This window comes from Burkholderia ambifaria AMMD, assembly GCF_000203915.1.
Lineage (GTDB): Bacteria > Pseudomonadota > Gammaproteobacteria > Burkholderiales > Burkholderiaceae > Burkholderia > Burkholderia ambifaria.
Genome location: NC_008392.1, coordinates 286216 through 343218 on the forward strand (window position 1 = coordinate 286216; position 57003 = coordinate 343218).

The following is a 57003-nucleotide window of genomic DNA, read 5'->3' on the forward strand; positions in this document are numbered from 1 at the left end:
ATCCACTTCACGCGGATGTCCGACGACGAGATCACGGCGGCCTACGCGTATCTGATGACCCGCGAGCCGGTTCAAGCAAGCACGCCGAAGAACGACCTGATCTTCCCGCTGAACTTCCGCCCGCTCGTCGCGTTCTGGAACGTGCTGTTCCTGCACGAAGGCGCAAGCACGCCGAACCCCGCGCAATCCGCGCAGTGGAATCGCGGCAAGGCGCTCGTCGACGGTCTCGGCCACTGCGCGTCCTGCCATTCGCCGCTGAATGCGATCGGCGGCGAGAAAGCGGGCAAGGCATTCGACGGCGGCATCGTCGACGGATGGGAAGCCCCGCCGCTCAATACGCTCGGCCACGCGGCGCGCCCGTGGACGCAGGCCCAACTGGTCGCGTATCTGCGCACCGGCCGCGCGAGCGAGCATGGCGCGGCTGCCGGCCCGATGCTGCCCGTCACGCGCGACCTCGCGACCGTGCCCGCGGAAGACGTCGAGGCGATCGCCGCGTACATCCTGTCGATCCAGAAGCCTGCCGGCGCGCGGCCGGCGACGGCCGGCGCCGGACACAACCCGACGACGCCCGCCGGCCAACGCGGCGCGGTGCTGTTCCAGGCGTCGTGCGCGCAGTGCCACGGGCCGGCGGCGCCGATGCAATCGATCGGCGAGCGGCCGACGCTCGCGTTCAGCACGGCGGTCGCCGCCGACACGCCGCGCAACGCGATCCAGATGATGTTCAACGGTATCGGCTGGCATGGCGAGGACACGCTGAATTACATGCCTTCATACCTCGACCAGTACGACGACCGCCAAATCGCGGATCTCGCCGCGTACATCCGCGAAACGTACTCCGATCGCCCCGCATGGAGCGACGTCGAAACCCTGGCCGCGAAACTCAGAAAGGAGGACCGCACGCGATGATCACCCTCACCGTGAATGGCGCGCGGCATACGCTCGACATCGACCCGTCCACGCCGCTGCTCTATGCGCTGCGCAACGACCTGCACCTGCACGGTGCGAAGTTCGGTTGCGGCCTCGGACAATGCGGCGCGTGCACCGTGATCGTCGACGACAAGCCGATGTTCTCGTGCCTGATCCCGGTCGCCGCGATCGGCGCACGCAGCGTCAGGACCATCGAAAGCCTCGGCACCGCCGAGCGGCCGGGCAAGCTCCAGCAAGCGTTCATCGATCATCAGGCGGCGCAGTGCGGCTATTGCATCGCCGGGATGATCATGCGCGCGCAGGCGCTGCTCGAACGCAACCCGAAACCGACCGAACGCGAACTGCGCACCCACATGGAACCGAACCTGTGCCGTTGCGGCACCCACCTGCGGATCCTGGCGGCCGTGCGCCAGGTCGCGGGCCTGCCGGACCCGGAACCGGCCGGCGCGCCGGTCATGATCAGCAAAGGCCTCTGATGAACGCACCCGACGATATCGACGAAGGCCGCCGGCACTTCATGGTTTCCGGCGCGCTCTTCGTCGCGTTCAGCCTGGCGCCGGCCGCACGTGCCGCCGCCGAGGTCGTGATCGCCGACGAAGGCGCGGCCGTGCATGTATCGCACGCCACCGAAACGCTGGCCGGCAGCCTCAAGACCAACCCGCTGCTGGATGCGTGGATCAAGATCACGCCCGACGGCAAGGTCACCGTGTTTACCGGCAAGGTCGAGCTCGGCACCGGCGTGCGCACCGCGTTGCTGCAGGTGGCGGCCGAGGAGCTGAACATGAAGCCCTCGCTGATCACGTTCCTGACCGCCGACACCGGCGCGTCGCCGGACGAGGGCCTGACCGCCGGCAGCCACACGATGGCCGACAGCGGCTCCGCGCTGCTGAACGCGGCCGCCCAGGTGCGCGCGCTGCTGGTCGACGGCGCGGCGAAGCAGTTCGGCGTCGATCCGCGCACGCTCACGGTCGCCGATGCGCTCATCAAGGCGCCGGACGGCCGCACGATGCGCTATGGCGACGCGATCCGCACCGTCGACCTGCATCGCAACGCGACGCCGACTTCGCCGCTGAAGCCGCCGGCGACGTTCGCCGTGATCGGCACATCGCTGCCGCGCGTCGATATTCCGAACAAAGTCACCGGTGGCGTCAGTTACGTGCAGGACATGGAACTGCCCGGCATGCTGCATGCACGCGTCGTGATGCCGCCGGTGTACGACGCGAAACTGCTGTCGTTCGACGAAGCCGCGATCCTGAAGATGCCGGGCGTCGTCCGGATCGTGCGCAACGGCAGCATGCTCGCCGTGGTCGCGCAGGGGGAATGGCAGGCCGTCGTCGCGCAGCGCGCGCTGGCCGCCGCGTGCCGCTGGTCGCCCGGTCGGGCGCTGCCCGACCGCAACACGGTTCATGAGGATCTCAAGCGGATTTCGACGCAGCACATCGAGATCGCCAATACGCATGCGCCGGCCGCGCCGCCGGTGAAGACGCTGAGCGCCACGTTCCTGAAGAATTACCTGCTGCACGGCTCGATCGGGCCGTCCTGCTCGGTCGCGCGTGTCGAGAACGGCATGCTGACCGTGTGGACCCACTCGCAAGGCGTGTATCCGCTGCGCGACGCGCTGGCCGAGATGCTGTCGATGCCGAAGGCGAACGTCCGCTGCATCCACACCGAGGGCTCGGGTTGCTACGGGCACAACGGCGCGGACGACGCGGCCGCGCATGCGGCGCTGATCGCCGCCGCGATGCCGGGCAAACCGATTCGCGTCCAGTGGATGCGCGAACAGGAACATACGTGGGATCACTTCACGCCGGCGATGGTCACCGAGCTCAGCGCGTCGCTCGACGCGAGCGGGCGCATCGTCGAGTGGAAGTACGCGCTGTGGAGCAGCTCGCACAACGAACGCATCGTCAATGCCGGCCGGCTGCTGCCCGCGCGGATGCTCGAGCCGCCGTTCGTCCCCGCGCCGTCGACGCCGATGCTGCAGCCCGAAGGCGGCGGCGATCGCAACGCGATCCCGCTGTACGCGCTGCCGAACATGCACATCGTGAACAACTTCTCGCCGACGATGCCGCTGCAGACGTCCGCGATGCGCTCGCTCGGCGCGCATACGAACATCTGGTCGATCGAAAGCTTCATGGACGAGCTCGCGCACGCCGCCGGCGTCGATCCCGTCGAATTCCGGCTGCGTCACATGCAGGATCACCGCGCGCAGCAGGTGATCAAGCTCGCCGCGACCAAGTTCGGCTGGCCGCGTCCGCCGCGCGCGCGCAACCGCGGTGTCGGCTTCGCGTTCGGCAAATACAAGAACCTGATGGCTTACGTCGCGATGGCGATCGAGATTTCGGTGGTGCCGGAAACGGGCCAGGTCACGCTCGAGCACGCGGAAGTCGCCGTCGACGCCGGGCAGGTCGTGTCGCCGGACGGCATCCGCAACCAGATCGAGGGCGGCATCGTGCAGGCCGCGAGCTGGACGCTGTACGAGGCGTTGAAATACGATACGCAGCGCATCCGCAGCTTCGACTGGAGCAGCTATCCGATCCTGCGCTTCTCGGCGGCGCCGCAAAGCGTGAAGGTCCATCTGATCAATCGCCCTGGCGCACCATTTCTCGGCGCGGCCGAGGCGTCGATGGGGCCGACCGCTGGGGCGCTCGCCAACGCGATTTTCGATGCGACCGGCCAGCGCCTGCGCGAAATGCCGTTTGCCGGCGACGGGCTGAGGAAACGCATCGACGCATAGCGTCACGACACAACCGATCGCGCCGGCACGAACCGGCGCCGACAACCGACAGGCTGGAGATTGAACGATGGATACCTTGCTTTCGATGCGCGTGTTTACGCGCATCGTCGAAACGGGCAGTTTCACGCGCGCGTCGGACACGACCGGGCTGACGACACCGCGCGTGTCCGCGCTGCTGAGCACGCTCGAACAGCACCTCGGTTGCCGGCTCTTGAACCGCACGACGCGCCGCATCTCACTGACCGAGGACGGGCAGGCGTACTACGAACGCTGCGTCGGGGTGCTGCGCGAAATCGACGACATGGAAGCGGCGGTATCGCAGGCGCGCAACGTGCCGCGCGGCCGCCTGAAAGTGAACCTGCCGCCGGCGATGGCCAAGCAGATCATGGTGCCCGCGCTGCCCGAGTTTCTCGCCGCCCATCCGAATATCTCCATCGAACTCGGCGTGACCGATCGCCAGATCGACCTCGTCGGCGAGGGCGTCGATTGCGTGGTGCGCATCGGCGCGCTCGACGACTCGGGGATGATCGCCAGGCGGATCGGCAGCCTCACCACCTGCACGTGCGCGGCGCCCGCGTATCTCGACCGATGCGGCGCGCCCGAAACGGTCGACGAACTCGCGCAGCACGTCGCGATCAGCCATATCTCGGCCGATACCGGCCGCCCGCGGCCGTGGGACTACGTCGTCGACGGCGAAACGCGGATCGTGCAGATGTGCGGCACGGTCGCGGTGAACGACGCCGATACCTACATCGAGTGCGGCGTCGCGGGCATCGGCCTGATCAAGACCTCACTGTATCTGGTCGAACCGTATCTGAAATCGGGACGGCTGCGCGAAGTGCTGACCGATTTCAACGCGCCGCCGCGGCCGATCTCGATCCTGTATCCGCCGAATCGGCATACGCCCGTCAAGCTCAAGATCTTCGTCGACTGGCTCACGAGCCTGTTCGCGCAGATTCCGACGCTGCAGGGCCAGCGCGGCTGAACGCCGCCACCGTCGGTCCTGCCCGAAACCCGCGTCCCGACCGTTTTCACGCCCCTGACACCGCGAGCGCTGCGCGCCTTTGCGCGGCACGCAATGCTCGATTGCGCGACGGACGTATTCCGTTGTCATCGCTCGATCAATAGTCTTGACGGCAATGCGGCGTGCATCGCTCGCCGCTTGAAAAATTGCAATGCGCCGCCCGGCAAACGGGCGTCCGACATCTCGTTCAAGGAGTCGACCATGTCACCGGAATCCCCCGCGCTCACGGCCAACGGGCAGGCGCCCAGGCTCACGCAGGGCCTCATCCTGCTGTTCGCGTTCAGTTGCGGCGCGATCGTCGCGAACCTGTACTACGCACAACCGATCACCGAGCTCATCGCGCCCGGGCTGCACATGTCCGGCGGGATGGCGAGCCTCATCGTGTCGCTGACGCAGATCGGCTATGCGCTCGGCCTGTTCTTCATCGTGCCGCTCGGCGACCTGCTCGAGAACCGCAAGCTGATGATCGTCACCGCCGTGATCTCGATCGCGAGCCTCGCCGCGGCCGCGGTGACACGGACGCCCGGCCTGTTCCTCGCGATTTCGCTGCTGATCGGCTTCAGCTCGGTCGCCGTCCAGATCCTCGTCCCGCTCGCCGCGCACCTCGCGCCGGATCATTCGCGCGGCCGGGTGGTCGGCACGATCATGAGCGGGCTGCTGCTCGGCATCCTGCTCGCGCGCCCGCTGTCGAGCGTGGTGGCCGACGCGTTCGGCTGGCGCTTCGTGTTCGCCGCCGCCGCGGGGGTGATGACGCTCGTGACGGTGGTGCTCGCGCTGACCATTCCGTCGCGCCAGCCCGATCATCGCGCAACCTATTTCGACCTGATCGGCTCGCTGCTGCATCTGGTGCGCACGATGCCGGTGCTGCGCCATCGCGCGTTCTACCAGGGCCTGATGTTCGCGTCGTTCAGCCTGTTCTGGACCGCCGTGCCGGTCGAGCTGACGCGGCACTACGGGCTGTCGCAATCCGCCATCGGCCTGTTCGCGCTCGTCGGCGCGATCGGCGCGACGTCGGCGCCGGTCGCCGGCCGCTTGGCGGATGCCGGCCACACCGTGCGGGCGACGCTGATCGCGCTGGTTGCCGGCGCACTGTCGTATGCGGTCGCGCTGCTTCATGGCGTCGGCCTGTACGGCCTCGTCGTCACGGGCATCGTGCTCGATTTCGCGGTGCAGATGAACATGGTGCTCGGCCAGCGCGAGATCTACGCGCTGGATGCGACGAGCCGCAACCGTCTGAACGCGCTGTACATGACCAGCATCTTCGTCGGCGGCGCCATCGGCTCCGCGCTCGCGAGCCCGCTGTACGAACACGGCGGCTGGCCGCTCGTCGCCGCGGTCGCCGGCGCCTTCCCGATCGTCGCGCTCGCGCACTACCTCGCGATCGGCCGGCCGTACGCGCAACGCCACGCACGCACCTGAACCGGCGCCGGCCGCGGGTCGCGCGCACGCATGCCGACCGGCACGTGCGCGCGCCGGAGCGCCGCCGGCATGTCATTCCGACTTTCCACCGGGGCCGCTGTTTCGCCGTCCCACCGCTTGCGGCGGTGCGATGTGCGGCGCCCCCTGCTCAACGCACAAGGAGTCCACCATGTCTTCCCTGCTCAGCACCTATGATCTGCGCGGCCTGCCGCTGCCCAACCGAGTCGTGATGGGGCCGATGACGCGCTCGCGCGCACCGTCGCGCGGCCTGCCGACCGCGCTCATGGCCGAGTATTACGCGCAGCGCGCGTCCGCCGGCCTGATCGTCACCGAGGCGACCAACGTCAGCCACACGTCCGCCGCGTTCGAACTGACGCCCGGGCTCGTCACCGACGAACAGGCGGCCGGCTGGAAGCAGGTCACGGACGCAGTCCATGCGAACGGCGGCCGCATCTTCGCGCAGTTGTGGCACGGCGGTCGCGTCAGCTCGCTGACGCTGCTCGGCGGCGACGCGCCGCTGTCGCCGTCCGGCATCAACGACGATCTCGAGCAGTTGCAGGTGTGGGCCCGGTTGCAGAACGGCTACTACACGAAGATTCACGCGACGCCGTCGCGCGCGATGACGACGGACGAAGTCGCCGCGACGGTCGACGACTTCGGCCGCGCGGCCGCCCGCGCGATGGCGGCCGGCTTCGACGGCGTCGAGATCCACGCGGCCAACGGCTACCTGCCGCACCAGTTCCTGTCGTCGACGCTGAACCGCCGCGACGACCGCTACGGCGGCTCGGTCGCGAACCGCGCGCGCTTTCTCGAGGAGATCGTCGACGCGGTCGGCGACGTGATGCCGCTCAGCCGTGTGGGCGTGCGCATCTCGCCGTACGCGCAATACAACAACGTGCGGGACGCGGATCCCGATGCAACGTACGCGTACGTCGGCCGCATGCTCGACGAAGCGGGCGTCGCCTACCTGCACGCGGCCGATACCAACGGCTGGAGCGGCGAGCCCGACCTGCCGCGCATCATCGAGCACACGCGCAAGACCTTCAGCGGCACGCTGATCGTCAATGGCGGCATCACGCCGGACGCCGCGAATGCGCTGATCGATGCGGGCGACGCCGATCTCGTCGCGTTCGCGCGTGCGTACATCGCGAACCCGGATCTCGTCGAACGCATCGCCATGCATGCCCCGCTCGCCGTGCCGAAGTCGATCGGCTGGTACGGCGGCGAGCGTGCGGGATACGTCGACTATGCGCGGCACGACGCGGCGGCACCGACCGCCTGAGCCGCATCGCACGGCGACGCTCCGCCGAATGACCGGCGGGGCACGCCGGCTGCCGGCCGTCGCTTCGCAACGGTTCGTTCAGGCATCCTTCCAATGCGCACCCAGCACGCGCCCGCAGAAATTCGGCCGGTGAAAATCCGGATTGGCCCGCTCGAGCACGTCTGCGCTCCAGGTGCCGAACGTCGATGCCGGCCGGTGCGCGACCCCGTGGGCGACCGCGTCGAGGAACGCGTCGCCGAACCCGTCGCCGCGCGGATAAGCGGCGAGCAGCGCGCGGCGCTCGTCGGCCGAATACGCGTCGGCGTCGGTGGCCATCAGGTCCGTCGATACCGCGCTCGACAGCGCGCGCGCCAGCGGCGACACGCGGGCGGCCACGCCGGGCGTCGTATGCAGCGCGATCGCGCGCCATACGTCGTCGCAGATGGGCTGCGGCGTGCGGTGCCGCAACAGGAACGCGTGCGCGGCATCGGCGCTGTCGAGCTCGTAGCGCGCGCTCGAGCGGCAATATGCGGCGCTCAGGCCCATGTTCGCGTACAGGGCGGCCACGTACAGCGCATCGGCATCGCACGTGTCGCCGGCGCGGCGCGCGGCGAGCGACGCGAGGACGAATACCCGGCAAGCGTGGTCGGTGATCACGCGCGGCAGCGACGCGCGTGCGGCTTCGGCGGCCTCGATCGCGATCGGCGTGCGCGGAATGCGAACGCCGGCGACTTCGTCATTCGCCGATGCGCACGTGTGCGCAGAATTCATGTCGTCTCCTTCTGCCCCGTGCCGGGGCCGAAAAATTGCTTGTTCTTCGCGGCGCGCGCGCCGGCACCCGTCGCCTAAAACGCGGCGCCGAGGCAACCGAACGCGCTGCACGGCTCGGCGAGTTCCGTTGCGGCCGCATCCATGCGCTGCGCGAAACGACGCCCGTATTCGCGCGCGAAACCGGCATCGCGGCCGCCGTCGGCCGCGGCTCGCGGCTGCGCGGACGCGACCGGACGCCACCGGCCCATGCCGCCGAACTCGGCCACGGGCGACCACGCGGGGCTCACCGGCAGCGGCGGCGGCGCCAGCGGCGCGAATTCGTCATCCGCGTGCACGACCTTGCCGTCGACGATCGTCAGGACCGACGACAGGTGCTTGATGCGTGATTCGTCGATCGTGAAGTAGTCGTCCGTCAGCACCGCGAAATCCGCGTACCGGCCGGGCACCAGCGCGCCCTTGCGATCGTCTTCGTTCGAGAACCACGCGCTGCCGACCGTATAGCGGCGCAGCGCCTCCATCCGGCTGAGCCGGTTGCGCTCCGGATAGAGCACCGTGCCGCCGACCGTGCGCCCGGACACCATCCAGTACAGCGACACGAACGGGTTGTAGCTCGCGATGCGCGTCGCATCGGAGCCGGCACCGACCGGCAGCCCGGCCGCCAGCATCGCGCGGATCGGCGGCGTGCGCGTGGCGGCTTGCGTGCCGTAGCGCGCAATGAAGTACTCGCCCTGGAACGCCATCCGGTGCTGCACCGTCACGCCCCCGCCGAGCGCCGCGATGCGCGCGATGTTCGCATCCGAAATCGTCTCGCAATGATCGAAGAACCAGCGCAGGCCGTCGAACGGGACGTCACGATTCACGGCTTCGAGCACGTTCAGGAAGCGGCCGATCGATTCGTCGTACGTCGCGTGGAGCCTGAACGGCCAGCGCTGGCTGACCAGCAGCCGGACGACCGCGGTCAGCTCCGCCTCGAGTTCGTCGGGCAGGTCCGGGCGCGGCTCGAGGAAATTGCCGAAATCGGCCGCGGAATACACCAGCAGTTCGCCGACGCCGTTCAGCCGCAGGAACGCGTCGCCGTCGCCGGGCTTGGCCAGCGTCATCCAGCGCGCGCAGTCGTCGATTTCGCGCCCCGCATGCTGCACGAACAGGCTGTACGCGATGCGCACCGTCATTTCGCCGCGCTTCGCGAGCGCCATGAGCGCGGCGTAATCGTCCGGATAGGCCTGAAAATCGCCGCCGGCGTCGATCGCGCTGGTCACGCCGAGGCGGTTCAGCTCGCGCATGAAGTGCCGCATCGAATTCATCTGGTCGTCGAAGCCGAGCCTGGGGCCCTTCTCCAGCGCCGCATGCAGCACGGCCACGTCCGGGCGCGCGAGCAGCATGCCGGTCGGCCTGCCGGCGCGATCGCGCTGGATCTCGCCGCCGGGCGGATCGCACGTGTCGCGGCCATAGCCGATCGCACGCAGCGCGGCCGCGTTCAGCAGCGCGCTGTCGCCCAGGTGCATCACGAACACCGGCGTGTCGGGCGCGATCGCGTTGAGCTCGGCCACCGTCGGCCCGCGCTTTTCGGCGAACTGGAATTCGGTCCAGCCGCCGACCACGCGCACCCACTGCGGCGCGGGCGTGCGCAGCACCTGGCGACGCAGCATGCGCAGCGCCTCGGCCAGCGTGGGGACGCCGTCCCAGCGCAGTTCCAGGTTGAAATTCAGGCCGCCGCGGATCACGTGCAGGTGCGAGTCGTTCAGCCCCGGGATCACGGTGCGGCCGTTCAGGTCGATATGAAGCGTGTCGCCGCGCGCATGGCGCATGACCTCGGCTGCGCTGCCGGCCGCGAGAATCCGGCCGTCCTTCACCGCGAGCGCGGTCACGAACGACTGCCTGTCGTCCTGCGTCGCGATCTTGCCGTTGAATACGATGAGATCCGCCGATTCCGCGGATTGCGTCGCCTTAAGCACCGTCAGCCTCCCCGCTTGCGCCGCAGGCCGGCAACCGGCCGCACGCGGCATGCCGGCGGTTTGACGTTACAAGCACCATCCACCCTCCGTTGAATATTGATCGACCGGACGGCCGGCCGCGTTGCGCGGGTGCGTCCTGAGCGGGCCACGCGCGCCATCACGCGGCCGATTGCATCGCATCGAGGGTCTCGTGGCGGAGGTGCGCAGGACCGGTCGGCCGCGCCGTCTCCGAGCGGATGAAGCTCTGCACCCGCGCGAGGCGCCGCACGTCGACCGCGCGCGATTGCGGGTCGAAATGCCCGGACAGGTTCGCCACCAGCGACGACGCCTGCCCGATACGCCCGCGCTCGATCAGATGATCGGCGAGATCAAGCGTGCCGCGCAGCGCCCACATCGCCGCGCCCTGCCCGTTCGCCGCATGGATCGCCATCAGCAGATGCCGGTGCCCGTCCGCTTCGCAGGCGATCGCGCGCTCCGCGTCGGCGGTGCGGGCCTGTTCGAGCATCGCCAGACCTCGGGCACGCAGCAGCTCGGGCACGAACAGATGCTCGCCTTGCGCGCGGCAGCACGCGAGCGTCGCGTCGAGCTTCACGCGGGCCTCGGCCGCGCGGCCCGTGCGCGTGAGCCCTTCCGCATACGCGACCACCAGCGGCGCGAGCAGGCGCCGGAAGCCGCTCGCCTCGATGCGTCGCAGCGCGGGTTCGAGCCGCGCCAGCCCGGCGCCCGGATGGCCGGCCTGCATGTCGAACTGTCCCGCGAGACATTCCGCATGGTCGAGCCAGATATCGAAGCCGTTCGCCTCGGCGGCCGAGCGCAGCGTCGCGAGATAGTCGGAGATGATGTCGTGATCGCCATGGCGCAACGCGATCGGCACGGCCGCCGCGCCGAGCACGACGCACAACGCCAGCGCCGACCCGCCGCGGCGCGCGGATTCGACCGCCTGCGCGGCGAGCCGCATCGCATGGTCCACGTCGCCCTGCATCCAGACGAGCCGCGCCAGCACCGTCCGCCCAAGCGTGGCGACGTCAATGCCGAGCGCCGCTGCCGCGCAAGGCGGTTCGCCGGCCACGGCCAGCTCGGCCGTGGCCGCCTCCAGCCGCTCGCGCGCCTGTGCATGCTCGCCGAAGTAATGCAGCGACGTCGCGACCATCGCGTTCGCCAGCAGCCGTTGCGGCCGGTCACCGCGCCGCTCGGCGGCCCGCTCGAAGCGCATCGCGTAGCGCAGCGATTCGTGAATGTCGCCGTGCGACAGCGTCGCGTTCCAGAGCCCGACCATCGCGCTGGCGTCGAATGCGTCGTCACCGACGCGCCCGGCAAGGCCGAGCGTGCGCTCCCACATCGCGGCAGCCGTCTGCGTATCGCCGTCCGTATATAGCAGCGCCGACGCATAGGCCGCGCGCAGCCGCATCTCGCTCGACGCGTCGACGGGCCCGAGCGCGCCGGCCTCGATCGCGTCGAGCGCGCGCCTCGCCGGGATCGAACAGTCGCGCATGCGCGCCGGCTCCCGCAATGCGAGCGCCAGCGCGTCGGCTTCCGCGACCGGCGGCTCGACCGCCGCGGGTTCGCGCACGGCTTGCACGGGAGCCGGCAGCCGGGCTTGCGCCTGCGCGTGTTCATGGCGCGCATGACGCTCGGCGATGCGTTCGAACTCGCCCTCGTTATGCAGCTTCTCCAGCGCATACGCGCGCGTCGATTCGGTCAATCGGTAGCGCGCCTGCGCGCCGTTGAATTCGACGGTCACCAGCGACTTGGCGATCAGCTCGCCGAGCACGGCGATCATATCGGCGGGCGACATGCCGGGATCCATCGCGACTTCGCGCGCCGCATCGAACGTGAACGGGCCGACGAAGCACGCCATCCGGCGAAACAGCGCACGCGCGGCCGCATCCAGCAGCACGTAGCTCCAGTCGAACGTCGCGCGCAGCGTCTGATGGCGCGGCAACGCGGAGCGCAGGCCGCCGGTGAGCAGGTTCAGCCGGTCGTCGAGACGCGACGCAACGACCTCCAGCCCGAGCGTCGCGACGCGCGCGGCAGCCAGTTCGATCGCGAGGGGAAGCCCGTCGAGCCGCCGGCAGATATCGCCGATCAGCCGGACACCGGCCGCGTCGATCACGCACTCGGGCGTGGCCGCGCGAACCCGCGCCAGAAACAGCTCGACCGCCGAATGGCGCGCGATCTCGTCGACCGTTGCGGCGCCGTCGGGCACCGCCAGCGGACTCACGCGGAACACGGTTTCGACCGAGATATGAAGCGGTTCGCGGCTCGTCACGAGCACCCGCAGCGGCGCGGCGCGCGCCGTCAGCGACTCGACGAGGTCGGCCACCAGATCGACGACGTGCTCCGCGTTGTCGAGCACGAGCAGGCTGCGCGACACGGCGAATGCGTCGCCGAGCCGGTCGACGGCCGGCACGCCATGCATGTCGAGCCCCAGTTCCGCGGCAATCGCGAGCAGCACGTCGTCGCGCGTCGTGGCTCGCGCCAGCTCCACGAACAGCGCGCGCTCGCCGACCCGGCCGCGCCACGTGTGCGCGACGCGGTCGGCCAGACTCGTCTTGCCGATGCCGCCCGCGCCGACGAGCGTGACGACCGGCGCACGGTCGATCATGTCGACGATCTGCTCGAGCTCGGCGCGGCGGCCGACGAGCGGGGCGTGATGGGTCGCTTCGGCGCCTGGCGCCGCGGCGGCCGGGTGCGGCGCCACCGCGTGCAGGAGCGGCGGATTCGCGACCAGCAGGTAGCCGCGGCCCGGGACGGTCTTGATCAGGTCGCGGCTCGCACCGAGCGCCTTGCGCAACGCCGCGACATGCACCTGCAGCCGGTTCTCCTCGACGATCAGGCCGGGCCAGACGGCATCCATGATGTCGTCCTTCGACACGACGGAACCGTTGGCGCGATGCAGTACTTCAAGTATGTCGAGCGCGCGCGCGCCAATACGCAGCGCCGCGCCGTGACGGCGAATGTCCCGCTGCTCGAAATCCACCGATAAAGCCCCGATCTGGATCATGGCCGCCTCCAGGTTCCCCACGATGACCGCCATGTGAACGGAGCAGGTCACGGGGGCGGGAGTCCGCACCCGGCCTGCCGTTCAGGGCGGGTTCAAAGTCTCGAAAATGTCGGGCCGAGTGTATACGCGGATTTCGTAAAAATCTTGAAGGAAAATGCGCTGATACGGCGCGCCGGCGGCCGCCGCCCGGCGGGAATGCGGATCCGGCGATATCATTCGCCCCAGCGTGTTCGCGTGCTGGTCGGGCCCCGGCACCGCCCGAAACTGTCCGTGACAAGCATTTCGTCAAGCAGCGGACATTTGTTCAAGTTATCTTCGGCCTATCGGGCCCGCTGTATGTACCGGACGCCACGATGCTCGCCCGCCGTCCGACTCCGAAGGAATTTTCGCCATGGCAGATCCCCTCGCCGCGCCCCCCGCGGCACCCCCGAAAGACACGCTCGGCTGCATCGCGAACCTGCTGTCCAAGGATATTGAAAGGTCCGCGGGCGGCCTGACGCTCCACCGCAAATGCATGCGCGACGAACAGTTCGAGCGCATCGAGATGGCGGCCAGCGATCGCGGCTTCCTGATCGGCGTATCGCTGAACGCCGGCCACCGCCGGACGATCTACCGCGGGTCCGGCAAATCCGAGCGGCGGTTTCAGCACAACTCCATCTACATTCGCGACTTTTCGCGGAATTTCCGCGCCGACCTCTACGGCAAGTTCGACTTCGTCCTCGTCGAGCTGTCGCATCGCTATCTGGGCGACCTCGGCCGCGAGCACGACGGTCTGGAAATCGGCGGCCTGAGTTGCGCGCCCGACGTGCAGGACGCGGTGCTGGGCCACCTCGCGCAAGCCGTCGCCAACAGCCTCGACGGGTCCGGCGCGCTGAACGCGTTGTTCGTCGAGCAGATGGGGCTCGCGATCGGCACGCATCTGGCCTGCCGTTACGGCAATGCGCGGGCGCGCGACCTGGAGCGCAAGGGCACGCTGTCGCCGGTCAAGGTCGCGCTCGCCAAGGAGCTGCTGATGGAGAAGGCGGACCTCGGCGTGTCGATCGAGGAAGTCGCCAACGAATGCGATCTGTCGCGCGGCTATTTCATCCGCGCGTTCTCGCGCGCGACCGGACGCACGCCGCATCAATGGCTGCTCGAACAGCGCGTGGTCCGCGCGCGCCAACTGATCGAGACGACCGACATGACGCTCGCGGAAATCGCGGCCGCCTGCGGCTTCTCGGACCAGAGCCATCTGAACCGCCTGTTCGCCCGCATCGTCGGCCATCCGCCCGGTGCGTGGCGGCGCGGCATGGCGCGTTGAGCTGCCCCGTTCACGCCGGGCACGGGGTTGCGACGGCCAACGGCCACGCCGGGCGCGACGAACGATTTTTTTCAATCTGCGTGATTGGCGTGAACAGGCGCTATTGCAGCGGCGTCTCGTCGTAGTTCACCGGCACCCAGTCGTACCGCTCGCCGTCTTTCCGCAAATGCCCGAGCCCGGGAAACGCGATGTGCGCGGCACCGACCAGATAACGCTTGCCCGCCACGCGCGCGAGCGTGTCGCGCCGCGTGCGGCGAGCCGCATCGGCATCGGTGTCGTACTGGACGGTGGCGCCGGTGTCCTGCAACTGGATCGCCGCGACGTGGACGATGTCACCCCACGCGAGCAACCCCGCGTTGCCGCTCTCGATCAGATAGGCCGTATGGCCCGGCGTGTGGCCCGGCATCGGCACCGCGCGAATGCCGGGCGCGAGCGTCGCTTCGCCGCGAAACGTGCTGAAGCGCCCGGCCGCGACGTAAGGCGCGACCGACGCGGCCGCCGCATCGAAAAACGACGCGAGGAACGCCGGCGCCTGCGCCTTGCCGTCCGGATCGAGCCAGTATTTCGCGTCGATCTCGTTCACGCGGACGGTCGCATTCGGAAAGGTCATCCTGCCGTTCGAAACCAGACCGCCGACATGATCCTTGTGCAGATGCGTGAGCAGCACTTCGTCGATCTGCCCGGGCTCGTAGCCGGCCGCGCGCAGGTTGGCGAGCAGCTTGCCGCAGCAGTCGCCGTAGAGCACGCCGGCGCCGGTGTCGACGAGGATCCGCTTCGACCCGGTGTCGATCAGGAACGCGTTGATCGACCCTTGAACCGGCGGCTCGAGAAATTCGCGATCGAGATCGCGCCGGATCGCCTCCTTCGACACGTCGCGAAACACCGTATCGATCGGAAACGGATGCGTCCCATCCGACAACGCGACGATCTGCAGGCTGCCGAGCTGCTGCCGATAGAATCCGGGCGGCTGGCGCCCGCCGCCCGGCTCGTCCGCGAACGCGGCCGACGCGAGAATGCCGACACATCCCACGACGAGCAGCATGCGGCCCGCGCGCGCCGCGCGTGTACACCAGTTCAAGTTCTTCTTCATGTCCGATCCCGAGTTTGCGTATCGACGTTATGCCGTGACGCCGAGCTTAACCGTCAGGACCGGGAATAATCCTGCGCGACGCATGAATCGTTCTGAACGCGGGATGCGGCGCGATCCACGGCCCCCGGCCGGCGCTAGAATGCGAACGGCATGCAACGCATCGTCGCGACAGCGACACGCACACCGACGACGACATGGACAAATTCTCCGCGCTGCGCGCGTTCGTTGAAGTAGCGGAAGCCGGCGGCTTCTCCAGCGCAGGGCGCCGCCTCGATCTCGCCGCTTCGTCGGTGGTGCGTGCGGTGGACGCACTCGAGGCATCGCTCGGCACCGTGCTGCTGAACCGCACCACGCGACAGGTCACGTTGTCCGATGCGGGCGCCGTCTACTATGCGCGGGCGAAGCAGCTGCTCGAGGCGCTCGCGGAAGCCGATGCGCTCGTCGCCGATCGCGGCGACGAACCGTCCGGACCGCTGCGGGTGTCCGTGCCGGTCGCGTACGGCATGCACCGCATCGCACCGCACGTCGGCGCATTCCTCGCGCGCTATCCGAGGCTCGATCTCGATCTGCAACTCACCGACGCACGCGTCGATCTCGTCACCAGCCGGATCGACGTCGCGATCCGGCTCGGCGAAGCCGCGCCGTCCGCGGAGGTCGTCGCGCGGCAGCTCGGCACGTTCCGGCGGTATGTCGTGGCGAGCCCCGACTATCTCGACGCGCACGGCACGCCATCGACGCCGGGTGAGCTGGTCGATCATGGCTGCCTGCGCTTTCACTTCGGTGGCGATCAGCAGGCGTGGTCGTTCGTCGATGCGCGCGGCGCGACGAAGGTGCTCGTCACCGGGCGACTGAAATCGAACCACAGCGAAGTGTTGCGCGCCGCCGCGCTCGATGGCGGCGGCATCGCGCTGCTGCCCGACTGGCTGGTCGATGCCGACGTCCGGGCGGGCCGCCTGCGCAGGTTGTTCGAACAGTACGACGTCGTGCCCGACGCGGCACGCTCGATCGTCACCGCGCTCTACCTGCCGAATCAGCGCGGCTCGAAGCGCGTCACCGCGTTCATCGATTTTGTCGAGGCGCAGGCTCGCACGCCGTGCTGAATCGCACGGCATGCGGTGTTACCAGCCGAACTTCGCCTCCATGCCGACATAGTCGGCATTGCGCGCCCCGAGCGCGCGAATCGAATCGGCGACCTGGAAGTGCACGGCTTCGACGGCAAGCGCGACGTTTGCATTGACGAGCCAGTCCACGCGGGCCTGCGCATACATGCCGGTCCACGCACTGCCCTTGCCGGCCGTGCCGGGCACCGCCGACATCCCTTGCCCGTAGATCGCGTCGGCCGTCGTCGCGCGCCACTGGAAGCCGACCGCGGTCATGACCGTCACGTTGCTGGCCGGCTTGAACGTCAGCGACGGCTTCACGTGAATCAGGTTGCTGTAGCCGGTGTAGCCGGCGAGCGTGAAGTAATAGCCGTTCGGGAACAGCGGGTTGAAGGTGCCCATGCGCCCGTCGCCGGGATGCCTGTCGCCCGATGCGCCGTCGAACTGAATGCCGATGCGCGGCGTGCCGGCCGTTTTGGCGAACGTATAGCCGGCCAGCGTGCCGAATGCCCACGCGCCGATCGTGTCCGGTCCGATGTGCCCGGTCTGGAGCATCGCCTCGGCGTCCCAGTCGAATTGCCCCGATTTGCCCGCGTAGCGCATGTCGAACACGTCGCGTCGCTCGGTGCCGGCGCCGGCGAGATAGCGCGCATTGTCGCGCGTATAGCGCGACCAGTACGCCGACAGGTCGCCAGGACCTGTGCCGCTGCGCTCGACACGCACGCCGTCGAATCTCAGGTGCCGGTTCGACACGTCGTCGAACACCGCGTCGTTGCGGTATTGCACCGGGCGCGTCACGTAGCCGATCAGCCGCCATTTGCCGATTTCGTAATTGGCCCACAGCGCGTCGAACGCCTGACGCACGTTCGGCCCGTCGCGCACCGACACGAAGCGCTGCAAGTCGAATGCCATCTCCTGCCGGCCGATGCGGGTCTTGAAGGTGCCGCCGCCCAACTGATCGACATACGCGACGAACGCCTGTTCGATGTCGAACTGATCGCGATCGACCACCCCGACCGTATCCTTGCCGAACGGCCGGGAATCGACGAGCTGGAAGAACGCCTGGAAATGCCCGGCATAGCGCAGATCCGCGTGCACGTTCGCACGCTGGATCACGTAATTGTCGTCATGCGCGGCGCCCAGCCCGAACAGCGGCGCATTGTTCAGCTCGAAGCGCTCGCGCAGGTTCGCGCCGAGCGACAGGTAGGTCGACGGATCGCCGCCCAGCGGGATGTACTTCAACGCGTCGAGCGGCTTGCGCGGCACGCACGGGTTCGCGAGCACCGACCAGTCTTCCTGCCAGCGATTGAACAGCACCGTGGGCCGCTTCGCGGTGCACGACGTGCCGGCGGCTGGAGCCGCGGCCGTGGCGGGGGCTGGGTCAGATGATGCGTCGGCGCCGGCCGCCGTACCGGCGTACGTCGCGGCGCCCGCCGCCAGCATGGCGGTCGGCAGGACGCCCCGCCACGCACGTTGCGTCGACCGATGTCCCATTACTTCGACCGCGCGTGGATCTCGGCGACATAGCCGCCGGGGAACTGCACGAGCGCCGCGTCGCGGCCATCCGACGCAAACGTCGGCACCAGCACCGTCACGCCGGCCGCTTGCGCCTGCTTGAGCGTGGCGGCGAGATCGGTCACTTCGTAGCCCGTCATCTCGCGGCCGAACGGGTAAGGCAGACGGCCATCCGTCGCGAGCACGGTCATCTTGCCGAAGCCCGATTCGATGCGGATGCGGCGGTACGTATCGTTCGGCCGGCCGATCTCGACGCCCGGCGCGTGGCGCACGTCCGACACGACCTTGCCGCGCGAGAACGCGACGAAATCGCGCACCAGCTTGTTCGCGCTTTCCGGCGACACGTACACGCGGTTTTCCGGCACCGTCTGCAGCGCATCGTAGTGCGGCGCTTCGGTATGCCAGTACAGTTGCATGTTCACGCCGCCCGGCCAGCGGATGATCGCATCGCGGCCGATCGGGTCCGGGAACGTGTCGACGATCACGTCCGCGCCGTGCGCGCGCGCCGACTTCACCGCGACGTCCATGTCGGTGACGAGATAACCGGTGCGTTCCTCGCAGAACGGATACGGAATCGGCGTCTTGAAGCCGAACACCGACACCGTGCCGACCGGCGTGAGCACGAGCTGCGACATCGTCTGGCTCGGCGTCGGCGTGACCTGGAACACGCCCTGCTTCGACTTCTTGCCGCCGAACGTCGCGACGAAGCTGTCGGTAAAGCGGTCGAAATCTTCCGGCGCGACGCAGACGTGCGTGGTGTCGTATTGCGGGCCGACCGTGACGGCCGGTACACGCCCGGATGCGGACTCGACCAGACGCGTCGTATCGGCGTGGGCCGGCGCGTTCGCCAGCAATGCGCCGAATACGGCCGTCGTCAGCAATACCTGTCGCAACTTCAGTGCAATCATCGAGTTCTCCTTGAGCTTGCCGACAGGCATGCTGCCCGTGTGGCGATTCGAAACAGACTAGTGAAGGCGGGCCTGAATGTCATGGCGGCATCCTGAATTGTTCTGAATATGCCGCGCGGGCTGCGCAACTTCCTCGATAACGCCCGCCGTCACGCCGGCATCGGCAAACCCAGCCGCCAGCTCAGATTCCCGCGCGCGCGCGCCTCGCAGCGCGTGTAGAAGAAATCGGTCAGATAGATGCGCGGGCGTTCGAGCAGCCCGCGCAGGATCGCACGTTCAAGACGGTCGTAAGCGCGGTCGTCGAGATCCGGGCGCTCGGCGCGCAGGCGCCGCCCGTCTTCGCGAAACCGGCTGCGAGACGCACCGAGCACGGCCAGATCGATGTCGCACACGAAACGGGTATCCGGTTCCGCGGCAGGGCCCGCGTGGTTGGTCGCGCGAATCATCGCGCAGACAAGGTCGCACGCGCGGATGCGTCCATCCGCCTGGCGCCGGAACCAGTCGGCGCTACGCTGCTCGTTATCCTGCGCGCCGGGGACGAAGATCACGTCATGGAACCACAGCGCGAGCTCGACGGCCTCCGGTTCGGGAATCGCGCCGCGCGCGAGGTCGAGATGGCGCAAGCAGCGCCGTACATGCAACAGCGTATGGTAGTGGCGCGCCGGCTCCGCATAGCATCGCGCCAGCATGCGATAGACATCCTCGGCACGTGCGCCGCCGCAGCATGACCACAACGCAACGAATCGCGCCTGCGTCCGGTTCACGTTCGCTCCTTGGCGCGGGGCGCCCGCGCACGATCGCCCCAGGCCGACATTAGCGCGATGCGCTCAGAAAAATTCCCTGCGAATGTCGATGCTGGACCGCTGCCCGATGTTGCCGTAATGATGCGCGAGCCACGCGTCCGCTTCGCGCCGTCCGTGGTCACGCAGCTCGCTCAGGAATCCCCAGTCCGCGTTGTACTTGCTCGATACGCTCAATGCGCTCAGCGCGTCGTCCGCGCGAATCGAATGGATCAGCATTTCCTTCATGTCGCCGCGCTTGACCGTGCCGTCCCGGATCAGGTCGGTGACGAACGCGATGGCGCGCATCTCGCGCATCAGCGACGAATTGAAACTGATCTCGCTGATACGGTTGAGAATCTCCGCGGCCGTGATGGGTACACCACGGCGCACGAGCGGATTGATGTGCACGATCACGACGTCGCGCGTCGCGCAGTTGTAGATCAGCGGATAGATGGCCGGATTGCCCATGTAGCCGCCGTCCCAGTAGTACTCGCCATCGATCGACACCGCCTGGAACAGGGTCGGCACGCATGCCGACGCAAGCACCGCGTCGGCACTGACATCCTCGCCCGTGAAGATGCGGATCTTCCCGGTCTCCACGTTGGTGGCGCTCAGGTACAACCGGATCGGACAGTGCTTGCGCAGCGCGTCGAAGTCGACCCGGCGCTCGAGCACCTCGCGCAGCGGATTCAGGTTGTTCGGATTGAACTGATAGGGCGAGAAAATGCGCAGCATCATGTCGGCGAACGCATAAATCGGCGAATGATCGAGCCCGAAGCTGTGCGTGCCCTTCAGCCACGGCGCCCAGCGCAGCGGGTTGTAGTGCTCCGCCGATTTCGCGACGGCCTCCCAGAAGTCGTGCAGCGCTTGGCGCGCACCGTCCTCGCCGCCCTGCAGCAGCCCGTACGCGAGTACCGTGGCGTTCATCGCGCCGGCGCTGGTGGCGCTGACGCCCTCGATGTCGAGCCTGCCGTCTTCGATCAGCCGGTCGAGCACGCCCCACGTGAAGGCGCCGTGCATCCCGCCGCCCTGCAACGCCAGCGCGACCGGTTTGCGCGGGACATCGCGGTGACGTCTTGTATGCGTGATTGTCATGCCCGTCTCCTCAAGCAGCGGCGGGGCGCGCGCGGCACGCGGTCACACGATGCATCGTCGTGCGCCGCGGGCCCGTTCATCCCGCGCGCGCGCCCAATGCATCCAGCAGCGTTTTGGCCTCTCGCAGGTCGCTCGTGTCGAAGCCTTCCGTGAACCACGCGTACACCTCGGACAGCGCTTGCGTTGCCTCCGCGGTCTTTCCCTGTCGTTGCAACAGCCTGGCGAGGTCGGACGCCGCCCGCAATTCCAGCGCCCTGGCACCCTGCTGGCGCGCCCGCGCGATCGCCTTGTGAAGGCAGTCCACCGCTTCGTCGTCGCGTTCGGGTGCCGCGCCTTCGTTGCCCGCACCGTCAGCCAGATAAATTCCGGTGAGCCGGTACACCTCGGCCTCGTAGCAATGCTCGCCGGATTGCTCGACGATCGCCCTGGCCTCTTCGAGCATGCTCAGTGCCGAGCGCTTGTCGCCCGCGCGCCAGTAACTGTCGGCGAGCAACGCGAGCGAATAAGGACGCTGGTCCTCGCCGCCGGCTGCCCGCTGCGCGTCGAGGCCCAGCCGCATCTGCGCGATGCCGTCCTCGAGGTTTCCCTGCGCGCTCATCGCCCAGCCTCGCAGCACCGTTCCCCATGCGAGCCAGTACGGCAACCCGTGCTCGGTCGATACCGCGATGACCGCGTCCGCGCGCTCGGCGACAAGCAGCGGCTCGCGCCGCAGTTGGTGCAAGTGCGCGGTGTAGGTCAGGCTGAACGCCAGGGAAGGCCCGTAAGAAAGGCTCCGCGCGAGCGCCAGTGCTTCGACGCTGCAGTCGAGCGCCTGATCGGGATACCCCTGAATCCACAGGGTCAGCACGAGGAAGCTGAGCGCCCGGATGCCGGGATCGACGCCGTGCGCGAACACGTGCGCCTGATGCTGCTCCGGGTCGTAGATCGCGCGGGCCTGCTCCAGATGCGTGCGAGCCGCAGTGAATTCGCCCTGCAGAAAGAAGCACGACCCCAGTGCGCTATGTGCCTCGATGAGGAAGCCCGGATCGTTCGCGTCCCGGGCCGTTTCGAGCATCTGCTTGCCCAGCTCGGTCGCGAGCGCATACTCGCCGCGCACCACGTGATGCATCCGCAATCCCAGCTGCGTCGCGAAGCGCGGCGATGCCTCGCCGGTCCGCTCGCACAGCTCGAGCGCGCGCGTATAGACTGCGCCCACCTCGGTCGCGCCATACCCGCGCACGTCCATCAGGACCGGCCCGAGGGAAAGCAGCAGTGTCAGCTCCCAATGCGCACGCACGGGCGTGTCGGGCAAGCCCTTCAGCAGCGCCAGCGCCGCGCCGAGATGATTCATCGCATCGTGATGCGCGGCATGGCGCAACGCCTGCTGGGCCGCACGATGCAGGTATTCGACCGCCTTCGGAATGTTGCCGCTCTGGCTGTAGTGATGCGCAAGCTCGCTGCAGTAATCGGCGATGCGCGTCGGGAACAGCATCTCGATCGCCTGCGCGGTGCGCTCGTGCAGCGTGGTACGCCGCTCCGTGAGCAACGAGCGCCCGGCCACTTCCTGGGTCAGCGCGTGCTTGAACGAATAATTGACTTCGGGAAAGGCAGGACGCTCGTAGATGAACTCCGCCGCTTCCAGATGCGCGAGCAGGCGCCGCAGTTCGTCGTCCCGTGCCGGCGCCTCGCCGCAAATGCGCCGGATCAGGCTGAACGGAAACTCGTGGCCGATCACGGCGAGTGCCTGCAGCAGTTCCTTTTCGTCGAGCGGCAGCCGGTCGATTCGCGCAGCCAGCACGCCCTGCACGGTGGTGGGAATGTGCAGCGTCGCCGGGGTCTCGTCGATCCGATAGCGGCCGGCCTCGCCGAGCAGCGACTTCTCCTCGACGAGCGTCTGGACCACTTCCTCCATGAAGAACGGGTTGCCTTCCGTCTTCTCCAGAATGAGCTGCTTCAGCGGCACGAGCGAGCGATCCTCGCCGAGCAGCGCCGTGAGCAATCCCTGAGCATCCGACGGGCCCAGCGGTTCGAGCCGCAACGTGCTCCAGTGCGCCGCGCCGGCCCACGCGGGCCGATACTCGGGCCGGTAGTTCACCAGGAGCAGGATGCGCGCGTCGGGCACGTGGTCGATCAGGTACGTGAGGAAGGCTTCCGTTTCACGGTCGAGCCATTGCAGATCCTCGAACAGCAGATGGAGCGGCTGATTCCGGCTCTCGCGCACGAGCAGCTGCCTGATCGCGTCGAAGGTGCGCTCGCGCCGGATCTGCGGATCCATCTCGGCGAGCACCGGGCCGCCTTCACCGATACCCAGCAGATAGAGGACGTACGGCACGAGATCCTCGAAACTGCGCTCGAGCGTGAGCGCCTTGCCGATGACCTTTTCCCGGCAGCGCCGCTCGTCGTCCTGGGTCGTGATCTGGAAATAATTCTTCAGGAGTTCGATGAGCGGCAGATTCGGAAACGCCTTGCCGTGCGATACCGAGAACGTCTCCAGCACCAGCGCGCCGCGCCGCGAACGCTCCTTGAACTCGTGGAACAGGCGCGACTTGCCGACGCCGGCTTCCCCCACCACGCCGACCACGCGTCCGTGCCCGGCCCGCATGGTGTCCAGCGCGCGGTTCAGGTGCTCCATTTCCGTTTCGCGGCCGACGAACCGCGCGAGGCCGCGGTGCGCCGCCAGTTGCAGGCGCGTGCGCAACGCGCCCAGGCCCAGCACCTCGTAGACGCACAGCGGCGCGGGAATGCCCTTGAGCTGCGTCGCGCCCAGCGCCTTGAATTCGAAATAGCCCTCGGCCAGCTTGTGGGTCGACTCGCTGACGAGAATCGACGTCGGCGCCGCGATGCCTTCGATCCGCGACGCGATGTGGATCGTGTGCCCGAGCGGATCGTACTCGGTGTGCAAGTCGTCGGTGCGGATCGAACGGACGACGACCTCGCCCGTGTGAACGCCGACGCGAATCTGCAGAGGAATGCCTTCCTGCAGACGAATGCGGTCGCCATGCTGACGCATCGCCTGCTGCATGCGCAACGCGGCGAAGAGCGCGCGCTGCGCATGGTCTTCGTGGGCGATCGGTGCGCCGAACAGCGCGAGGATGCCGTCGCCGAGCGATTTCGCTACATACCCCTCGTAGTAATGGACCGCCTCCATCATCAGCTCGACCACGGGCACGATCAGGCGATGCGCCACTTCGGGATCGAGATCGTGGATCAGCGCGGTCGACCCGGCCATGTCGGCAAACAGCGCGGTCACGGTCTTGCGCTCGCCGGCGGGTTCGCCGCGCGCTTCCATCGCCGCGTGTTCGGCGCGGATCCGCTCGGCAAGATGATCGGGCGTGTAATGAACGGGAGTCGGCGGGAGCTCGGTAGCCGATGGCCGGGAAGGCGGCGGCGCGGCAGCGGTCGTCTCGAGCGACGCTCCGCAATTGCTGCAGAAGCGGGCCGCGGGGTCGGCGTCATGTCCGCATTGCGGGCACGTGCGGGACAGCACGGCCTGACATTCCTGGCAGAACCTCGCACCGGGAGGATTCTCGGACCCGCATAGTGTGCAGCGCATAAAACCCTCTCTTCCTGCCAAGGGTCGACCTCAAAACATTATGCGCCACTCTCCGCGGGTATTCAGGGCCAACCGGCACCAGTTAACCCTACATCTTCCCCGCCAGATGGAACCGCGATGCCGGATGCCACAGCCTCACCGACGTGGCGACCTGCTCGCCGACCCATGTGCGGCGCCGCAATAGCAGACACGGTTCGCCGATCTCCATGACGAGATGCCGACGCACCTGCGCATTCGGCTTCTCCGCGTAGATCCGGAACTCCGCGCGCTGGATCGGCGCGAGCCGCACCATGTAGTGATTCGGCGTCTCGAGCGTGAAATCCTGCTCCAGGTAGTCGGGAAACAACGCCGGATTCACGTAGCGATCCTCGAACTGGATCGGCTCGTCCTCCTCGTAATGCACGATGCGCGAATGAAACACGGGCCCCGTGCGAAGCGCCAGCGCCTCGATCGCCTCCGGCTCGACGCTACGCTCCAGCAGCAACACGCGCGCGCTGTGCCGATGACCGCGTTCGGCAATCTCGTCCGCGATGTTGCGGATCTCCAGCACCGTCGATTCGTAATGCCGGCGCTCGACGAACGTGCCGGCGCCCTGGATGCGCGTCAGCACGCGCTCGGTGGTCAGCTCGCGCAGCGCGCGCGACACCGTCATCCGTGCGACGCCGAATTCCTTGACCAGCTCGGCCTCGGTCGGAATCGCGCCGCCGGGCTTCCAGTCGCCCTTCGCGATCCGCTCGACGACGTAGCGCTTGATCTGCTGGTACGCCGGCAGCGCGCGTGCCGGCACGTCGTCGCCCGACGTGCCCGCCCGACGCGCCGGTGTGTATCGTTCCGTTTCGTTCATGCGCCCTCGACCGATTGAAGGTTGGATGCCCCGCCGCCCATCGCCCGTCACCCGCGCGCCGCTACAGCACGGACGGCGGCACGCCCGCGACGATCGCGGCCGCGATCGCGATGTCGTCGGCAAGCGGCCGGTCGTCGTGATACGCGGGCACACGTTCGCGCACCTGTCGCCACAGCGCATCGGTCGACGCGGCACGCGCCGCTCCGTTCGCCTGCAAATCGTAGGCCTGCGCGGCGGCCAGCAGCTCGATCGCGAGCACGCGCGTCGTATTCTCGATGATGTCGAGCGCCTTCAGCGCGGCAGGCGTCGCGTGGCACAGATGATCTTCCTGCAGCCCCGACGTAATGCCGCCGTCGAGGCTCGCCGGTGCCGCGAGCCGCTGATTCTGCGCGACGAGCGCGACCGCCGTGTACTGCGCGATCATGAAGCCCGAACACGTGCCGCCGGGCGCCGCGAGAAACGCCGGCAACCCGCTCACGAGCGGATTGACGAGACGGTCCAGACGCCGCTCGGCGATGGCCGCCACCTGCGCCATCGCGGCCGCGAGGCTGTCCATCGCAAGCGCGATGCCCGCGCCGACCGCATGCGCCTGCGAATGAACGACCGGCGCGTCGCGCGTACCGGCGACGATCGGATTGTCGGTGACGGACGCGAGTTCGCGATCGACGACTTCCGCCGTCACCGCGAACACGTCGCGCGCCGCGCCGTGCACGTGCGGAATCGTGCGCAGGCTGAGCGGATCCTGCGTATGCCGCCCGCTCGCCGCGCCGAGCATCGGGCTGTCGGCGAGCATTGCCCGCAGGCGCGCGCCGACGTGCCCGATGCCGGGCGAGATCCGCAGCGCGAGCGACGCCGGGTCGAACGCGGCGAGCTGGCCGCCGAGATTCTCGAAGCTCGCCGCCGCGATCCAGTCGGCCCAGTCGAGCAGCCGCTCCGCGCGCGCCAGCGCGAACGCGGCGAGCCCCGTCACGCACGGCGTGCCGTTGACCAGGCTCAGCCCTTCTTTCGCACCGAGCGCGAGCGGTTCGCGACCGATGCGGCGCAGTGCCTCGTCGCCGCGTATGCGCTCGCCGCGATGGCGTGCATGACCCTGCCCGATGCAGACGAGCGCGACGTGCGCCATGTGCGTCAGGTAGCCGACCGAACCGTGCGCCGGCACCTCGGGCAGGCAATCGTGTTCGAGCAGCGCGACGAGCTGTTCGACGACGTCGGCATGCACGCCCGAATGCCCATGCGCGAAGTTGTTGATCGCCGCCGCGATGATCGCGCGCGTTTCGGGCGCGCCGAGCGGCATGCCGACGCCGACCGCGTGGCTCATCAGGATGTTGCGCGACAGCGTGCTCTGCTGGGCCGGCGACACGATCACATCGCACAGCGCGCCGACGCCGGTATTGACGCCGTACGCGCGAATCCCGCGCGCGACGATCTCGTCGACGAGCTCGCGCGCCGCGGCGATCCGCCCGCGCGCATCGTCGGTCAACGCCAGCGGTTCGCCGGCCGCGACGGCCGCAATCTGCCGCCAGTCGAGCGGCCGTGCAGAACGGAATACGGTCATGACGTCCTCAGTTCGCGGCGCGGTCGTGATGGCTCGACACGAACTGGCGGAAGCGCTCCGAACACTGGCCGCCGAACAGCGCGTCGGGCGGCCCGTCCGAATCGACCTCGCCCTGATGCAGGAACATCACGCGATTCGACACGTGCCGCGCGAAGCCCATTTCGTGCGTGACGACCAGCATGGTGCGCCCCTCCTCCGCGAGCGAGCGCATCACGCGCAGCACTTCGCCGACCAGCTCCGGGTCGAGCGCCGACGTCGGTTCGTCGAACAGCATCACCTTCGGATGCATCGCGAGCGCCCGCGCGATCGCGACGCGCTGCTGCTGGCCGCCCGACAGGTGCGCCGGATAGTAGCCGCGCTTGTCCGCGAGGCCGACGCGCGCGAGCAGCGCCTCGGCTTCCTCGACCGCTTCCGCGCGGCTGCGCTTGAGCACGCGCAGCGGCCCTTCGACGAGATTGTCGAGCACCGTCATGTGCGACCACAGGTTGAAGTTCTGGAACACCATCCCGAGCTGCGAGCGGATGCGATCGACCTGCCGCCGGTCGCCCGGCTGCAGCTTGCCGTCGCGTGCGCGCTTCATCTTCAGTTCTTCGCCGGCAAGCGCGACGGAACCGTCGTCAGGCGTTTCGAGCAGGTTCAGGCAGCGCAGGAAAGTGCTCTTGCCCGAGCCGCTCGCGCCGAGGATCGAGATGACGTCGCCTTCGTGCGCGTCGAGCGAGATACCCTTCAGCACGTGATGATCGCCAAACGACTTGTGGATGTTCTTGACCGACAGCGCAACGGGAGCAGCGGTGTTCATCGGATTCTCCGGGAAAGGACGGGGATGCTCAGGACGCAACGCGCCGGGGATTGCGTGCCGCCGCGGCGGACGCACCGGATGGCTTCGGCGCACGCAGGTGGCCGGAGAGTCGCCATTCGAGCGCGCCGAGCAGGCGCACGACGATGAAGTTCAGGCCCAGGTAGATCAGCGCCGCGCACACGAACACCTCGGTCGTCCGGTAGGTCTGCTGGATGATCTGCTGCGCGACGCCCGTCACCTCCCACACGGTCACGAGGCTGGCGAGCGCGGTCGACTTGACCAGCAGCACGGCTTCGGTCGAATACGCGGGCAGGCACTGGCGCAATGCGATCGGGCCGATCACGCGGCGCAGCAGCGCGAAGCCCGACAGGCCGATCGAATAACCAGCCTCGATCTGCCCGACCGGCACGGCCATCAGCCCGCCACGCAAGATCTCGGCCGTGTAGCCTGCCGTGCACAGCGCGAGCGACAGCACCGCGCATACATACGGCTCGCGCAGCAGCGGCCAGATGAAGCTTTCGCGGATCACGCCGAACTGGCCGAGCCCGTAATACACGAGGAACATCTGGATCAGCAGCGGCGAGCCGCGAAACACGAGGATGTACGCACGCGCGAAGCGGTTCGGCAGCCAGTGCGGCGACACGCGCATCGTGACGATCACGAGCGACAGCAGGCCGCCGAGCACGAGCGACGCGAAGAACAGGCCCAGCGTGGTCGGCACGGCCGCGAGCAGCTGGCCCAGCGTGCCGAGGAGGAAATCGAAATCGAATGACATGCGTGCTCTCCGTCAGTTGCGCGCGAAATTGCGGCGGAACGAGCGGCCGACGATCGCTTCGGCCCGGTTGAACACGCGGTTCGACAGGCCCGTCATCACCAGGTACAACGCGCCGCCCGCGACGAAGAACACGAAGTACTGATGCGTCGAGCTCGCCGCGATCTGGCTCGTGCGCAGCAACTCCGCGAGGCCGGTGACCGAGATCAGCGCCGAATCCTTCAGGCTCAGTTGCCACACGTTGCCGATGCCGGGCAGCGCGAAACGCAGCACCTGCGGCACCAGGATGCGGCGCAGCACCATCGCGCGCGGCATGCCGATCGCGCGCGCCGCTTCGAGCTCGCCCTTCGACACCGCGAGCACCGCCGCGCGATACACCTCGGCCTGGTAGGCGCCCGAGATCATCCCGACCGCGAGTGCGCCGATCACGAACGGCGGCACACCGATGAAGCCTTCCGCGCCGAACCACTGGCCGACGGTCGTGACGAGCGTCGAGCCGCCGAAGTAGAACAGATAGATGACGAGCAGTTCGGGCACGCCGCGAAACACCGTCGTGTACAGGTCGCCGAGCAGGCGGGCGCTGCGGTGGCGCGACAGCTTGGCGGCCGCGATCGCCGCGCCGATCACGGCGCCGACCGCGAGCGCGGCGAGCGTCAGCGCGACCGTCATCAGCGCGGCGAGCAACAGCACGCCGCCCCAGCCCTCGGTACCGAAGCCGAGCATTTCAAGAATCGCCATGCGTGCCTCCCGGCAAGTGTTGAATGAATCCGCAAGATGCGTGCCGCCGCGCGTCGGTCGAGCCGCTCACGCGGCGGCGGCCGGACACGCGCTTACGGCGTGACGTCGGTCTTGAACCACTTGTCGGCGAGTTTCTTCACGGTGCCGTCCGCGAGCGCCGCGCCGATCGCCGTATCGAACTTCGTCTTCAGGTCGGCGTCCTGCTTGCGGAACGCGAGCCCTTCACCCGGGCCCCAGATCGGTCCGCCGAGCTTCGGCCCCGCGAGCACGATCGACGCGTTGTCCTTCTTCGTGTTGTTCGCCGCGTAGTACGTGACATCGTCGAACGACGCGTCGATGCGGCCCGCGACGAGGTCGAGATCGCGCTCAGGCGAGGTCTTGTACACGCGGATCGACGCGATGTCCTTGAAGCTGTCGTTGATGAACTTCGTGTAGACGGTGCCCGACTGGATGCCGATCGTCTTGCCCTTGAGCTGCTTGCGCAGCGTGTCGACGGTCGGCTTGTCGGCATTCGCGTCGCCGGTCAGCTTGACCATCGGCGCGCCGGGCGCGGCCTTCGGCAGGATCTTCGTATCGGTGACGGCGAAGGTCGCCGGCGTGGCCGCATACGGGCGCGAGAACAGCAGGATCTTCTCGCGCTCCGGCGTGATCGAGATCGCATCCATCAGGACATCGAACTTGCCGGCCTGCAGCCCGGGAATCATCCCGTCCCAGTCCTGCGCGACCATGTTGCACTGCACCTTGATCCGCTCGCACACGTTGGCGAGCAGTTCCGGTTCGAAACCGCCGAGCTTGCCGCCCGGCAGCGTGAGGTTCCACGGTGCGTAGCCGCCTTCGAGCGCGACCGTCACCGTCTTCCATTCCTTTGCCTGCACCGGTGCGGCGAGCGTTGCCGCCGCGGCCGCGATGGCGCCGATCGTCCTGATTGCCCACTTGATGCGCTTGCCGTTCACGAGAGTTCTCCTTGCGTTGAAGTTCGCCATCCCTTCGGTGCAGCAAGCCGCCTCAGGAATTTGTCTATACAAGCATGCAAGAAGAAAAACAGCGAGACAAGCAGCGATCAAAAAAAACCGCGTAAACGCGGGAAATCCCCTAATTCCAGGGCTCTGACGTGCGTCATCAAGGGGAATCCGGGCACGGATTTGGTGCAATTCCGGCGGTCCAATCGCCAGGATGACTAGACAAATTTTGAATTCGATCGGGAGCGGGGCTGAGACTCGGCACGGACGACCCTCACGATTCATCTGACGATGAATCACGTCCCTGCCGATCCAGCCCCGGGGCGGCGGGCGCTACTTCTGCGTGGTTTGCTCGCGGTCCAACACCGCAAAGAGCTGATCGAAACGCGCTTTTGCATCGCGCGGTTGTGCAACGCTTCGGGCCGTAGCTTCGTTCGTCGGCTGTCCGACCACGATCAACCCGACCATGCCCAACATGTGATGAGGAAGACAGCGATAGCCATAAACACCGGGCGTGTCGAACTTCACGGTCAGATCCTCACTGATCTTTCCGGCAAACGACCGGGCTCCGTCCGGCGCCATCCCGGGAATGCTTTCGACGCTATGACCGCTGTCGGTAGCCACAAAATGGACGCTATCGCCCGCGTTGATATGGACGAGGGTCGGCTCGAACCCGCGCTGGCCGTCCGACGCCTGATTCAGCATCCTGACTTCGATGTCGGCCGCGTAAGCACCGAGCGACCACAGCAATCCCACCCCGACGATCAACCGCGCAAATCCAGATTTCTTCATTTCGTTCTCCGACGGATTGGCCGCGGGATCGCTCCCCCGGCCAATCCGATCACGGTATCAGCTGCGCTTCAGATCGAAGCGATCGAGGTTCATCACTTTCGTCCACGCTTGGACAAAGTCGCGTACGAACTTCTCGTGCGCATCGTCCGACGCATAGACTTCGGCAACGGCCCGCAGCTCCGAACTGGAACCGAACACCAGATCGACCGGGCTTGCCGTCCACTTGAGCGCGCCCGTCTTGCGGTCACGCCCTTCGTAAGTCCCGTCGGCACTGGAGGACTTCGTCCATTGGGTCGACATGTCGAGCAGATTCACGAAGAAGTCGTTGCTCAGCGTGCCGGGACGATTGGTCAGGACACCGAGCCTTGAATGGCCCGCATTGGCGTCCAGCGCACGCAGCCCGCCCACGAGAACGGTCATCTCCGGAACGGTGAGATCCAGCTTGCTCGCGCGGTCGACCATCAATTCGGCCGGCGACCGCTCATTGCTTTTCTGATAGTAGTTGCGGAACCCGTCGGCGGTCGGCTCGAGAACGGCGAACGAAGCGACATCGGTCTGCGCCTGCGTCGCATCGACGCGTCCCGGCGAGAATGGCACCTTGACGTCGTAGCCGGCCTTGCGGGCCGCATCCTCGACGGCCGCGCTGCCGCCCAGCACGATCAGGTCGGCCAGCGACACCTGCTTGCCATCCGTTCTGTTCCTGTTGAAGCCGGACTGAATGCCTTCCAGCGACTTCAGCACTTTCGACAGGCTCGCCGGGTCATTCACCGCCCAGTCGTTTTCCGGCGCGAGGCGAATGCGCGCGCCATTCGCGCCGCCTCGGTAGTCGGTGGCACGGAACGAGGCCGCGGACGCCCACGCGGTCTTGATCAGTTCCGCCTTCGGCACCCCCGATGCGAGGATCCTGCGCTTCAGCTCCGCAATATCGGCGTCGCCGATCATCTGGTAGCCGGCAACGGGCAGCGGATCCTGCCAGATCAGATCGACCTTGGGCACATCCTTGCCCAGATAGCGCGCCTTCGGGCCCAGATCCCGGTGCGTCAGCTTGAACCACGCCTTGGCGAACGCCAGCTTGAATTCCTCGGGATGCGCGTGAAAGCGCTTGGCGATCGCGCTGTACGCGGGATCGACCTTCAACGCGATATCGGTCGTAAACATCATCAGCGGATGTCGCTTCGACGGATCGTGTGCGTCCGGCACGATGTCCTGCGCGTCCTTCGGCATCCACTGATGAGCGCCTGCCGGGCTCTTCGTCAGCACCCAATCGTGTTCGAGCAGATTGTCGAGATACTGCATCGTGAAGTGAACGGGGTCGACCGACCATGCGCCTTCAAGGCCGCTCGTGATCGTGTCGGCGCCCTTCCCGGTGCCGCACTTGTTCGCCCAGCCCAGGCCTTGCGCTTCGACGCCCGCGCCCGCCGGTGCCGCGCCGACGCATTTGTCGGGCGACGCCGCGCCATGGGCCTTGCCGAAGGTATGACCGCCCGCGATCAGCGCGAGGGTCTCCTCGTCATTCATCGCCATGCGGCCGAACGCGTCGCGAATGTCCTTTGCCGCGGCGACGGGATCGGGGTTGCCGTTCGGACCTTCCGGGTTCACGTAGATCAGCCCCATCTGGGTGGCCGCCAGCGGCTTCTCGAGCTTGCCGTTCTTGTCGCGGTTATTCGACATGAATTTCGTGCCGGCGCCCCAGTAAACCAGATCCGATTGCCAGTCGTCTTCCCGGCCGCCGCCAAAGCCGAAGGTTTGAAAACCCATGGATTCAAGCGCGACATTGCCGGTGAGGACCATCAAATCGCCCCACGAAATATTCTCGCCATATTTCTTCTTGATCGGCCACAACAAACGGCGCGCCTTGTCGAGATTGGCGTTATCGGGCCAGCTGTTCAGCGGCTCGAATCGCTGCTGTGCGCCGCCGGCGCCGCCACGGCCATCGTACGTGCGATAGGTGCCCGCGCCGTGCCACGCCATCCGGATGAAGAACGGTCCATAGTTGCCGTAGTCTGCCGGCCACCAGTCCTGCGACGTCGTCAGGGTCGCGCGGATATCCTTCTTCACGGCCTCGATATCGAGCTTGTTGAATGCCTGCGCATAATCGAAATCCTTTCCGTACGGATTCGACTCGACGTCGTGCTGACGCAGCGGCGAAAGATCGAGCCGCTCCGGCCACCAGAAGTCATTCGTGCGCGGCGCACCGTCGGCCCACGCGGCAACGGTGCCGGCACTCATCGCGATGATGGCGAGCGCGGCCACGACCGATTTTCCGACACGTTTTTTCTGCATATTGACCCCTCCGTAATTGGGCGTAATGTTGGAATGCCGGAGGATTGTGGTCTTTGATGGAATTCGTCGGCCAATCGGTAGTTTTTATTCTTCCGATTAATGCGGACTATGGGCGCGATTCGGAGGCCACGGGTTCACATGGCACCGGGCGCGAACGAAGGCGCTCACACAGAACGCGCACCGTCTGCGGTGAGGATGTAGCCAGGGCTACCGTGTCAGACCGCGCCGCGCGTAGATAGAAATAAGGTTGTCGCCGTTTTCAGCACCGCCTCCCTACCGCCCCAGAAACCGCTCCGCCAACCTCACGAAATAACTCGCCCCCACCGGCAGCAACGCATCGTTGAAGTCGTAACTGGCGTTATGCAGCAGGCAAGGGCCACCGCCATGCCCATGCACGCGATGATCGCCCGCCCCGTTCCCGAGGAACGCATAACAACCCGGCTTCTCGCGCAGCATGAACGAGAAATCCTCCGCCGCCATGGTCGGATCGACGGCGGCGTTCACATGCGCGTCGCCGACCAGCTCGCGCATCACCGCCACCGCCATCGCGGTCTGCTCGGCGTCGTTCACGGTAGCCGGATACTGGCGCTGGAAATCCACCTCGCTCTCGCAATCGAAGGCCGTGGCCGTCGCGGCCACCACGGCGCGCATGCGCGTCTCGATCAGGTCGAGCGTCGCATCGGAGAAGGTCCGCACCGTGCCGCCGAGCCACGCATCGGTCGGCACCACGTTCATCGCCTCGCCCGCATGCACCTGCGTGACCGACAGCACCGCGCCGTCGATCGGATTTCGGTTGCGCGTGACGATCCCCTGCAGAGCACTCAGCACCTGCCCCGCCGCGAACACCGGATCGCGGCCCAGATGCGGCATGGCCGCGTGGCAGCCGGCACCGCGCAAGTTGATCCGAAACAGGCTGGTCGAGGCCATCAGCGGCCCCGGCCGCACCGCGAAATCGCCGGCCGCGATGCCGGGCCAGTTGTGCAGCCCGAACACGGCATCCACCGGGAAACGCTCGAACAGGCCGTCCTCGATCATCGCGCGCGCGCCGCCGCCCGCCTCCTCGGCCGGCTGGAAGAACAGCTGCACGGTGCCGTCGAACTCGCCATGCCGCGCGAGATGGCGCGCGGCCCCCAACAGCATGGTGGTGTGCCCGTCGTGGCCGCACGCATGCATCGCGCCGGGCACCGTCGAACGATGCGCGAAGGTGTTGGCCTCCTGCACGGGCAGCGCATCCATGTCGGCGCGCAGGCCGATCGCGCGCGCGCTGTCGCCGCGCTTCAAGGTGCCGACCACGCCGGTGCGGCCGACGCCGCGCGTGACCGCATAACCCCATTGCTCGAGCCGCTCGGCGACGAGTTCAGCGGTGCGGAACACGTCGTAGCCCACCTCGGGATGGGCATGGATATCGCGGCGTAGCGCCGTCAGTTCGTCGGCGTGCGCGACGATGGAATCGATCAGTTTCATGCGGATGGAAGCGCTCTTGTCGGTCGGCGCGGCACGGCGGCGGGCCAGCCCATGCCGCCCGCCGCCGTGCCGCGACGCATCAGATATGGAACAGCTGCGCCACCAGGGTCGCGCCGATGAAGGTGCCGGCATTGGCCACGAAGGACACCAGCACGATGCGCCAGCCAAGCCGCCGGAAGGCCGGAATGTCCTTGGCGATCGACAGCCCCGCGAACACCAGCATCGGCGTGGTCACCCCGAGGAAATCGTTGTGCGAGCTGAGCGCGGCGATCTGCGAAGCCCATGGGGACCACGGCGAGGTCAGGAACATCGCCACCACCGATACCCAGCAGACCGCCGGAATCCTGCGCCCCGTCACGCGCGCCAGCGCATCGCCGACGATCGTCGCGCACACCATGATCGCGATTCCCGGCAGTCCCACCAGCGGTGTGGTGCCATGGGCGATCCAGTCGCACACCAGCGCCATCGCGGCCGTCACGATCCAGGCCAGCAGCTTGCCGCCGTAGCCGAGCGCGGGCGCCTCGGTCCGCACGTCGCCCAGCGACGGGCTGGCCGCTTCGGGCTGCGCCGATGCCTTGGTGGTGCGTCCGATCAGCGGCTCCAGCACGCGATAGCCCCAGACCGCGAGCGGCAGCGAGATGAATAGCGTGAAGTAAGTGCCGATGGTGGTGGTGATCAGGTTGCTGGCCGCGGCGAAGGCGAGCACCGATTTCGCCATCTCCGGGTCCTGCTGCGCGGCGATCGCGCCCGAGGCGGCCGCCATCATGCTGCCCGAGCCGACGCCCGAGCCCATCGCCAGCGCGAGCGGATCGAAGATGCCGAGGCTGCTCACGAAACCCGCGAACACGGCGATGAACACCGCACCGAACACGGTGCCGGTCAGGTACTCGGCCAGCACGCCGCGGCCCTCGGCCGAATCCATGCCGTACTTCTCGCCGATGATCGCGAGGCTCGGCTCGCGGCCCACCGAGAAGGTCGCGCCGATCGCCTCGCGCTTGATGCCGAGCAGCAACGCGAGCGGCAGGCCGAGCAGGATGGTGCCGACGAAGTGGCCGAATTCCTGGAAGGCCAGCGCCCAGCCCGCCGACGCCAGCTTGGGCAGCGCGCTGCCCACCATCAGCCCGAGCTTGGAGACGAACAGCAGCAGCGCCGGCTGCAGGATCGCGGCCGCGAAGAACTGGTCGGGCACGCTCAGGCGCGCGCTGCTGTTCCAGCGCGCGCTGGCCAGCCCCACCGCGGCGCCGAGCAGCAGTGCCCAGATCATCGGCAGCAGCACGACCTTGCCCGGCCCGAGCTTGAACGTGAATGAGCCGATCCATTCGGCGACCAGCAGGATGCCGGCCGCGTAAAGCAGGACCTTGGCGGTGGCCGCGCCGCCAAGCTCGCGGCGCTCGATACCCAATGCGTGTTCCATGACGAATCTCCCCTTGAAGCCCGGCTGCCGTCGAATGCGGGCCGGTTGTTACAGATAACCGAACGCGGTGGGCGGCGCTTCGGCCGTCTCGACCCACACGCTCTTGGTCTGCGTGTATTCGTACAGCGCCTCGACTCCGCTCGAGCGGCCGTAGCCGCTCATGCCGTAGCCGCCGAACGGGGAGGCCACGTTGATGGTCTTGTAGCCGTTGACCCAGAAGGTGCCGGCATTCACCTGCGCGGCCACGCGATGCGCGCGCGCCACGTCGGTGGTCCAGGCCGCGCCGGCCAGGCCGAAGTCGGTGTCGTTGGCGATCGCGATCGCCTCGTCCTCGGTGTCGAACGGGATGGCCGCCACCACCGGCCCGAAGATCTCGGTGCGCGCGACCTCCATCGCGTTCGACACGCCGGTCAGCACGGTCGGCGCCACGAAGTAGCCGCCGCGGCCCTCCCCGACGGGCTCGGCCGAACCGCAGGCGAGCGTGGCGCCCGCCGCCACGCCGCGCGCGATCATCGACATCACGTGGTCGTACTGCTTGCGATTGTTGATCGGGCCCACCTCGGTCGCATCGTCGAGCGGTGCACCGACGCGGATCTTCTTCGCCCCGGCAGCCACCATCGCGACGAATTCGTCGTAGACGGCGCGCTGCACCAGCAGACGCGAGCCGGCCACGCAGCTCTGGCCCGCGCCGGCGAAGATCGCCGCCTGGGCGGTCAGCGCGGCGCGCTTGAGGTCGGCGTCGGCGAACACGATATTGGCCGACTTGCCGCCCAGCTCCAGCACGCACGGCAGCACGCGGCGCGCGGCGGCCTCGGCGATGCGCGCGCCGGTGGCCGGCGAGCCGACGAATACCGCCTTGCTCACCACGCGATGCGCGATCGCGGCCTGCCCCGCGGTGTGACCGAAGCCGGCCAGCACGTTGACCAGGCCGCGCGGCAGCCCGGCCCGCTCGCCGAGTCGGGCGACCGCCAGCGAGGTGAAGGGCGTCAGCTCCGAGGGCTTGAGCAGCACGCCGTTGCCCATCGCCACCGCGGGCGCCACCTGCCAGCCGCAGGTGAACACCGGCGCGTTCCAGGGTGTGATCTGCAGCACCACGCCGGCCGGCTCGCGGCGCGTGTAGTTGAGGTGCGAGGTCGGCACCGGGATCACGCTGCCGTAGAACTTGTCGGTCCAGCCCGCGTAGTACTCGAACATCTCGGCGACCTTGCCCACCTCGCCCCGACAGTCGCGGATCGGCTTGCCCGAGCCCAGCGCCTCCAGCCGAGCGATCGCCTCGGCCTCGGCGCGGATCGCGCGCGCCACCTCCTGCATCACGCGGCCGCGCGCGGCATGCGTGAGCGCCCACCATTCGCGTTGCGCGCGGCGCGCGCTTTCGGCGGCATGGTCGATCACGGCTGCGCCGGCGTCGCGATAGGCGAGCGTGGCCTCGCCCGTCGCCGCATCGTACAGCTGGATCGTGTCGCCCTGGCCGGCGACGAGCTCGCCGTCGATATACGAGCCGATCGTGGCGGCGCCGGGGAAGAAATGCGCGAAGGCGGCGAGCAACTGGTCTGCGTGCTGGGTCATGTCAGGTTTCCGTATCTGTGGGTCGAGCGGGATCGTGGCGCGGGCTGCCCGGCCTCAGGCCGGGTCGACGAAGTCGACGATGCGGTTGAAGTCCTCGCCGTCGGCGACCGATACCTCGCTGGCGGCCCACACGCGCGCCGCCTCGCGCGCCACGGGAGCGACGCTGTCGAACTGGTCGAGCAACCCGAGCGCGAGCCGAACGTCCTTGCGCATCAGCTTCATGGTGAAGCCGGAATCGAACTTGCCGTTGAAGATCCAGGTCGGGTAGTTGGTCAGCGTCGCGCTGTTGCGGCCGGAGCCGCCGTTGAGCGCCTCGACCAGCTTTTCCGGATCGACGCCGGCCGCGCGCGCGGTGCGCACCGCCTCGCTGGCGGCCAGCAGGTGCACGCCGGTCAGCAGATTGTTGAGCAGCTTGGTGACGTGGCCGGCGCCCACCGGGCCCACATGCACGCGCTTGGCGCTGATCGCCGCGAGGATCGGCTCGACGGCCGCGATATCGCTGTCCGAGCCGCCCAGCACCATCGTCATGGTGGCGGTGGCCGCGCCCTTCGGGCCGCCGCTCACCGGGCCGTCGACGAAGCCGATGCCGCGCTCGGCCAGCGCCGCCGCCACGCGCCGCGTGCTGTCCGGATCGGCCGTGGTGGTATCGATCACGATGCTGCCCGGCCTCGCGTTCTCGAGCACGCCGCCCGCGCCCAGCACCACCGCCTCGACCACCGCCGACGTCGGCAGCGACAGCAGCAACACGTCGGCGTCGCGCGCGATTTCGGCCACCGAATCGCGCGCCGACAGCACCGCCTGCTCGGCCAGCGCGAGCGCCACGCCCGGCGCCGCGTCGTAGCCAAGCACCGTGTAGTCGCCGCGCCGCAGCGAACCAGCCATGCCGCGCCCCATGTTGCCCAGACCGATCACGCCCACCGTTTTCATCCGACGACTCCTGATAGCTGTTGGTTCGAGGCCAGCGCGCCAGCTTGGCGCCGCCTTGCATGGCTACGATGTTCGGTCCGGCGATCCGTATAATCAATCAACGCCAATATTGAGATTGTTCTCTTTTTTAGAACACCGGGATCATGAGCGACACCCTTACCGACAGCCGGATCGTCTATTTCTATGAGGCCGTGCGCTGCGGGACGATCCGCGCCGCGGCCGACTGGCTCGACGTGGCGCCCTCGGCCGTGAGCCGCCAGATCGGGTTGCTGGAGAAGGAGCTCGACGCCACCCTGGTCGAGCGCCACGCGCGCGGCGTGACGCCCACCGACGCTGGACGCTGCGTGATCGAGTATTTCCGCGAGCAGCTCGCGCATCGCGACGACCTGATCTCGCGCCTGCAGGAGCTGCGCGGGCTCAAGACCGGCCAGGTCAGCCTGGTGCTCGGCGAGGGCTTCGTCTCGGATCTACTGGCCGGGCCGATGCAGCAGTTCTGCCGGCAGTTCCCCGGGATCCGTGTCAACCTCGACGTGGGCAGCACCAACGACGTGATCCGCAAAATCTCGAACGACGAGGGCGAGATCGGCCTGGTCTACAACCCGCCCGCCGAGCCCAAGCTGGTGTCGCGCGCGTCGAAGCGGCAGCCGATGATGGCGATCGTCGGCCCCGACTTCCCGCGCCGCAGCCACAAGGTGCTGACGGTGCAGCAGCTCGCCACCTACCCGATGGCGGCCACCCACCCGTCCTACGGCACGCGGCAGATGATGGAGGCCGTGGAATACGCCGAGCGCGTACGGCTCGCGCCGATCATCACCACCAATTCCTTCGCGATCCTGAAGGAATTCGTGAAATCGGGGCTCGGCATCTCGGTGATGCCGGCTTTCGCGGTGGCGGCCGAACTGCAGGCCAAGGAACTGTTCGCGATCGAGATCGCGCATCCTATCCTCGAGAACGCCGAGGCGCACATGGTCACGCGCGTGGGCCGCAAGCTCTCGGTGGCCGCCAACAAGATGCTGCAGATGATGACGGGGCAGATGCGGGCGTTCCGTTAGCGGATCCTGCGCTGGCTCCTGCTCCTGCCGGCGACGCGAGGCCGGGCTGTCTCGCCAGCCTTCCCGGCGAAGCGTCACGTGCACGCGGGGTGTACCGCAATGCACCCGCACTTCCATGATCGCCTTGCGTTTTACGCGCGCTCCACGCCGGGCGCCGCAAGCAAGGCGTGAGCGGTGCGCGTCGCCATGACGTCGTCGGATCGGTAAGCCGCCGCATAGGCATAGGTGCGCCACGCCGCATCGCCAAGCGCATACAAGCAAACGGCCGCGAGCGCCATGCCGCGCGACGAAAGCACGCCGCCGCGCTCGACGCGGCGCAATTCGCTCAGCGCCTCGCCCCACGCACGCGCGCGCACATGCCACCACGCCAGCACCTCGCGCATCCCCCCGTCCCCGGGGCGCAGCACCGCCATGGCGTCGAGCAGGTCCAATACGTCGGACAACGTATCGAGCGCCGCACCGGCCCACAGCACGTGCATCATTCCCGTAGCGATCTGGTCGTCTTTCAACGTCTCGATCATATTCTTCTCCAAGCTGCTGCCCTTTCGGTGGCGCGCGCTTTATCTGCCGCCCGCGATCGCCCGTGCCTCGGCGGCCACGCCCACGAGCGAAAGCTGATCGCGCACCTGATCGATGAAGATGGCCGCCAGCAGCGCAAGCATCAGAATCGTGAGCGCGCCTTTCACGGGCTGCGCGAGCGACGGCAGATCGAGCTTTTGCGATACCTTTCCCGTAAAGCCGAAGCCGATGTCGATCAACAGCAGCATCAGCATCATCGGCGTTGCCAGCTTCGCCACCGTTTCCATCAGCGAATCGGTCTTCAAAAGCACGAACGATTCGAGTACCGAGCCGCCCGCGGGCGCGAGGCTGCCGAGCGGCCACCAGGTGTACGACTCGTAAATCGCGCCGAGCAGAAACGTCATGCCGCCGAGACACCAGAACGCCGCAATCGCGAACTGGCTCAGGAGCGTCGACGTCAGCGACGTCTGCTGCCCCTGGCTCGGGTTCTGCATCTGCAGTTGATTGAAGCCGGTCAGATCGTCGACGTACGTGCCGACGCTTTCCGCGGCCCAGAACACCGTCGATGCCGCGAAGCCGAGCCCGACGCCGATCAGCGCCTCCTTCAGGCCGATACCGACGAGTATCGTCGCATCCCCCTGCTCGAGCAGGCCGCGCTGCCCGTATGCGACGAAGCTGCCCCACAGCAGCGCGAGCGCGGTGCGCACGCGGCCCTGCACGACGTTGTCGGACGTGGGCGGAAAGATCATCATCAGCACCATCAATCGCTCGCTGCAAAGGCCGAGCACGATCAGAAACCTGACCAGTTGGTGGCTCGATTCGATCGATGCAAAGGTGATCTCGCTCATGTCGGTCGTCTGTCGTTCAAAGGATGTTTGCCTGCGAGCAAGCTCGCTGCTTCAAAACGCCGGACTGGGCCGGCGGTTCTCCGATGTTTCCTCGTCCTGCGCGTCCTCGATCGCCAGCTCGATGGCCTTGACGAGCGCGTCGCGCCGCTTGCCGTAGATGTCGATGCGCGCGCGGTTGCGCAGAATGTCCGTGCGCATCGCGCCGATCTGCGCGTGCTTCGCCGCCAGCGCCTGCCCGGCCTGATCCGCCTGTGCTTCGAGCATCGCGTGCTGCTCGGCCGCATGCGAGCGGAATTCGCGCAGCTTCAGATACGCGTCCGCCCTGAACGATGCGCCGCCGAGCATCGTGTCGATCTTGCCGTCGTGCGCAGCCAGCTCGGCCGCATGCGCGCGCACCGCCGCCCGGCACTCTTCCAATACGCCCGCGAGCGCCTGCAACTCGCCGCGCAAAGCGCCGAGCGCCGCATTGAGATTGCGATCGAGCTGGCGGCGGCGCGAGAGCACGCGCTCGAACGCGGCAACGCGGCGGTCTTTCATCGCTGGCCTCCGGCATCAGGACTGGACGATTTCGCCCAGGGCCGCGATTGTGTCGTCCGGATCGACGAGCAGATCGGTCGGCTGCCCGAGGAAATCCCGAATCGCGTCGATCTTTGCAATGGCTTCGTCGGCAAGCGCATCGGTGCCGCTCTGATACTCGCCCACCTGCAGCAGAAGTTCGACCTCCTTGTGCTTGGCCATCAGCCGCCGCACGTGCCCGGCCGCCGCCACGTGCTCGCGCGAAACGACCTGCGTCATCACGCGCGAGAGGCTGCCGAGCACGTCGATCGCCGGATAGCGGTTCTGTGCGGCGATCTCGCGCGACAGAATCATGTGGCCATCGAGAATCCCCCGCACTTCCTCGGCGATCGGGTCGCCGCCCGTTTCGTCCTCGGCCAGCACCGTATAGAGCGCGGTGATCGAGCCGAGCGCCGAGCGGCCCGCACGCTCGAGCAGCCGCGGCAGCTCCGCGAAGATCGACGGCGGAAAGCCGCGCCGTGTCGGCGGCTCGCCCATCGCTAGGCCGATTTCGCGCTGCGCGCGCGCAAAGCGCGTCAGCGAATCCATCATCAGCAGCACGCGCATGCCGCGGTCGCGGAAGTATTCGGCCACCGCCGTTGCCGCATAAGCGGCCTTCGCGCGCTCGATCGACGAGCGGTCCGAGGTGGCGCAGACCACCACGGAGCGGGCCATTCCGTCGGGCCCGAGAATGTGCTCGCAGAATTCGCGCACTTCGCGGCCCCGCTCCCCGATCAGCGCAATGACGTTGACGTCGCAGCGCGCACCGCGCGCGAACATACCCATCAACGTGCTCTTGCCCACGCCCGCCGGTGCGAAGATGCCCATGCGCTGCCCCTCGGCCAGCGTCATCATGCCGTCGACGACGCGCACGCCCGTGGGCATCGGTGTGTCGACGACGGGCCGCGACATCGGATCGGGCGGATCGGCGATCACGGGCTGCCACTCGTCGCATTCGAGCGGTCCCTTGCCGTCAATCGGCTCGCCGAGGCTGTCGATCACGCGGCCGAGCAGGCGCGGGCCGATGCGCAGCGAAAGCGGCCGCCGAAGTCCCACCACGCGCGTGGCCCGCGACACGCTGCCGAGCCGGCCGAACGGCGAAAGCAGCGCGACGTCGCGCGAGAATCCGACCACTTCCGCACGCTGCAGCAATGCGCCTTCGGGCGAGCGCAGCTCGCACAGCTCGCCGAGCGTCGCGTCGAGGCCCGATACGCGTACCAGCGTGCCGATCACTTCCTGCACCTTGCCGCATGCCGCGGGTTGCGCGCGGGCGCGCAGTTCGCGCTCCATCGCATCCGCCAGCGCCGAAAAACCGCGCGCGGCATGCTGTTGCGCTTCCGGCGTCCCGCTCGCTTCGCCGGTTCGGAGATCGTCCGCGCTGTCGATCATGGCGCTTCCTTCGTTGTCATGTGCTCTTCCGTGTGCGGTGTGAAGCGCGCTCAGATGGACATCGCGTCGGCGTCTTCATGCGCGACGTCGGCCGAACCGTCGGCCGGCAGGTCGGCCGCCGTTTGCATGGCGCCACCGTCTTGCCAGCCTGCTTCGACGCCGATGTTCCCGCCCGCGTCGTCGCCAGCGCGTTCATCTGCTTCGTCGCGGCCCTCGCCAGCGCCGATGGCGTGCTCGCCGGTCAGCGTATCGGCGTGCGCCGCGACATCCGCCAACGCGCCGAAATCGCGTTCGTCGGAGACGTGTGCATCATCCTCCGGCCGCGCATCGGGCGCGTCACACCCGGGTGCCGGCGCCACGCTGCGCACCGCGCGCGCCAGTGCGCCGCGCATCGCGGCCAGGTGCAACGACAAGCTCGCGTCGATCGCACCGAGATCGGTTTCGGCGATGCACGCGCCAGGCGCCAGCGCCACATCGGCCACGGCGCGCAGCCGCACGGCGCGCCCGGCCTCGCGCCATGCCAACGCGGCTTCCTCGAACGCCGCGCTCGCCGCGGCCAGATCCGACGGATGAACGCGCAGATGAATCGGGCTGCCGTCCGCGACGATGCGCTCGACCGTCGCGGCCGCGCGCGCGAAGAGCGCCTTGGGATCCGCCGACGCAATGATCTGCTCCACCGCAAGCGTCACGAGTTCGGCCAGCCGGTTCTGCTGCGCGGGCTCGATCCGGCAGGCTTCGGCGCGCGCCGCCGCCGCGCGTTCGTGCCAATCGGCCAGCCCGCGCCGCAAGCCGTCGTCGTAACCCCGCTCGGCCGCCTGCGCAAACTCGCGCATGGCTCGCTCGACGAGGTCGTCCGCGCGGGCCTGCGCATCGTCGAGCAGCATGCGCGCTCGGGCGCGCGCCACGTCCAGCGCCTCGTCGCATTGGCGATGCATCTCGGCATACGCCGCATCGATCTCGACGATCGCCGCGAGATCTGCATGACGCAGCACGTCGCCTTCGGCACCCACGCCGAGGCCCGTGCCTTCGGCCTGCGGATTACGTAACCAGATCACCATGACCACTCCGGAAACAGGTCGGGCAGTTGCGAGACGATCGAAAGGCTCGGGTTCGAGCCCTCCGAAGGCAGTAATGAAGGCGGCAACGAAGGGGGCGGCAGCGCCCCCGCGTCGTCGCGCGCCGGCATGGCCAACTGCATGATCGCGAGCGGGCCGCTCGGCGCCCACCGGCAGTCGCGCTCGAAGAGCCGAAAACCGAGCCAGGCGAGCGCATCGCCATCCGCCGAGTCGAGCGACACGTGCATCGCCGATGACGTGCCATGCGTGCGCGCGGCAAGCAAGCGGGCATCCCCGCCAAGGTCGCGCCCGCGCGCGAGGAGCAGCTTCACGCCGCGCGCCCCGATCCAGCTCGCCAATTTCTCGCGGCGCGGCCGGTCGATCCAGGTGCGCAACGCGTCGGCCTGCTCCACGAGCGCGCGCAAGCGGAACACGGTCACGCAATCCTGTGCCGGCAGCACGGCCAGTGCCGAGTCCGGCGCGTCGAACGCGGCGAGCGGCGGCACCGGCATGCCCCATTCGTCGAGCAGCGCGGCGGCAAGCGCCTCGACCTGCCCCGGGCCACATGCGTCGAGCAGGTCCGCGCAGGGCACCTGCGCGCGGCGCGCAGGATGCATCCAGTCGAATAGCGTGCGCCGGCGCCGATGATGGCTATCCAGCCGGGCCGCAATGGCCGCCGGCACCGCGACGCAGGCAAGCGCCGTCGCGCCGCTTGCCGCGGCGAGGCTGTCGTCGGTTGCGTCGTATGTGCTCATCGTGGGCTCATCCTGCTTGCCATGCCAGTCGTGCGATCGCGCGGGCCGACCGTCATGCCGGCGCTTTCGCCGCGCGCCCTGTCCGGCGCGCGAGCAGGCCCGCCAGGCCGCCGCCCTTGAGCAGGGTGCCGCGCAAGAGCGCAAAGCCGCCGGCGATCATCAACAACAGCATGCCGAGCGCGCCGCCCGCATAAACGATCCACCCGCCCTGTCGCCGCGGGCGGGCAGGCACATCGGGTGCATCGGCCGGCACGCTCGTCACGCTGACCTGATCGTAGGTCAGCCCCTCTATGCTGTGCACGACGAGGTTCTTGATCGCGGGGGTCATCCGCTCGAGATTCGCATCGGGCCGGTACTTGATGAAGACCGACGCGGACGACGGCTTGACCGACTGCGCCAGCGGATCGTTGTTCGGCAGCACGATCTGCACGCGCGCCACGACCACGCCGTCGATCTTCGACAAGGTATCGTCGAGCTCCTGCGACAGCCCGTAGATGAAGCGCACGCGCTCCTCGGTCGGCGTGGATACGAGCCCGTCCTTCTTGAAGAGCGAGCCGAGGTCGTCGAACTTCTTGCGCGGAATACCGCGTGCGCGCAGCACTTCCACGGCATGCACGATCTGCTTTTCGTCGACGCTGACCGACCAGGTCTTGCCGCCGTCCGGCGTGCTCTTTTGCGCATCGACGCCCGAACTCAGCAAAGCGGCGACCATCTCGTTGCAGTCGCTTTCGCTCAACTGGCCGTACAGATCCTGCTTGCAGGCCGCGAGCGACAGCACGAGCACCGCCGCCGCGACGAGCCGCCATGAAGCGCGCGGCCTTGTAGGCACGAGGTTCGATTTCATCAGAATTTGCTCCGAGAAACCCCGCCATTTCCCCCAAGGGGACTTCCTTCGGGGCGGATGGCGGGAAGGACTGTGGTGTCGAGCATGATCGAGATACCAACGCTGCGCTGAACATTCTCCGATGCGGACGTGCATCGCCAGGTGTGGGAATCACCTGCCTTTAGGCGGGTGAGGACGTCAAGTCATTGGTTCTTCATGAGCGTCTGCACGGCGTCCTTCGACGACTGGACGGTCGCCATCTTCACCTGCAGGTCGGCGTTCAGGCTCGCGATCTCGAGCTGGATCGTCATATCGGCGGCGGCGAGGCGCTCCATCGACAGCGCGCTCATGTGCTGGGTCATGTAGAGCACGTCGTTCGGCACCTGCCGGTAATAGTCGGCCTGCTCCTCGACCGCTTTCGTCACGAGGTCCGCGCGCTCGGTCGGGTGAACGGCTCCCGCGTGCGGCTGCGCCGAGGCCATCATCGCCTGGAATTTATCGACGAGGGGTTGCGACACGGCGTCCGCATTCGGCGCCGCGGACGACGTGCCGGTCACGCGGGCCAGTTCGTACTCGAGTTGCGATGCTGTCGTGATACTCATTTCGTTTCTCCTGGTAGCGGCAACAGGCTCAGACGCGCATGTACTGCATCGTCAGCAGCATGTCGCTGGATGAGGGCGACGGCGTCGCGTCCGCCACGCTGTCCTCGGCATGCGCTCCGTTCTCGAACGCGAGCGCGGAATCCGGCGCAACGAAGTGCCCCGTGCGCTTCGCCGTCGCGACCGCCTGCTTCAGCTCCTCGCTCGCGAGCAACACCTTGGCGAGCCGTTCGACGTCTTTGTTGCCGCCTTCCTCCAGGAGGGTCCGGGCCTCCTCCTGCCACCCGACCTCCTGGCGGGCCTTCAGGCACTGCAGCAACATTCCCTTGCTCGCCGGCACGCACACCGAACGCTCGACCAGGTCTCGAAAGAGCCATTCGGCTTCGCTCCATTCCTGGCGCACCATATGCAGCCAGCCGTCGAAAAACGCGAATTCGGCGGAATCAGGGCGCAGCAGATGCAGCCCTTCGACGAGGTGCTCCAGATCGTCGATGTCAACTTGCTGCGGCGTGCCGGCGCGGGCCAATGCCACCCTGACCAGGTCGACGATCGCGCCGACGACTCCCGACGGGCACTGCGGCCGATCCTTCAGAACGTCCATCCTTTCCCCCAAGGAAATCAGATTCGATCCGATGAGCCGCACCCGATGGGGGGGCGGCCTTCCGTTGACGCTAAGTTACGCAACGCGACGCGGGTGCCGCGTGCCGCGCACGAAGTCGCACAACGAATTGCGAAGCTGCCGCAAGCGACAGGCGACGGCCAGCGTCGCTTTCGCTTCCGTCCGCGCTCACGCTGCGCCGCGTTGCACGTTGCCTCGCGCGTTGCCGATTCGCGCAGTCCGCGCCTACCGTGAAGCGACCTTCCGTCACCTCGCTTCGCAGCCCTTGTCCTTGCTTCGCATCGCCATCGCGCCGGCCGCGGCGCCGCCGCTAACGTTGCATCGGGGCGCCCCATCCCGGGTACCCGCCTGCGAACAGCAAAGGACAGTCCGTCATGAGCGACGAGAAAACCGAAGAGCCCACAGACAAGAAGCTGGACAAAGTCCGCGAGGAAGGTCAGGTCGCGAAGAGTTCCGACCTCGTCGAAGTCGCGTCGCTGGGCTCGATCGTGCTCGTGCTGACGGCGGGCCAGCACTACCTTGCCGATACGCTGCGCGCGGTCGTCAAGGAGGCGATCGATTTCACGCACGGCCCGCGCGAGTTGCAGGACCTCTCGGTCGCGCTCGTTCATATGGGCGTGCAGGCGCTCGGCCTGCTGTGCGGGATCGCGGCCGTCGCGCTCGTCGCGGCCTTCCTCGCGCTTGCCCCGCAAACGGGGCTCAAGATCTCGCTGAAAGCCGTCATGCCGAAGCTCGCGTCGGTCAGCCCCGGGTCCGGCTTTCAGCGGATCTTCTCGATGAACTCGGCCATCGATCTCGTCAAGATGGTCGTCAAGGCCGCGATTCTCGTCGCCGTCATGTGGCAGACGATCAAAAGCGCGATGCCCGTCGTCGCGAGCGCGCTCGACCGGTCGGTACCCCAGTTGATCGCCGTGCTGTGGTCCGTGCTCATGCATGTCGTCGTCGTCGCGCTCGGCGTGTTCATCGCCATCGGCGCATTCGACTACAAGCTGCAGAAGTGGCTCTTCATCCGCAAGAACCGGATGTCGAAAGACGAGGTGAAGCGCGAGCACAAGGAAAGCGACGGCAACCCGGAAGTCAAGGGCGAACGCAAGCGCATGGCCAGGGAAATGTCGCAGGAAGGCCCGAAAGGCGGCGTATCGCGCGCGAACGTCGTGGTCGTCAACCCGGTTCACTACGCGGTCGCGCTGCGCTACGACCCGACGGAGTTTCCGCTGCCCGTCGTGCTCGCCAAGGGCGTCGACGAACAGGCGCTGCGGCTGCGCCAGCAGGCGATGCACGCGCGCGTGCCCATCGTCGCGAACCCGCCCGTCGCGCGGATGCTGCACAAGGTACCGCTCAATCAGCCGATTCCCGAAGAACTGTTCGAAGTCGTCGCCGCGATTCTTCGCTGGGTGGACGGCCTCGCGCCTCAAACCGCCATCACGGAGTAGTGGACATGCTGAAGACCATCAAGCTGCCCGGCATCGGCGAGGCCGGCATCGCCATCCTGCTGATCGCGATCGTCTCGCTGATGATCCTGCCGCTGCCGCCCGCCATCATCGATGGTTTGCTCGCCATCAACATCGCGATCAGCATCACGCTGCTCATGGTGACGATGTACGTCGGCCATATCGCGACGCTGTCGGCGTTCCCGTCGGTACTGCTTTTCACGACGCTTTACCGGCTCTCGCTGAACATCGCATCGACGAAGTCGATCCTGCTGCATGCCGATGCCGGCGAAATCATCGAGAGCTTCGGGCAGCTCGTCGTGGGCGGCAATCTCGTCGTCGGCCTTGTCGTGTTCGTCATCATTTCGGTCGTGCAGTTCATCGTCATCGCCAAGGGCTCGGAACGCGTCGCCGAAGTGGGGGCGCGCTTCACGCTCGATGCGCTGCCCGGCAAGCAGATGAGCATCGACGCCGATCTGCGCGCGAACATCCTGACACCGGAGGAGGCGCGCAGCAAACGCGCGCGGCTCGCTATCGAAAGCCAGCTGCACGGCGGCATGGACGGTGCGATGAAGTTCGTGAAAGGCGATGCGATCGCCGGCCTCATGATCACGATGATCAACATCGTCGCGGGCATTGCCGTGGGCGTCGCCTATCACGGCATGTCCGCCGGCGAGGCGGCCAACCGCTTCTCGGTCCTCTCGATCGGCGACGCCATGGTCTCGCAGATTCCGTCGCTGCTGATCTCGGTGGCCGCGGGCGTCATGATCACGCGCGTGGACGAAGGCGGCGAGCACGGCAACGCCTCGCTCGGCGAGGACATCCGGCGCCAGTTTACGAGCAGCTCGCGCGCGCTCTACTTCGCGTCGCTGCTGCTGCTCGGTTTCGCGGCCGTGCCCGGATTTCCGGCGGCGCTCTTCGCGTTGCTCGCCGGGCTGCTCGGCTTCGTCGGCTACCGTCTGCAGAAAAAGCAGCACGGCACGGCCAAAGGCGGCGGCAAGCCCGTCGTCGCGCTGCAGCGTGCCGGCGCCAGGGGCGACGCGCCCTCGATCCTGCCGCGCCCGCCGCAGTTCACCTGCCCGCTCGGCGTGCGGCTCGCAGCCGATGTCAGCGCGCGTCTCGCGGCCGACGCGCTCGACCGCGCGTTCGATGTGCAGCGCCATGCGCTGCAGTCGGAAGTCGGCCTGCCGTTCCCGGGCATCATGATGTGGACCGACGGCAAGCTGCCCGAGGACAGTTACGAAGTGCTCATCTTCGACGTGCCGCAAGGGCGCACCACGCTCGCCGAAACGCGAGCGGTACACGCGGCGGCCGACGGCGCCGCCGCGGGCGCACCTGCCGCCGCGCCGACACCGGAAGCATTGATCGCTCGCCACACGATCGACCTGCTGCGGCGCAATGCCCATCTCTTTCTCGGCATCCAGGAAGCGCAGTGGATGCTCGATCAGCTCAACGAGGACTACCCGGGCCTCGTCGCCGAGGTGCAAAAGGCGCTGCCGCTGCAGAAGATGGCGGACGTGCTGCGCCGGCTGCTGGAGGAGGACGTGCCCGTGCGCAACATCCGCAGCATTACCGAAAGCCTGATCGTCTGGGGGCCGAAGGAGAAGGACATGCTGATGTTGACCGAATACATCCGCATGGAGCTCGGCCGGCTCATCGCCTATCGCGCGACGGGCGGCCCACGGGATCTGCCCGTCCTGCTCGTGGACGTTCAGTTGGAGCAGCACATCCGGCAGTCGATCAAGCAGACGCCCACGGGCAACTTCCTCGCGCTGCCGCCCGACGAGATCGCCGGGCTCGTCGGCAAGATCGCGGAGCTCGTCGGCGACACGCCACGCCAGCCGCTCGCGCTCGTCGCGTCGATGGATATCCGGCGCTACATCAAGCGCATGATCGAGGCGCGGCTGCCCTGGCTGCCCGTCTACTCGTATCAGGAGCTCGGCGCTCACGTCGATCTCCAGCCCGTCGGCCGCCTGGCGATGTGATCGAGCGAGCCGCGCCATGCATACCTCCTCCCCTCATCACGCACGCATCATCGCCGCGCCGACGAAGCATGACGAGCCGGCACCCGACATGCCGGCCGCGCAATTGAGCCGCCAGGCCGCCCTGTTTCAGCGCCTGCGCGATGGCGCCCGCGCCGGTGCATCGGAAACGCCCGGTGGCGAGCAGCCATGCGCCGCACCGGCCGAGCCTCCATTCGCCGAGCAAGCCGATCCGCTCTACCCGGTCGCCGGGTTCACCGCGGACGAACATCGCGACGATGCCGGCAGCGGCGAGCGCGACGACGACGCACAGGCCGGCTCCGGCGACGAACGCGATGACGCTACCGCGCACGCTCGATCGGCAGCGCCGGTGCCGGCTCCGGTACTTGCGATGATTCATCCGCCTATGCATTCGGCGATGCATGAGCTCATGCATGTGCCGGCATATTCGACGATGCCCGCACCGACGCCGATGCCGGCGCGTGGCGCGGCGCCGCTGTCCCCGCAGAGGCCGCCCAACGCCCAGCCATCGATGGCTGCGCCGGACATGCCGCGCGTACAAGCCACGCGCGAGCCGCAACGCCCCGAAGCAGGCGGCGCGCACGCCGTGGTCGCCGTGCTGGCACCGGCGCGCACGGGCCAGGACATGAACCGGTTCGTCGATTCGATCGTCGCCGAAGTGTCCGACTTCTGCGCGAACCCGATCGTCCTCGAAAGCGGCGACTGGCAACTGACGATTCCCATCGATCCGGCGCTGCTGCCGGGCTGTACGTTGAACCTCGCGCTTTCGCATTTCCAATTGACGCTTCGCTTCGACACCACGGACGAACGGTCGCGCGAACTAATCTCACAACATGCGACGACGTTGCGCGAAAGCCTCGAGGAAGTGATGCAAAGCCGCTTCGACGGCACGCGCAGCGTCGAAATCATCGTCACGTAAAGCCAATATGGACACCACACGAACGCTACCGACCAACGACGTTCCCGCAGGCGGCCAACCGCACGCGGTTGCCGTTTCGCTCGATCCCGCACGGCTGCCCGCGCTTGCGGCCGCCACCGCGCGCCAGCATCGGCTCGCCGTCGACGAGCGCTTGAGCGCGCTTCTCACGCACACGCTCGGCGTCTCTGCGTTCGGCGTCGGCGCGCGCGATCTCGTGGACCCGGCGCGCGCCGCCATCGTGCGCTTGCGCTGGGGCATCGAAATGGCAGCGGTGCGCATCGACGTCGGACAGCACGCGGGGCTCGCGAGCGTGGTCGCATCGGACGAGCCCGCCAACGAGCCGCTGCGCCAGGCCGTGTGCGCCATTCTGCTCGAGCCGGTGCGACGCGCGCTGCAGGCGCTCGGGTTCGACGGCGTGGAAGTGCTCTCGCTCGAACGCGCCGCGCCGCAGACGCTGCGTGCGCCTTGCTGCGCGTTCACGTTCCGTGTGGGCGACGCACGCTTCGACGCAGCCATCGAGCATATCGACGGTGGCTGGCTCGACGCACTCGAGTCACTCGTGGCCCGCCAATGTACGCCGTTCGCCACGCACGTCAGCGAGATCGCCGTGCCCGGCCGGCTGCAGATCGGCGAGAAAACGATGAACGTGACGACGCTCGATTCGCTGCGCACGGGGGACGTCATCTTGCGTGTCGTACCCGAAGCCACCCGCGCGCTCTTCGCGAGCGCGCGCCCATCCGCCCCGATGCAAGTTGTCTGGGGCCGCTACGGGACGCGGCAACTGCGCGCCGTGGCAGACGTCACCCACCATCTGATGACCTTGAGCGAGGACCCCACCATGAGCCATGACACGCAGTTCAACGCGCCGCTTACCGATTCGATCGACACGCCCGTCGAAATCAGCCAGCTGGACCTGCCGCTGAAGCTCGAGATCGACACGGTTTCGATGCCGGTTGCCCAGCTCTCGGCGCTGCGCGCGGGCTACGTGCTCGAGCTTCCCACCGCGCTGCCCGATGCGCGCGTGCGGCTCGTCACCTACGGGCAGACGATCGGCTTCGGCGAACTCGTGAGCGTCGGCGATCATCTCGGCGTGCGTCTCGTTCAGCTGTCGCGCGGCCATGGTTCAGTTTAGCGATCTCACCGGGCTGCTGATCACCGTCGTCGCGATCAGCCTGATCCCGTTCGTCGCCATGGTCGCGACCTCGTACGCGAAGATCGTGGTCGTGCTCGGGCTGTTGCGCAACGCGCTCGGCGTCCAGCAGGTGCCGCCGAACATGGTGCTCAACGGCATCGCGGTCCTCGTCTCCGCTTACGTGATGGCGCCGATCGGCATGCAGGCCATGCAAACCATGCAGACGATGCACCGCACCCCCGGCAGCGATACGTCGCTCGTCGTGCTCGATGCCTTCGATGCGGCAAAGGAGCCGTTTCGCGCCTTTCTGAAGAAGCACGCGCACGAGCGCGAAAAGCGGTTCTTCGTGCGCTCGGCAACCGTGGTCTGGCCGAAGGACATGGCGGCGAAGATCCGTGAGGACGACCTCATCGTCCTCGCCCCGGCCTTCACGCTGACCGAGATGGCCGACGCGTTCAAGATCGGCTTTCTGCTGTACATCGCATTCATCGTCGTCGATCTCGTCATCGCCAACGTGCTGATGGCGATGGGCCTGAATCAGGTCCAGCCGACGAACGTCGCGATCCCGTTCAAGCTGCTCTTGTTTGTCGTCATGAGCGGCTGGTCCACATTGATTCACGGTCTTGTCATGACCTATCGCTGAGGCGCGCGCCATGGAAACCGATACGCTCGTTCGCATCACCTCGCAGGGCCTGCTGCTCTGCCTGTCCGTCTCGATGCCGGTGGTGGCCGTCGCCGCGCTCTCCGGCCTCGCGATTTCGTTCGTGCAGGCCATTACGTCGATGCAGGACCAAAGCATCTCGTACGCGGTGAAGCTCGTGGCCGTCGTGGCCACCGTGCTCATCACCGGCGCCTGGGGCGCCGCCGCGATCCTGCGCTTCGCCAATCAGATCATCACGCTCGCGGTGCCATCATGAATTCGCCGATCCGCAACAACCGCGGCCACCACGCCGCCGATCTCGCGCAGCAGGCGCAGGCCGGCGCCGAGCACATGGGGCAGCTGACCCAGGCGCGCGGCTTCACGGGCGTCAAGGTGCAGCACACGAAGATGCAGCGCGCGCGCATGCAGCACAACAAGATGCTCGCCGCCGCTTTCTACCGCGGCAAGCGTTTTGCCGAAGGCATGCACAAGCCGCCGCCCCCTTCCGCGCAAAAGCTGATGCGCCAGCTCGGCCAACGGCCGCGGCCGGCGGGCTCGGCGAAGGCGCAAGGCAAAGAGGCATCGGCTCACGAACGGCCGGACGGCCAGCACGCGCTCGAGCCGAGGCACGAGCACGAGCACGAACACCCGCACGAGCGCGAACGCGAGCACGAGCAGGGTCGGCAGCAAAAGCACGGACAGCAGCAAAAGCGCGAGCGCGATCAGCAACACGGCGACGGGCAGCAACAGCATCGCAACGGCCATGGGCACGATCGCGGCTCGAATCCGCAGGGCGAAGAGCACGGACAGGGGCAGCCGCAGCAGAGTGCGCCGCGCGACGGGCAGCCTCGGCGCGACGGCCGTCAGTCCGGCGAAGGCCGCGACAAACCGCTCAAGTTCGCGATCGGCAAGGCGGGCCGGGCCAAGGCCGCCGCGCGCAGCCAGCCGCTCGCGGCCACGATGCAGCTGCTCGCGAGGCAAAGGCTCGGTGCGCCGGACTTGCCTGCCGAACTCGCGGCGGCGTGCGCGAAGGAGGTGCTGCGGCTTGCCGCGCAGATCGAGCTGGGGCCCTTGCTGGCGGTGCCGATGCTGCTCGCGATGCGCTCGCCGATGGCGCTCCGGCGCAATGCTGCCCGGCTTCACGCGCACCGCCATGCGGCACTGATGCAAAGCGCCGCGACCCCGGGCAAGGCCGCCGCGGTGGCGGGGCTTCTCGGCGTATCGCTCGACAACACGCTCGCGCGCCAGAACGCGGGCATCGAATACTCGTACGACGATCAATCGATCGCGGCAGTGAAGCAACGCATTCTCGACACGCAAGCCGCGCTGCCGGCCGGCGGAGCACCAGCCGGTGCCGCCGTCACGGGCGGCGCGATCGGTGGTCAAGCCGGCGCCGCGCGGCAAGGGGCGGCCAAGCCCCCGGCCGGCGCTTCGGATAAGACGTTCGAAGTTCGCATGGCGCCGGCTGCGCCAACGGCAAAACCCTAAACTGATTTTGACGGTCAAGGCCCGGCGGCCCGATGCGCGAAGCAGCGCAGCAGCGAAACGCCGGAGCGGCAACCAGCAAGAGCAACCGCATGACCCACGGCACGACCCACGTCGGATACACGGATACCACGATCATGAAAGCGCTTCGAGTACTGACCGGCACCCACGCCGGAGCCCAGGTCCGGCTCACGAGCGGCACCTACCGGATCGGCGCGACCGAGCACTCGGATGTCTGCATCAGCGACTGGACGGTCGAGGACATCGAGCTTTGCGTGGGCGAGGACGGTGTGGCGCGGATCCGCTCGGCGAACGGCGATGAGGTGCTCTTGGCGGACTTCGTGGCCGTGCCGTTCGGCGATGTCGTGTTGTGCGTGGGCCCCGATGGCGAAGACTGGCCGCGCGATCTCGATTTGCTGGCGGGCCTCTGGAAGACGGCCGAGCCGCCTGCCGCCGACACCGCGGCGGAGGCCGACGTGGATGGAGACGCGCCGGATCGGGACCCGGCCCATGCGGACGAACCCGGCACCGGCCATGCGCCGGCCGCTTCGCCCAAGGTGCCCTGGCGCACGGCCGTGCTGGCGCTCGCCTGCACCGCTGCGATCGGCGGCATCGCCGTGACCGGTGTGATGTTCGCGGGCACGCAGTCGAGCGAAGCGGCGAGCGTGAGGTTCGACGCCGACGCGCTCGCACGGCAGTTGCAGGAGGCCCTGCACCGCGAAGGCCTCGGCGATCTGCAGGCAATCGCACGCAAGGACAGTGTTGCGGTGCGCGGCATCGTGACGAGCGCCGACGAAAGCGCGAAGGCGCAGCGGATCATGGACAGCCTCGCGCGCGGCAAGGTGCGGCGCGAATACGACGTCGCGCAGCAAGACGTGGACAACATCCAGCAGTCGCTCGCCGGCACGGGCGCGGCAGTGAGTTACCAGGGCCACGGCGTCTTCCGCGTGAGCGGCAGCGTGCAGTCGATGACGACCTTCCGCACGCTGATAGCAGGTGTCAGGGCCGACCTCGGCGACAACGTCAAACGCGTCGACGTCGATGTCAAGGAAGCGCAGGCGCTCGCGCCCGATGTCGAGTACACGGCGGTGATCGCCACGGGCGGGCTGCGTTACATCGAGACGCCCGACGGCACGAAGCATCTGTTCGCGGGCAGCAAGGACGAAGCAAACGATTGACCTCGACCACCAAAGGAACCGACATGTACGACGCATTGCTTCCCATCGCGCAGGATCTGAACGCGCTGGATGCCACGCTCTCGGCGCCCGACGGCGCGCAACGGGTCGCGCGCATCGCGGCGGCCTTCGACGAAACCGCGCGCCGGATCAGTACGGCCACGCAGTCCGCGGCCGACGAGCGCGAGCGGCTCGATCTGCAAAAGCTCTATCGCGGGATGATCGCGGCGCGCCGCATCGTGCTCACGCTGCAGGAGCGCCACAGCGCCCGTGGCGCGGCGCTTTGACGGCATCCCTGGCGATACGGAAGACGGTTAAACAGTTTGCAGTTGCAGCATCCGGCTGCGCGTCAGCCGGTCCGGACCGGCGGCCACCACGGCCAAGGGCCTTTTACCGAAGCATCAGGCATCAACCAACAGCAGTGCTTTTTCCATCACTTTCTTGTTAAGGGGAATACATCATGTCTTCATCGATCGGAAGCTCGGGCGTCTCGCAAGCTGGTGCACAAAACGCCGACATGGTCGGCCAGATGCAGGCCATGGCCAACCAGAACAACGCCATGACGATGGCCGCCATGCAGATCAACATGCAGCAGCAGGAAACGTCGGCACTCGCGTCCGTCGGCAACAACGGCGCGAAGAACATCGCCGACGCCGCGAAGGGCCAGTAAGCCACTCGCCTTGCCGCAGTCCGTTCGCGCGGGGGGCACGAAAGCGGAAAGCCCGGCTTTCCGGCTACGTGCCCCCGCTTTTTTGCGACCGGGCCGCCATACTTTCGCCGGAGATTGCCGCCCATGAGCAGGGAACGTTTCGTCGAGTTGATTCACGAGGTTTGCGCGGTGGTCGGGCTGCCCGACGCCGAGTATGTCGTCGAGACGCAAACGCTCGAGATCGAAGGGTTCGACGTCCATCTCGACCACCACGAGACCGATCCCGATTCGGTCTATGTCAGCTTTCATTACGGCGCCGTCACGCCCGGACGGTCGCTCGTCGTTTTCCGGCTCATGCTCGAGGCCAACCTGCTGGTCTACGCGCACGACCAGGCGCAACTGTGCCTCGAATCCGATACGGGCAACGTCGTGCTGCTCGTCCATCTGCCGATGGGCCCGACGATCACCGGCGATTATCTCGCCGATCTCTTCTCGCACTACGCCGAACACGGCCGCTACTGGCAAAACAACATCCTCGAATCGCCCGACGAAATGTTCGAGGGCATCGCGTCGGGCAATTTCATGTGGCTACGGGCGTAAGCCCGGTGAGCGCAAGCGCGCGTCAGGCAAGGGGCGCATCCGCGCGCGCATCGATGCGGGGCCGGCCGCCGCATCCGTTCGTACACGGCACGTCGCTTCACACTCACGCCATCGCGGGCGCTCGCCCGATCGGCGCTATGCCGCCACGCGCGGTATCAGCAAGACGAGGCGGCGGCGCATGCCCCCCTCTCCCGCACCGCCGGAATCGGTATCGTCCGCGCGA

53 protein-coding genes (2 of these 53 cut by a window edge) are annotated in these 57003 nt (G+C 67.6%); 20 read left to right on the top strand and 33 right to left on the bottom strand.

Annotated features, from left to right (window positions below; translation table 11 throughout):
• The 6 genes from BAMB_RS28985 to BAMB_RS29010 all read left to right on the top strand — a co-directional run.
• On the top strand, positions 1-906 hold the 3' portion of the coding sequence (locus BAMB_RS28985) for a cytochrome c (RefSeq protein WP_011660712.1). Its footprint begins 375 nt before the window's first position; only the last 906 of its 1281 coding nucleotides appear in the window; its start codon lies beyond the left edge, outside the window; it ends in the stop codon at positions 904-906.
• Entirely contained in the window at positions 903-1403 is a 501-nt protein-coding gene (locus tag BAMB_RS28990) for a (2Fe-2S)-binding protein (protein ID WP_006760329.1), read from the top strand. The genes BAMB_RS28985 and BAMB_RS28990 overlap by 4 nt, the downstream gene beginning before the upstream one ends.
• Positions 1403-3664, top strand: coding sequence for a xanthine dehydrogenase family protein molybdopterin-binding subunit (locus tag BAMB_RS28995; RefSeq protein ID WP_011660713.1), 2262 nt, complete (start codon positions 1403-1405; stop codon positions 3662-3664). The genes BAMB_RS28990 and BAMB_RS28995 overlap by 1 nt, the downstream gene beginning before the upstream one ends.
• Positions 3665-3731: 67 nt before the next feature.
• Positions 3732-4649 carry a LysR family transcriptional regulator gene (locus BAMB_RS29000; protein ID WP_011660714.1) on the top strand — a complete coding sequence of 306 codons (918 nt, stop codon included), beginning with the start codon at positions 3732-3734 and terminating at the stop codon, positions 4647-4649.
• A 240-nt stretch (positions 4650-4889) separates the two neighbouring features.
• Positions 4890-6107 (top strand): MFS transporter, encoded by a 1218-nt coding sequence (locus tag BAMB_RS29005; RefSeq protein WP_011660715.1) that lies wholly within the window; start codon positions 4890-4892, stop codon positions 6105-6107.
• Between the two features lie 169 nt (positions 6108-6276).
• Complete coding sequence (locus BAMB_RS29010; protein ID WP_011660716.1) at positions 6277-7389, top strand: alkene reductase; 1113 nt, start codon at positions 6277-6279, stop codon at positions 7387-7389.
• Positions 7390-7467: 78 nt separating this feature from the next.
• Here the strand turns inward: BAMB_RS29010 and BAMB_RS29015 are convergent, their stop codons facing one another.
• The 3 genes from BAMB_RS29015 to BAMB_RS29025 form a co-directional block, all read right to left on the bottom strand.
• The gene (locus BAMB_RS29015; RefSeq protein ID WP_011660717.1) at positions 7468-8139 is read right to left on the bottom strand and encodes a hypothetical protein; all 672 of its coding nucleotides are present in this window, start codon (positions 8137-8139) and stop codon (positions 7468-7470) included.
• A 74-nt stretch (positions 8140-8213) separates the two neighbouring features.
• The gene (locus tag BAMB_RS29020) at positions 8214-10094 is read right to left on the bottom strand and encodes an amidohydrolase (RefSeq protein WP_041491762.1); all 1881 of its coding nucleotides are present in this window, start codon (positions 10092-10094) and stop codon (positions 8214-8216) included.
• 157 nt (positions 10095-10251) lie between these two features.
• Entirely contained in the window at positions 10252-13098 is a 2847-nt protein-coding gene (locus BAMB_RS29025; RefSeq protein ID WP_011660719.1) for an ATP-binding protein, read from the bottom strand.
• A 391-nt stretch (positions 13099-13489) separates the two neighbouring features.
• Between BAMB_RS29025 and BAMB_RS29030 the strand changes: the two genes are divergently transcribed.
• Positions 13490-14398, top strand: a complete 909-nt coding sequence (locus tag BAMB_RS29030) for an AraC family transcriptional regulator (protein WP_011660720.1) — start codon at positions 13490-13492, stop codon at positions 14396-14398.
• Between the two features lie 100 nt (positions 14399-14498).
• On the opposite strand, the gene BAMB_RS29035 is transcribed toward BAMB_RS29030, so the two are convergent.
• The gene (locus BAMB_RS29035) at positions 14499-15440 is read right to left on the bottom strand and encodes an MBL fold metallo-hydrolase (protein WP_045555012.1); all 942 of its coding nucleotides are present in this window, start codon (positions 15438-15440) and stop codon (positions 14499-14501) included.
• Positions 15441-15682: 242 nt separating this feature from the next.
• Here BAMB_RS29035 and BAMB_RS29040 point away from each other — a divergent pair, with 242 nt between their 5' ends.
• Positions 15683-16588 (top strand): LysR family transcriptional regulator, encoded by a 906-nt coding sequence (locus tag BAMB_RS29040; protein ID WP_011660722.1) that lies wholly within the window; start codon positions 15683-15685, stop codon positions 16586-16588.
• 18 nt (positions 16589-16606) lie between these two features.
• On the opposite strand, the gene BAMB_RS29045 is transcribed toward BAMB_RS29040, so the two are convergent.
• From BAMB_RS29045 to BAMB_RS29125, 17 genes are all read right to left on the bottom strand, one after another.
• Positions 16607-18082, bottom strand: a complete 1476-nt coding sequence (locus BAMB_RS29045; protein WP_011660723.1) for an alginate export family protein — start codon at positions 18080-18082, stop codon at positions 16607-16609.
• Entirely contained in the window at positions 18082-19011 is a 930-nt protein-coding gene (locus BAMB_RS29050; RefSeq protein ID WP_012371999.1) for a hypothetical protein, read from the bottom strand. Before BAMB_RS29050 ends, BAMB_RS29045 begins: the two co-directional genes overlap by 1 nt.
• A gap of 149 nt (positions 19012-19160) precedes the next feature.
• Positions 19161-19700 (bottom strand): HD domain-containing protein, encoded by a 540-nt coding sequence (locus BAMB_RS29055; RefSeq protein ID WP_011660725.1) that lies wholly within the window; start codon positions 19698-19700, stop codon positions 19161-19163.
• Between the two features lie 138 nt (positions 19701-19838).
• On the bottom strand, positions 19839-20888 hold the full coding sequence (locus BAMB_RS29060; protein WP_011660726.1) for a patatin-like phospholipase family protein: 1050 nt from the start codon (positions 20886-20888) through the stop codon (positions 19839-19841).
• Positions 20889-20964: 76 nt separating this feature from the next.
• On the bottom strand, positions 20965-24420 hold the full coding sequence (locus tag BAMB_RS29065) for an adenylate/guanylate cyclase domain-containing protein (protein WP_011660727.1): 3456 nt from the start codon (positions 24418-24420) through the stop codon (positions 20965-20967).
• A gap of 88 nt (positions 24421-24508) precedes the next feature.
• Complete coding sequence (hutC, locus tag BAMB_RS29070) at positions 24509-25264, bottom strand: histidine utilization repressor (RefSeq protein ID WP_011660728.1); 756 nt, start codon at positions 25262-25264, stop codon at positions 24509-24511.
• A 61-nt stretch (positions 25265-25325) separates the two neighbouring features.
• Positions 25326-26819 carry an HAL/PAL/TAL family ammonia-lyase gene (locus BAMB_RS29075; RefSeq protein ID WP_011660729.1) on the bottom strand — a complete coding sequence of 498 codons (1494 nt, stop codon included), beginning with the start codon at positions 26817-26819 and terminating at the stop codon, positions 25326-25328.
• A 7-nt stretch (positions 26820-26826) separates the two neighbouring features.
• The gene (locus BAMB_RS29080; RefSeq protein WP_011660730.1) at positions 26827-27618 is read right to left on the bottom strand and encodes an ABC transporter ATP-binding protein; all 792 of its coding nucleotides are present in this window, start codon (positions 27616-27618) and stop codon (positions 26827-26829) included.
• A gap of 28 nt (positions 27619-27646) precedes the next feature.
• Complete coding sequence (locus BAMB_RS29085; protein ID WP_011660731.1) at positions 27647-28393, bottom strand: ABC transporter permease; 747 nt, start codon at positions 28391-28393, stop codon at positions 27647-27649.
• Positions 28394-28405: 12 nt separating this feature from the next.
• The gene (locus tag BAMB_RS29090; RefSeq protein ID WP_011660732.1) at positions 28406-29128 is read right to left on the bottom strand and encodes an ABC transporter permease; all 723 of its coding nucleotides are present in this window, start codon (positions 29126-29128) and stop codon (positions 28406-28408) included.
• 92 nt (positions 29129-29220) lie between these two features.
• The gene (locus BAMB_RS29095; RefSeq protein ID WP_249174899.1) at positions 29221-30111 is read right to left on the bottom strand and encodes a transporter substrate-binding domain-containing protein; all 891 of its coding nucleotides are present in this window, start codon (positions 30109-30111) and stop codon (positions 29221-29223) included.
• Positions 30112-30420: 309 nt separating this feature from the next.
• Positions 30421-30879: a pseudoazurin gene (locus tag BAMB_RS29100; RefSeq protein WP_011660734.1), complete on the bottom strand. Its 459-nt coding sequence runs from the start codon at positions 30877-30879 to the stop codon at positions 30421-30423.
• 57 nt (positions 30880-30936) lie between these two features.
• Positions 30937-33108 carry a catalase/peroxidase HPI gene (katG, locus tag BAMB_RS29105; RefSeq protein WP_085963190.1) on the bottom strand — a complete coding sequence of 724 codons (2172 nt, stop codon included), beginning with the start codon at positions 33106-33108 and terminating at the stop codon, positions 30937-30939.
• Between the two features lie 327 nt (positions 33109-33435).
• Entirely contained in the window at positions 33436-34626 is a 1191-nt protein-coding gene (locus BAMB_RS29110; protein WP_011660736.1) for a M20 aminoacylase family protein, read from the bottom strand.
• Between the two features lie 79 nt (positions 34627-34705).
• Positions 34706-36040: a DUF3100 domain-containing protein gene (locus tag BAMB_RS29115; RefSeq protein WP_011660737.1), complete on the bottom strand. Its 1335-nt coding sequence runs from the start codon at positions 36038-36040 to the stop codon at positions 34706-34708.
• A 48-nt stretch (positions 36041-36088) separates the two neighbouring features.
• Positions 36089-37606 carry an aldehyde dehydrogenase family protein gene (locus tag BAMB_RS29120; protein ID WP_011660738.1) on the bottom strand — a complete coding sequence of 506 codons (1518 nt, stop codon included), beginning with the start codon at positions 37604-37606 and terminating at the stop codon, positions 36089-36091.
• Between the two features lie 54 nt (positions 37607-37660).
• On the bottom strand, positions 37661-38548 hold the full coding sequence (locus tag BAMB_RS29125; RefSeq protein ID WP_227739279.1) for an NAD(P)-dependent oxidoreductase: 888 nt from the start codon (positions 38546-38548) through the stop codon (positions 37661-37663).
• Positions 38549-38676: 128 nt separating this feature from the next.
• Here BAMB_RS29125 and BAMB_RS29130 point away from each other — a divergent pair, with 128 nt between their 5' ends.
• Positions 38677-39585 (top strand): LysR family transcriptional regulator, encoded by a 909-nt coding sequence (locus tag BAMB_RS29130; RefSeq protein WP_011660740.1) that lies wholly within the window; start codon positions 38677-38679, stop codon positions 39583-39585.
• A gap of 131 nt (positions 39586-39716) precedes the next feature.
• Here BAMB_RS29130 and BAMB_RS29135 read toward each other — a convergent pair whose 3' ends face one another.
• The 9 genes from BAMB_RS29135 to BAMB_RS29175 all read right to left on the bottom strand — a co-directional run bounded on the left by BAMB_RS29135 (position 39717) and on the right by BAMB_RS29175 (position 46729).
• Complete coding sequence (locus tag BAMB_RS29135; RefSeq protein ID WP_011660741.1) at positions 39717-40106, bottom strand: HrpB1 family type III secretion system apparatus protein; 390 nt, start codon at positions 40104-40106, stop codon at positions 39717-39719.
• A gap of 39 nt (positions 40107-40145) precedes the next feature.
• On the bottom strand, positions 40146-40952 hold the full coding sequence (gene sctT, locus BAMB_RS29140) for a type III secretion system export apparatus subunit SctT (RefSeq protein WP_011660742.1): 807 nt from the start codon (positions 40950-40952) through the stop codon (positions 40146-40148).
• Positions 40953-41003: 51 nt separating this feature from the next.
• The gene (locus BAMB_RS29145; protein ID WP_011660743.1) at positions 41004-41489 is read right to left on the bottom strand and encodes a type III secretion system protein; all 486 of its coding nucleotides are present in this window, start codon (positions 41487-41489) and stop codon (positions 41004-41006) included.
• 15 nt (positions 41490-41504) lie between these two features.
• A complete protein-coding gene (gene sctN, locus BAMB_RS29150) occupies positions 41505-42896 on the bottom strand; it encodes a type III secretion system ATPase SctN (protein WP_011660744.1) in 1392 nt (463 codons plus the stop codon).
• A gap of 50 nt (positions 42897-42946) precedes the next feature.
• A complete protein-coding gene (gene sctL, locus BAMB_RS29155; protein ID WP_011660745.1) occupies positions 42947-43954 on the bottom strand; it encodes a type III secretion system stator protein SctL in 1008 nt (335 codons plus the stop codon).
• Positions 43948-44706 (bottom strand): type III secretion protein HrpB4, encoded by a 759-nt coding sequence (locus tag BAMB_RS29160; RefSeq protein WP_011660746.1) that lies wholly within the window; start codon positions 44704-44706, stop codon positions 43948-43950. Before BAMB_RS29160 ends, sctL begins: the two co-directional genes overlap by 7 nt.
• 52 nt (positions 44707-44758) lie before the next feature.
• Positions 44759-45550: a type III secretion system inner membrane ring lipoprotein SctJ gene (sctJ, locus tag BAMB_RS29165; RefSeq protein WP_011660747.1), complete on the bottom strand. Its 792-nt coding sequence runs from the start codon at positions 45548-45550 to the stop codon at positions 44759-44761.
• Between the two features lie 182 nt (positions 45551-45732).
• Entirely contained in the window at positions 45733-46131 is a 399-nt protein-coding gene (locus BAMB_RS29170) for an HPr kinase (RefSeq protein ID WP_011660748.1), read from the bottom strand.
• Positions 46132-46159: 28 nt separating this feature from the next.
• The gene (locus BAMB_RS29175) at positions 46160-46729 is read right to left on the bottom strand and encodes an HrpB1 family type III secretion system apparatus protein (RefSeq protein WP_011660749.1); all 570 of its coding nucleotides are present in this window, start codon (positions 46727-46729) and stop codon (positions 46160-46162) included.
• Positions 46730-47121: 392 nt separating this feature from the next.
• Here BAMB_RS29175 and sctU point away from each other — a divergent pair, with 392 nt between their 5' ends.
• The 3 genes from sctU to sctP are packed head-to-tail and all read left to right on the top strand — an operon-like array spanning position 47122 to position 51099.
• Positions 47122-48180, top strand: a complete 1059-nt coding sequence (sctU, locus tag BAMB_RS29180; protein ID WP_011660750.1) for a type III secretion system export apparatus subunit SctU — start codon at positions 47122-47124, stop codon at positions 48178-48180.
• 5 nt (positions 48181-48185) lie between these two features.
• Positions 48186-50162, top strand: a complete 1977-nt coding sequence (locus tag BAMB_RS29185) for an FHIPEP family type III secretion protein (protein WP_011660751.1) — start codon at positions 48186-48188, stop codon at positions 50160-50162.
• A 16-nt stretch (positions 50163-50178) separates the two neighbouring features.
• Positions 50179-51099 (top strand): type III secretion system protein SctP, encoded by a 921-nt coding sequence (gene sctP / locus BAMB_RS29190; protein WP_011660752.1) that lies wholly within the window; start codon positions 50179-50181, stop codon positions 51097-51099.
• A 25-nt stretch (positions 51100-51124) separates the two neighbouring features.
• Here sctP and BAMB_RS36025 read toward each other — a convergent pair whose 3' ends face one another.
• Complete coding sequence (locus BAMB_RS36025; protein WP_227739207.1) at positions 51125-51394, bottom strand: hypothetical protein; 270 nt, start codon at positions 51392-51394, stop codon at positions 51125-51127.
• Between BAMB_RS36025 and sctQ the strand changes: the two genes are divergently transcribed.
• Genes sctQ through sctS form a run of 3 tightly spaced genes read left to right on the top strand, consistent with a single transcriptional unit; the run spans position 51371 to position 53148 of the window.
• Positions 51371-52231, top strand: coding sequence for a type III secretion system cytoplasmic ring protein SctQ (sctQ, locus tag BAMB_RS29195; RefSeq protein ID WP_227739206.1), 861 nt, complete (start codon positions 51371-51373; stop codon positions 52229-52231). The genes BAMB_RS36025 and sctQ overlap by 24 nt on opposite strands.
• A complete protein-coding gene (gene sctR, locus BAMB_RS29200) occupies positions 52218-52874 on the top strand; it encodes a type III secretion system export apparatus subunit SctR (RefSeq protein ID WP_006750699.1) in 657 nt (218 codons plus the stop codon). Before sctQ ends, sctR begins: the two co-directional genes overlap by 14 nt.
• A gap of 10 nt (positions 52875-52884) precedes the next feature.
• The gene (gene sctS / locus BAMB_RS29205; RefSeq protein ID WP_011660754.1) at positions 52885-53148 is read left to right on the top strand and encodes a type III secretion system export apparatus subunit SctS; all 264 of its coding nucleotides are present in this window, start codon (positions 52885-52887) and stop codon (positions 53146-53148) included.
• Here the strand turns inward: sctS and BAMB_RS36030 are convergent.
• Positions 53118-53852 carry a hypothetical protein gene (locus tag BAMB_RS36030; protein ID WP_227739277.1) on the bottom strand — a complete coding sequence of 245 codons (735 nt, stop codon included), beginning with the start codon at positions 53850-53852 and terminating at the stop codon, positions 53118-53120. The two genes, sctS and BAMB_RS36030, sit on opposite strands and share 31 nt — an antisense overlap.
• Here BAMB_RS36030 and BAMB_RS36035 point away from each other — a divergent pair.
• The 5 genes from BAMB_RS36035 (at position 53832) to BAMB_RS29230 (ending at position 56780) form a co-directional block, all read left to right on the top strand.
• The gene (locus BAMB_RS36035) at positions 53832-54359 is read left to right on the top strand and encodes a hypothetical protein (RefSeq protein ID WP_227739275.1); all 528 of its coding nucleotides are present in this window, start codon (positions 53832-53834) and stop codon (positions 54357-54359) included. The two genes, BAMB_RS36030 and BAMB_RS36035, sit on opposite strands and share 21 nt — an antisense overlap.
• 89 nt (positions 54360-54448) lie before the next feature.
• Entirely contained in the window at positions 54449-55534 is a 1086-nt protein-coding gene (gene hrpD5, locus BAMB_RS29215; RefSeq protein ID WP_041491860.1) for an HrpD5 family protein, read from the top strand.
• Positions 55535-55557: 23 nt separating this feature from the next.
• On the top strand, positions 55558-55818 hold the full coding sequence (locus BAMB_RS29220; protein ID WP_011660757.1) for a hypothetical protein: 261 nt from the start codon (positions 55558-55560) through the stop codon (positions 55816-55818).
• A 173-nt stretch (positions 55819-55991) separates the two neighbouring features.
• Positions 55992-56201: a hypothetical protein gene (locus BAMB_RS29225; RefSeq protein WP_011660758.1), complete on the top strand. Its 210-nt coding sequence runs from the start codon at positions 55992-55994 to the stop codon at positions 56199-56201.
• Between the two features lie 123 nt (positions 56202-56324).
• Positions 56325-56780, top strand: a complete 456-nt coding sequence (locus BAMB_RS29230; protein WP_011660759.1) for a CesT family type III secretion system chaperone — start codon at positions 56325-56327, stop codon at positions 56778-56780.
• A gap of 135 nt (positions 56781-56915) precedes the next feature.
• Here the strand turns inward: BAMB_RS29230 and BAMB_RS29235 are convergent, their stop codons facing one another.
• A protein-coding gene (locus tag BAMB_RS29235) for a secretin N-terminal domain-containing protein (RefSeq protein ID WP_011660760.1) crosses the window boundary here: on the bottom strand, positions 56916-57003 show its 3' portion. The gene runs 1340 nt beyond the window's last position; 88 of the gene's 1428 nt are visible here — the last part of the coding sequence; its start codon lies beyond the right edge, outside the window; it ends in the stop codon at positions 56916-56918.

Bases quoted from the DNA above. Each gene is read 5' to 3' on its own strand.
- BAMB_RS29090 (WP_011660732.1), bottom strand. From the start codon at position 29,128: ATGGCGATTCTTGAAATGCTCGGCTTCGGTACCGAGGGCTGGGGCGGC.
- BAMB_RS29030 (WP_011660720.1), top strand. From the start codon at position 13,490: ATGGCAGATCCCCTCGCCGCGCCCCCCGCGGCACCCCCGAAAGACACG.
- BAMB_RS28995 (WP_011660713.1), top strand. From the start codon at position 1,403: ATGAACGCACCCGACGATATCGACGAAGGCCGCCGGCACTTCATGGTT.
- sctT (WP_011660742.1), bottom strand. From the start codon at position 40,952: ATGAGCGAGATCACCTTTGCATCGATCGAATCGAGCCACCAACTGGTC.
- BAMB_RS29065 (WP_011660727.1), bottom strand. From the start codon at position 24,420: ATGCGCTGCACACTATGCGGGTCCGAGAATCCTCCCGGTGCGAGGTTC.
- BAMB_RS29010 (WP_011660716.1), top strand. From the start codon at position 6,277: ATGTCTTCCCTGCTCAGCACCTATGATCTGCGCGGCCTGCCGCTGCCC.
- BAMB_RS29060 (WP_011660726.1), bottom strand. From the start codon at position 20,888: ATGACAATCACGCATACAAGACGTCACCGCGATGTCCCGCGCAAACCG.
- BAMB_RS29095 (WP_249174899.1), bottom strand. From the start codon at position 30,111: ATGGCGAACTTCAACGCAAGGAGAACTCTCGTGAACGGCAAGCGCATC.
- BAMB_RS29080 (WP_011660730.1), bottom strand. From the start codon at position 27,618: ATGAACACCGCTGCTCCCGTTGCGCTGTCGGTCAAGAACATCCACAAG.
- BAMB_RS29160 (WP_011660746.1), bottom strand. From the start codon at position 44,706: ATGAGCACATACGACGCAACCGACGACAGCCTCGCCGCGGCAAGCGGC.
- BAMB_RS29035 (WP_045555012.1), bottom strand. From the start codon at position 15,440: ATGCTGCTCGTCGTGGGATGTGTCGGCATTCTCGCGTCGGCCGCGTTC.
- sctS (WP_011660754.1), top strand. From the start codon at position 52,885: ATGGAAACCGATACGCTCGTTCGCATCACCTCGCAGGGCCTGCTGCTC.
- BAMB_RS29130 (WP_011660740.1), top strand. From the start codon at position 38,677: ATGAGCGACACCCTTACCGACAGCCGGATCGTCTATTTCTATGAGGCC.
- BAMB_RS29120 (WP_011660738.1), bottom strand. From the start codon at position 37,606: ATGACCCAGCACGCAGACCAGTTGCTCGCCGCCTTCGCGCATTTCTTC.
- BAMB_RS29055 (WP_011660725.1), bottom strand. From the start codon at position 19,700: ATGCTGGCGCGATGCTATGCGGAGCCGGCGCGCCACTACCATACGCTG.
- BAMB_RS29040 (WP_011660722.1), top strand. From the start codon at position 15,683: ATGGACAAATTCTCCGCGCTGCGCGCGTTCGTTGAAGTAGCGGAAGCC.
- BAMB_RS29185 (WP_011660751.1), top strand. From the start codon at position 48,186: ATGCTGAAGACCATCAAGCTGCCCGGCATCGGCGAGGCCGGCATCGCC.
- BAMB_RS29015 (WP_011660717.1), bottom strand. From the start codon at position 8,139: ATGAATTCTGCGCACACGTGCGCATCGGCGAATGACGAAGTCGCCGGC.
- BAMB_RS29110 (WP_011660736.1), bottom strand. From the start codon at position 34,626: ATGAAACTGATCGATTCCATCGTCGCGCACGCCGACGAACTGACGGCG.
- BAMB_RS29170 (WP_011660748.1), bottom strand. From the start codon at position 46,131: ATGAGTATCACGACAGCATCGCAACTCGAGTACGAACTGGCCCGCGTG.
- BAMB_RS29075 (WP_011660729.1), bottom strand. From the start codon at position 26,819: ATGACCGTATTCCGTTCTGCACGGCCGCTCGACTGGCGGCAGATTGCG.
- sctJ (WP_011660747.1), bottom strand. From the start codon at position 45,550: ATGAAATCGAACCTCGTGCCTACAAGGCCGCGCGCTTCATGGCGGCTC.
- BAMB_RS29050 (WP_012371999.1), bottom strand. From the start codon at position 19,011: ATGATTGCACTGAAGTTGCGACAGGTATTGCTGACGACGGCCGTATTC.
- BAMB_RS29005 (WP_011660715.1), top strand. From the start codon at position 4,890: ATGTCACCGGAATCCCCCGCGCTCACGGCCAACGGGCAGGCGCCCAGG.
- hrpD5 (WP_041491860.1), top strand. From the start codon at position 54,449: ATGACCCACGGCACGACCCACGTCGGATACACGGATACCACGATCATG.
- BAMB_RS29135 (WP_011660741.1), bottom strand. From the start codon at position 40,106: ATGATCGAGACGTTGAAAGACGACCAGATCGCTACGGGAATGATGCAC.
- BAMB_RS29100 (WP_011660734.1), bottom strand. From the start codon at position 30,879: ATGAAGAAATCTGGATTTGCGCGGTTGATCGTCGGGGTGGGATTGCTG.
- BAMB_RS36035 (WP_227739275.1), top strand. From the start codon at position 53,832: ATGCAGCTGCTCGCGAGGCAAAGGCTCGGTGCGCCGGACTTGCCTGCC.
- sctL (WP_011660745.1), bottom strand. From the start codon at position 43,954: ATGGTGATCTGGTTACGTAATCCGCAGGCCGAAGGCACGGGCCTCGGC.
- BAMB_RS29230 (WP_011660759.1), top strand. From the start codon at position 56,325: ATGAGCAGGGAACGTTTCGTCGAGTTGATTCACGAGGTTTGCGCGGTG.
- BAMB_RS29220 (WP_011660757.1), top strand. From the start codon at position 55,558: ATGTACGACGCATTGCTTCCCATCGCGCAGGATCTGAACGCGCTGGAT.
- BAMB_RS29025 (WP_011660719.1), bottom strand. From the start codon at position 13,098: ATGATCCAGATCGGGGCTTTATCGGTGGATTTCGAGCAGCGGGACATT.
- sctU (WP_011660750.1), top strand. From the start codon at position 47,122: ATGAGCGACGAGAAAACCGAAGAGCCCACAGACAAGAAGCTGGACAAA.
- sctR (WP_006750699.1), top strand. From the start codon at position 52,218: ATGGTTCAGTTTAGCGATCTCACCGGGCTGCTGATCACCGTCGTCGCG.
- katG (WP_085963190.1), bottom strand. From the start codon at position 33,108: ATGAGTGCCGGCACCGTTGCCGCGTGGGCCGACGGTGCGCCGCGCACG.
- hutC (WP_011660728.1), bottom strand. From the start codon at position 25,264: ATGAACGAAACGGAACGATACACACCGGCGCGTCGGGCGGGCACGTCG.
- BAMB_RS28990 (WP_006760329.1), top strand. From the start codon at position 903: ATGATCACCCTCACCGTGAATGGCGCGCGGCATACGCTCGACATCGAC.
- BAMB_RS29045 (WP_011660723.1), bottom strand. From the start codon at position 18,082: ATGGGACATCGGTCGACGCAACGTGCGTGGCGGGGCGTCCTGCCGACC.
- BAMB_RS29145 (WP_011660743.1), bottom strand. From the start codon at position 41,489: ATGAAAGACCGCCGCGTTGCCGCGTTCGAGCGCGTGCTCTCGCGCCGC.
- sctN (WP_011660744.1), bottom strand. From the start codon at position 42,896: ATGATCGACAGCGCGGACGATCTCCGAACCGGCGAAGCGAGCGGGACG.
- BAMB_RS29000 (WP_011660714.1), top strand. From the start codon at position 3,732: ATGGATACCTTGCTTTCGATGCGCGTGTTTACGCGCATCGTCGAAACG.
- BAMB_RS29115 (WP_011660737.1), bottom strand. From the start codon at position 36,040: ATGGAACACGCATTGGGTATCGAGCGCCGCGAGCTTGGCGGCGCGGCC.
- BAMB_RS29175 (WP_011660749.1), bottom strand. From the start codon at position 46,729: ATGGACGTTCTGAAGGATCGGCCGCAGTGCCCGTCGGGAGTCGTCGGC.
- BAMB_RS29085 (WP_011660731.1), bottom strand. From the start codon at position 28,393: ATGTCATTCGATTTCGATTTCCTCCTCGGCACGCTGGGCCAGCTGCTC.
- BAMB_RS29225 (WP_011660758.1), top strand. From the start codon at position 55,992: ATGTCTTCATCGATCGGAAGCTCGGGCGTCTCGCAAGCTGGTGCACAA.
- sctP (WP_011660752.1), top strand. From the start codon at position 50,179: ATGCATACCTCCTCCCCTCATCACGCACGCATCATCGCCGCGCCGACG.